This window comes from Ochrobactrum sp. A-1 (assembly GCF_022488005.1).
Classification (GTDB): Bacteria; Pseudomonadota; Alphaproteobacteria; order Rhizobiales; family Rhizobiaceae; genus Brucella.
This window is the reverse complement of record NZ_JAKVQC010000007.1, coordinates 1-57,671: the sequence shown is the minus strand read 5'-3', so window position 1 is coordinate 57,671 and position 57,671 is coordinate 1. Positions and strand designations below refer to the sequence as shown.

Genomic DNA, 57,671 nt, shown 5'->3' with positions numbered 1-57,671 from the left:
CTGGCAATTGCCGCATTCACGCCCTCTGCCAGTTTGGAGCCTTGTTCGTGAAGCCTCTCGATCACCGGTTCGTCGCGATAAATCGTCATCGTGGCAATCGCAGCAGCCATGGCATGGGTCTCCGCGCCATGCGTGGTCGAAAGCAGAAAAACGCGCGGATGGTCGGTCTGGGTCAGACCGCCAAGCTGCATATATTCCGCCTTGCCTGCCAGCGCTGAAATCGCAAAGCCGTTGCCCAGCGCCTTGCCGAAACAGGAAAGATCAGGCTCGACATCATAGAGCTTCTGCGCCCCGCGCAAATGCCAGCGAAAGCCGGTAATCATCTCGTCCAGAATGAACAAGGCCCCGTTTTCGTGGGCGATACGCCTTGCTTCCTGCAGGAAGTTGTTTTGTGGCTCGTCGGCCTTTGCGGGTTCAAGGATAATGGCCGCGATACGTCCCGGATAATCCTCGAACAAGGCTTTCACGCTCGCAATGTCATTATAGCGGAACGTTGCCGTCAAAGCCGAGACCGACGCCGGAATGCCCGCATTCATCTTCGTTGTGCCGATAAACCAATCGTCGGTCGAAAAGAACGGATGATCGGCACAGCAGGCAATCATGTCGCGTCCCGTATAGGCGCGCGCAAGTCGTACCGCGCCCGAAGTCGCGTCCGAGCCGTCCTTGCAGAACTTCACCATTTCCGCTCCGTCGATCAGCTCCAGAAAGCTCTCCGCGCATTCGACTTCGATGGCGCTTGGACGCGTGAAATTGCAGCCATCCTGCAAGGCGTCACGCACGGCGCGCACGACGGGTGGATAGGCATGGCCCAGCCCAACCGCACGATTACCCATGCCGTATTCGATATATTCATGGCCGTCGACGTCGAAGACATGCGAGCCGGAGCCGCGCTGGATGAAGCCGGGTGCCAGAACGGGATACTGGTCGTCGCCCTTGGCATAGGTGTGACAGCCGCCCGGTATCAGCGCGTGCGCCTTGGTGGCAAGCAGTTGAGAATTGCGAAACTGCGATGTGAAAAGGTTCATGCCCTTCTCCTTTGTTATTCACGGTTCATGCTGTCGACCATCCGGTGTGCAAGCGCTCGCGCATCTGGCGCAGCCAGTTCTTCACCGGCTTCGGCAAACGGCTGCGCAGACTGGAATGAAGCGCGTTCGGCATCGACCATTGCGAAAGCGCCAGTGGCGGCGCGATAGCAGGGCGCTCCTCCGCGAGTTTCTCAAGGAGGCCTGCGTAAGCGCGCCCGGCAGTATCATTGTTGAAGACTGTTTCAACCTTCTGTTGGGCGGCATCCGCCAAACCCGCAAGCATTTCACGGTCGCGTGCAAGCTGCCCGATATGGCGTGCTGCCTGACGAAAATCGCCGACGGGAAACAAAAGCCCGTCCTTTCCATCGGTGACGATCATATCGGTCACACCGGCGATCTTCGACACGACCGCCGGACAGCCCTGGCTCATTGCTTCGATGAGCGTGAGTCCGAAACCTTCAAAGCGTGACGGCATGACCATGACGTCATGCTGGCTCACCAGCCAGGGAACATCGGAGGGCGCAACCCAGCCGTTGAAACTGACCTTGTCGCCAAAGGGCGCAAGACGGTGGCGCAGTTCTTTCAGATCGGGACCATCTCCGGCGACGGTCAGATGATAATCACAGTCGAGCTCACGCAGGATGTTCGGAAGCCAGAATATGCCCTTTGAGTTATCTTCCATGCGTCCCAGATAGAGCAGCCGCAGCGGACCGCGTCCATCGTGCCTCGGAACATTGCGCGAGAGATGGATATCCCGGTTCAGCCCATGCGGGATGACCAGCGTGCGCGCCGCATCGAAACCGTGCTGGCGCACGAGATCGTCGCGGCAGCGTTTTGAAACTCCCACAGTTGCATGAACATGATCGCGGATTGCCCTCGCCGCCGCATAGGTGCCGGGCGTGATATTGTGCACGATCATGATACGCAGAATATCGGCAGGCAGATAGCGCACCAGATTGGTTTCGAAACGATGAGAGAGGACATTGACGAAAACGGCGTCAAAACGGTTCTCGCGCAGGAAGCCAACCATGCGCTTGGCGCGGGTTTCTTCATCCAGCACCCCCATCCCGTCGATGACATCACCCTTGCGAAGGGAATCCTCCAGCCCTTGTCCCGTCGGCACGCTGATCGTATCGCCAGCGGCACCCGAGGCAAGCCATCGAAGCTCAACGCCCGACTGGCCAAGCGACGAACGCAGACGCGTGAAGACCGAATAAGTCCCGCCTATATGGGGACGGACAAAGTAAGCACATTTCATCGCCACAACCTTGTTGCCACAGGACATTTCAAGGGAGACAAGACTTCGAGGGAACAACTCCCTCGAAGCCTTACTCCGGTATATCGGGGGGCAATGGATATACCGCTGGCCAGTGTATCGAAATTGCTTTGCCGCGCATTTCGGCTATGAGGGGTACTCCCCCTCCTACAATAGAGGATGGTGTTCACCCTTCTGCCAGTTTTCCTGACAACGCGTCCGGCATTAGCCTGTTGCTACAACAGGAGAAACGCATATGAGAATTGGGCTTTTCGGGCAGTTCGGTTCCGGCAATACCGGCAATGACGGTTCGCTGGAAGCCATGTTGCAACTCCTGAATCGTAACTGTCCCGACGCAAAACTCGTCTGTATCTGCTCCAAGCCCGATGTCGTCGAGCAGACGTTCGATCTCCCCGCCCGTCCGGTTTCTCAACCGGAACCATCAAATTGGCTACTGAGTGCAATCAACAAGGCGTTATTGCACTTTCCTCGCCGAATAATCGGCTTTATCTGCGCGCTCTTGCTTGCCTCCCAGCTCGATCTCATCGTTGTGCCGGGTACCGGGATACTCGACGACTTCAACGAAAATCCCTTCGGCTGGCCGTTCGCAGTGCTACGATGGTCCCTCGCAGCCAAACTTGCCAGCACGCGCCTGATTTTTGTATCGATCGGTGCCGGCCCCGTCGATCGTCCATTGAGCCGGCTCTTCATCCGCTGGGCTTCAATGTTGGCGTCTTTCCGTTCCTATCGAGACCAGATCTCCCATGACTTCACGAAACAGCTAGGCGTAAACTCCACTCAGGATTTCGTCAGCGCAGATATCGCCTTCGCATTGCCGACGGTTCCGGATGAAAAGCCGGGCAGCCCGGATCAATGCGTGGGCATCGGCGTGATGATTTATCGAGGATGGAAAAAGAATGAAAAGGACGGCGACGCCATCTACGAGCAATATGTTGCCAAAATAACCACGCTGGTAAAAAAGCTTCTGGCCAGCGGTCGTCAGGTTCGCCTGCTTATTGGCGGCAAGGGTGATATAGAGGCCGCCCGTGACGTATTGGAGCAGCTTGCACCAGCCGAAGCGAACAATGTCATATTTGAACCATCCGCGTCCCTGCACGACCTCATGCAGCAGATTGCCAAGACAGACATCGTTATTGCCAGCCGTTACCATAACGTGGTCTGCGCTCTTGCCATGGGGCGTCCCACAATCTCGCTGGCTTATGCGAGCAAGAACGATGCATTGTTGCAAGATACCGGATTGGCAGCATTCTGCCATCGGATCGAAAACTTCGATCCTGAAACCATACTCTCCCACGTTGAAATTGCTTTCGAGCAGCGCACGATATTGGTCAAGAAAGTGGAGGCCGGTGTACAAGGGTATCGCAGCCGGTTGGCAGGGCAGGAAGAAATTCTTTACGCCACTTTTCTCGACACGGCCAAGGAGACGGTGAATGTCGCCGTTCCATTGCCGCGCCCCAACTAGAGCATTTCTCCCGCTTTACGTTTGGGGATACCCTAGCGATCCGTCTTATGAATCTCTAGCCAGCGTCGCGTCGGTTTCGCCAGGCGGATCGTTTCAACAGGTAATCGAAGGGAGGCATGACTGCCAGCAACGGCTCACGCTTCAATGCGAACGCCATCAACGAACCTGCCACCTTCGGCTGCCGCGCCAGATTGGAGATCGCAGACCAATAGGCACGCTTGGTCAGGCAATCCTGAACCATTGCGAACAGAAGGCGCTGATCCGGCAAGCTCGCACCTTCATGATCGAAGAAGGACCGAAATCCGGCTTCGAATTCCCGGTTCCAACTCAGAATGCCGTTCACTGTCGCCGATTGGTTCTGGGGATGCGAACGCGCGTAAGCCTGAATCTGGCTGGTAGAGGCGATGGAACCGCGCAGAGCGATACGCAGCCACATTTCGAGATCGTCAGTGTGAGAAAGTGAGGTGCGGTAATATCCTACCTCTTTCTGGATCGCCGTCCTTACAACCGCCGTCGGGCCTATTATCGGGTTAAATGCATGCCGACAGGCAAATTCAATGAATTCATCCCCCGACCATATCCGCCAATCGTCCGGTGCGGCAACGGGAGTGGTGAGGCCGGGTTCACCGTCGTCGGCTCTGATCCTGCCTGTCGCGCCATGCGCAAGGTGAACGTTCACACATTGCGACAACACGCTTGTCGCCCTCTCCAAAGCTCCATTCGCCAATAGGTCATCCGAACACAGGATCAGGAAATATTCGGATGTGGCCCAGTCTATGCCCTCATTGAATGAGGCATGCGGCCCGAGATTTTTCCGACGGAGCAGCAATTCGACACGGCTGTCACTGGCCGCAAGGCTCTTCGCCACCTCAACACTATTGTCGGTAGAGGCATTGTCGATGATCAGTAGACGGACATTGGCACCTGATTGCCGCAATACACTGTTGGCGCAGGTGGAAAGATAGCGACCATAGTTGAAGTTGGGGATGACGACATCGACCGTGGGCTGTTGTTGTGGGCATCGATCCATGACAAGCCCTCCTATTCTGCGGGGGTCGAAGCTGAAGGCTGCGCACGCCGAACCCAAAGCTTCCCAATAGTCCAGCCCAGCATCGGTGAAACCTCTGCGGCGAAGGGATGCCGCACCAGGAACAGCGAGCCCAGCCAGCTAAATGCCGCCACAAGACCCATCGAAATCCCGGTGGCCCAATGAATTTCCAGCGAAAAGCCATTCACCGCGACCATCACGAGCGGTATAGCCAGTGTCATCAAAGTAACAAGGCCGCTTTTCATCAATGCCCGGCCAAGCACGGCATAGGAAAAAGCCACATGCCTGCGCACGAAAACGATGGCTATGACCATCTGTATCGGCAGACTGATGAACTGGCCAAGCGCAACGGCCATCAGACCGTAAAATGCAGCGGTGCTTATAACGGTGAGCGCAACCAGCCGCGAAATCAGATTGGATAGGAAAGCCTCGCGATTTTCACCCAATGCCATCAACAAAGGATAGGTCAGGATCGCGGGGAACCAGAAAAGACAGGCCAGGCTCAGGATCGCTACGATGGGTGCCGCTTCGGACCAGCCGGGGCCGAGAATGATATGTACCGCCGGATATGCAAGCAAGGCAAGCAATGCCTGTGCCGGCCAATAAGCAACGGTGATGTAGGATAAGGCACGTATATAGGACTGGCTGATATCAGCCCCGGCGCGGACCTGCGCCGAAAGCATCGGGAACGCCACAGTGAAAACGGCTGAAAGGATAATACGATCCGGCAGACCGCTCAGCGTGTCGGCCCGGTTGTAAATTCCAACTGCCGATATGGGCATGAAGCGTCCTAGCAGAAGCTGTGGAAGCGTCATGCAAATCTTGTTTAGCCCGGCATTGCCTCCAAGATAGATGCCGAACCGCCAGGCTGTATCGAAACTGGCCAGCGACGGACGAAACTGCCCTCTCAAAGGATGGATCGCGATAGCCAGTCCTGTTGTCATCAGGGCGCTCGCCAGCAATCCGAAGGCAAAGCACATATGTCCGAAACCGCAAAAGGCCATGGCAACCGTTACCAGGGCACCCAAACCGGACCCTGCAGTACGGATGCGCGCCAATGTTCCGAAGGCCATCTCACGCCTCAGCAGTGCGACGACCGGCAAGGACAGGCTTTCGACCAGCGCTGCAACGATCGTGATGCTAAGAAAGAGCTTCAGTTTCGGGTCGTTATAGGACTCGGCGAAATAACCCAGTGTGAAATAGAGGGCCAGCGACAGCAGCAGCGTCACGCCCATAAGAAAAGTAAGCGAAGTCCGGATATCCTGATCACGCACCTTGTCGATCTTTATCAGGAATTCCGGACTGGCGAATTCGCGCAGTGAAAACACAAGCGCCGTAAGGCTCAAGCCTATTACGCCCATTCCGGTTTCTGCCGGCCCCAGAAGCCGAGACACCGCAGCGACGGTTACGAAGTTAAAAAGTAGCCCCGCATACTGCTCCAGCGCCGCCATGACAAAGCCCCTGCGAACGCCATTCATGATCCGCTCCAGCGGGTATTCCCAGGCGAAATCGTCGTTCTCCGTATCACCTCTTCGTCCCCCATTTCATACTGTCGCGGGCATACCGGCACCGGCACACTGGCTAAAGCGTTCGCAGGCGCGATTTTCCGGATCAGGCCCAGAATAGACTTTTGCTACCGGCAAGAAATGTCGCCCTTGGTGTTAACCCCTGACCTGAAAGGAGTATGCGGCACGCTCTAAAGCCAAGTCGTGGATCACAGCGGCAATGGGTAAAAATTTCCAAAGTTTGATCTTTGCACGCGCCTCGGAGGAGACATGACGAGTCTTTCCTGGATCACGCTTCTGGCTTTCGCGCTTTCCGTTGCCTTCTGCCTCGGTTTTCGCGGGCTGGCACGCGAATGGTATCTCATCGACATTCCCGATGCCCGCAAGAGACACGACGGAAACGTTCCGCTTTGCGGTGGCATCGCCATTTTTCTCTCGTTTTCCGTAGCAGCGCTTCTGGCGCACGGCATTTCGGGCCATGCCAGCGCCATGACCTTGCTGCCGGGCCTTGTGCTTATCCTCATCACCGGTGTTCTCGATGACCGTTTCAACCTGCCGGTCACGCCGCGCCTCGCGATTCAGCTGCTTGCAGCCTTTCTGATGATAGGCATCGCCGGAATACGGCAGATTTATCTCGGACTTGCATCGGACGGCGTTGAGGCTTCAGCGTCCGCCAATCCGGAAATGCTGTTTCAGGTTCTGACCGGACCGCTGTTCATGATTATGGCGTTCGCTTTCATTGTTGGCCTCGTCAACGCCATCAATATGAGTGATGGTGTTGACGGACTGGCGGGATCGGCTAGTGCTGCAGCGTTTTTCTGGCTGGCCGTCATCGGCTTCGGGATCGGCGAACATCGCCTTGGGCTGCACGCACTCGCGCTGGCTGCTGCTTGTCTCGGCTTTCTCGTCTTCAACATGCGGCATCGCTGGCGTGCAAAGGCCAGTCTTTTCCTTGGCGACGGCGGCAGCACCTTTCTCGGTGCGGCGCTTGCCGGATTTATCCTCATCCTTGCGAACGGAACCATCGCCGTCGCCTTTCCCGTCCTGATCTGGATCGTCATCGTGCCTGTCATCGATACGCTGAGCCTGATCGTGCGCCGCATGTCCGCGCGCAGAAGCCCGTTTTCGCCAGATCGGCAGCATCTGCACCACCTGCTGATGGATGCGGGGCTTTCCTGCGGGCAAACAGCCGTGGCGGTTATGGCGCTTAACTTCATGGCCGGAGCCATCGCCTATATCGCGATCCGGCTCGACATACCTGTCTGGCCGATGCTTCTCGCACTGGCGATCCCTGCCGCAGCGCACACGCTTTTCGTGCTGCGCATGACCAGGGGCGCGCGTCCGATCATTGCCGCCTCCATGGCCGAAGCCAACCCGACAACAAAACCGAACATCACTTATCCTGGGGCAACTTCATGAACGTTTCCGTACTCATCATGACGCTGAACGAAGAGGTCAACCTGCCTGCCTGTCTCGCCTCGCTGGACTGGTGCGACGACATCGTCATCCTCGATTCTTACAGCAGCGACCGCACGGTCGAGATTGCGAAGGCAGCGGGAGCCCGCGTGTTTCAGCGTGCCTATGACACCGAGGACCGCCAGCGTATGTATGGCCTGACAGAAATCAAGTTCAAGCATGACTGGGTCTATACGCCGGATGCGGACGAGATCACACCGGCGGACCTGCGCGACGAAATGCTGGCGATTGCCGCTGATCCCAAACGACCCGAAGTCTTCTTCAAGGCGCGTTACAAGAACATGTTCATGGGGCGCTGGATACGCCATGCGAGCCTTTATCCCACCTGGATCACCCGGTTGGTAAGGCCCGACCGGGTCCGATTCGAGCGTTCAGTGCATTCACGTGCCAGCGGGGGGCCGGAAGGCGCTCTGCAGGCGCATTTCATCCATTACAGTTTCAACAAGGGCCTTGAAGCCTGGTACGACAAGCACAACCGTTACTCTTCCGCTGAGGCTGATCTGTCCGCCTCCCGCCTGCTTGAACGCAGGATCGACTGGGGCGGAATTCTTTCGACAGTTCCAGAACGGCGGCGGCGGGCGTTGAAATCGCTCTCCTATCACATGCCGTTCAGGCCGAGCCTGCGCTTCCTCTACATGTATTTGCTGCGCGGCGGCTTTCTCGACGGCAAGCCCGGCTATCTCTACTGCCGCCTGCTTTCCGCTTACGAGTTCATGATCGTCGTCAAGACGGAAGAGCAGCGCCAGCGCCAATCTGCGTTGCTCGCGGAAAACTCGCCCGTCAGGCACCCGCTGGAAACCGAAACACCGGAACGGCGTATGGTATGATGCTGCTCATCATTCTGCCCTGTGCCGTCCTGTTCGGTCTTGCTGCGATGTTCTTTTCAGAACCGGTTCTGACCTTGCAGGATGATGGCGGCAAAGCGGATGTGATCGTCGTTCCCGGTGGAGACGGACCGCCCCGCGCAGCACAAGCAGCCCGCCTCTGGAAGGAAGGCCGCTCGCCCGTGATCCTTGTTACCGGAGACGGTGACTGCCTTTATAACAAGCGGATCATGGTGCGTAAGGGTGTGAAACCATCAGCGATCTTCGTGGAATGCCAATCGGGCAGCACATGGCAAAATGCGCGGTTTTCTGCGCCGGTCATGCGCGAGATACAGGCCAGAAGCGCGCTGATCGTGACCAACTGGTATCATTCGCGCCGCGCTGTGGCGAGCTTCCGTGCTGCCTGCCCTCAGATGCGCTTCATTTCGTCCCCCATCGGCGGCGATGGCGGTCATCCCGGATTCCCGGCAACGCCTGCAGATATGGAACTTGTCGCCAAGGAATATGTGAAGCTCGGCTGGTATCTGCTTTCAGGCCGCATCTTCCCGCACGATCTTGCCGCTGGCGAACCGGCACCTGATCTTTCTGACGTTTGCGCCTTGGCGGGAGCCGTTAGATGAACCTCTCGCTCACCTGGATTTTCGCCGGTTTCGTCCTCTGCCTTCTGGCCGGTGGCCTCCTCTCCCGCCCCGAACGCATGTATCAGTTTCCATTCCTTGCAGGCGTGATGACCTTTGGCTTTCTGCTGCCGCAGCTCCCTGCCCTCGTTTATGACCATTTTCTGCCATCTGGCGCCTATGCCAAGACGATGATCATGGGCATCCTGTCCCTTGCAATGCTGGTTCTCGGCTGGCGGATGGCCAAACGCCCGATCAAATTTCTCAGCATGAGCTTCAGCGAACGGAGATTGCTATGGGCCGCAGCCGGTCTGTCGATATTCGGCGCGGTGTTCTACTTCCTCTTGAGTCGCCTTCCCGGCGATGTTTCCATCGGCATGCAGATGACCGGAATGCCGGTGGTCTATCTCTTCTTTGCGCAGCTCATGCCTTATGGCCTCGCCATCGCCCTTCTGTGCTTCGCACGGCGTCCGTCATGGTTTGCGCTGACGATCATTCTTTTTGATCTGGTCTTCTATTTCGATCGTATTCTGGTGACCGGAAAGCGTGCAGAGACCATTCAGCTGGTGCTTATGTTCCTTCTTGCCTTCTGGTTCTACCGGCGAATTTTCGTTCCTCGAACAGTCATGGCAATCGGCATTCTGGCCGGCACTTTTCTGATGACCAGCATGGGCGATTATCGTCAGGTTACCCGCACGGATGCGAGCTTCGTTCTCGATGAGATTTTGGAAATCGACTACGCTGCCAATTTTCGCAGCACCCTGGAGCGCGGCGGCCCCGAAATGCGCAATGCCGTACAACGTATCGATGAAATCGATCGGCGGTTGGAATTCGACTACGGCAAGTATCACTGGAACAGGATCATCTTCACATTCGTTCCAGCGCAACTTGTGGGCAGCAATATCAAGGAAGCACTCTATCTCGATGTCCCGGAACCCGGCCGGGATTACAATCCGCTGACCGGCACGACGGAAACCGGACTGGTCGATGCATTTTCGTCGTTCTGGTACTTCGGAGCCCTGAAATTCCTGCTGCTGGCCTGGGCCATGCGCAGGCTCTGGGAAACCGCAATGGCAGGCGAGATGCTGGGGCAATTGGTTTACATGCTTTCCATCGTCCCAGCCATGCATTCCATTTCCCACCACACGGATTGGGTCGTGCCGGTCTGGATTCACATGTCATTGTTTCTCATTCCCATTCTGTCGTTCTGCGTCATTCGCAATCGCTCGATCCACCTGCCGCTTCCGGCATCGCATAGCGGCAAGCTTCAGGAAGGATGGTCATCATGACCGTGACCTCAGATCACACAGGCTCGCTGACCGGAGAAACCAGCCGTCCCCGCCAGACACAGGACATTACGGGCAGAATAAATGCATCGCGCCCGATGGAAGGCGACGCCACCTTCACATTCCAGCACCGCGTACGACGTCTTTGCTGGCAGGCGAGTTGGCTGGTGCTGGCAGCATGGACACCATCCTTCCTGTGGCGCTGGCGTGGCATAGTGCTGCGTGCCTTCGGCGCGAAGGTTCACAGGACGGCCATCGTGCGCGGCAGTGCACGTATCTGGTGGCCGGGCAATCTGACCATGGGAGCACACGCATCGCTGGGACCGAGCGCGCTTTGCTATAACGTGGCGCATGTGACGCTTGCGCCCTTCGCCATCGTCTCCCAGCGCGCGCATCTCTGCACTGCGGGCCACAATATCGATCAGGCGGAATTCCCGCTCACGGCGGCGCCCATACACATCGGGCCACATGGCTGGGTTGCAGCTGAAGCCTTCGTGGGACCGGGCGTCAGTATCGGTGAAGGCGCTGTTCTCGGAGCACGGGGAGTCAGCTTCCGCGATATGGACCCATGGATGGTTTATGCGGGCAATCCGGCCAAGCCGGTACGGCCACGGCGAAAGCCTTGATTGTCAGCTTGCGGGAACGGACCGGAGCGCCTTGCGCCTTGCAACGGCGTCGGTCTTCTGTGACTGAAAGCTTTGGTAGGCTGCAATCGTCTGATGCGCAATGCGAGGCCAGGTGTAGTTATCCCGGACGAGCTTGGCTCCGGCCGCACCCATTCGCGCGGCGCGATCGGGGTCTTCGAGAATCCGTTCAAGCGCCGAAGCCACAGCCATCGGGTCGAGCGGGCAGACCACACCGGCACCGGCCTCGGCAACTTCCGGAAAATGACACCCATCCGTAATCGCCACCGGCACACCGCAGGCAAGGGCCTCGGTTATGGCAACGCTGAAACCTTCCTGACGGCTCGGCAGACAAAAACAGGCCGATTGTTTCAGGGCAGTGATCTTGGCCGGACCGTAAAGCCCGCCGGTCACATGAACGCGCGCCTCAAGTCCATAATGACGAATACGCTCACGAAACTCGTCTTCCGCTCCGCCATCCGGCCCTGCGACCACCAGATCCACATCGGGAAACAAGGAAGCAACGCGGCGAAAGGCATCGGCCAATATATCAAGCCCTTTCTTGTAGTGAAGCCGCGACAGAAACAGAACATAAGGCCGCTTCGGCAAACCGATGTCAGCGGTTTCGCCGCCCTCGACTTCGTTGAGGAAGATGCCGTTCGGGATAATCATCGACGGCGGTTTCAGACCAAGAGGTCGCATCAGCTCGATTTCGTCTGCATTAAGAGCGTGAATGAAGGCTGCACCGTCGAGCATCCGACGAAAGCCGAGCGTCATCGCGAATTTCTTCTTCCACGCGCTCTGCCGCATGCTCCATATATCGAGCATGCCGCAGCAACATATGCAGTAAGGCACACCATAGCGACGACAGAACATCGAAGCGCGCAGCAGATTGGTCTCCCAAACGCCATGCAGATGCACGAAATCCGCGAGGCGCAGCAGTGGCTGCATCGCCTTCGCGGCAGCTCCTCCGAACAACGTTTCCCGCAGATCTGGCATCGGCAGAAGAAGCGTGCGCACCTTGTCAAAACCGGGAATGGTTGCGGTCGCCCTGATGGCGCGTCTGTTCACCTCGTCATCGCTATAGCTTACGATTGTCACCTCGTGGCCAAGAGTAGCCTGCGCTGCCGCCAGCCTTACCACGACGGCCTGTGGGCCCCCCTTGGCAGGATCGAAGGAACCGATGACGTGGACGATGTTCATGGCGTCTTCTCCTGAAAGATTGCTGAAGCCAGCCGCTCGCCATAACGCGATAAGGTATAATCAGCCGCGCGTTCACGCGCGTTTTCCCCCATCCGTTCCAGCATAGTCGGGTTCCCTGCCAGTTCCCGCAGGATTTCGACCGTTTCCCTGACGTCGCGGATCGGTACGATATACCCGTCCATTCCGTGGCGTACGACACTGCCTGTATTTTCGGTACAAATCACAGGCAGCCCGGCGGCCAGTGCTTCATAAACGGAGATTGCCGACCCTTCGCAGAGTGATGGCAGCAGAAAGACATCCGCCCATTCAAACTGCTTGCGCATCTCACTGCGTGGAATGGGTCCCGTCAATTCTACAGAGACAGCAAGTTTGGCCTGCGCTTCGGGCAATAACTCCAAAGGACCGACCATCCGAAACTCCACCTCTCCCGCCAGCAATCGGGAAACCCCGCCGACATAGGGCGAACCTTTGCGTAAGCCAACGGCGCCCACCGTCAGCACACGCAATTTACCCGGAGCTCGCGGCTTCCGTTCAAACTGGAAGCGTGTATCAACCCCGGTCGGAACCATGACGATCTTTTCCGGTGCGCAACCTTCTTCAATCACGTGACGGGCGACAAAGGGCGACGGGCACACGACCACATCGGCCAATTGCCATTCGGCGCGTTCGCGCTCGGCAAAAGCCTCGGAATATCCGTCACTCTCGACCGGCAATTGCCAGCCCGGATTCAACAATTCCTCTTCATAACCAAGCTGGTCTACGATGGTGCGCGGTGCGATGACCTGATCAACCGCCGTCCAAAGGCCCATTTTTCGTGCGGCCGACAGCACTTCCACAGCTTCGCCGCTGAAGGCATAGATACCGCCAGCGCCGTGAAAGCCACTTTCGGCAACCAGCCTGCCGAATGTTTCACCGGCCCATATCGCATTGGCCGTGGATTTCGGCCCCGTCTGGTTGGCCAGTCTGCGCACTGCAGAATGCAGTCCGAAGCCGGGAAAAGTCGTCATTTGTTCGAGCGGAATTCCCTGTGGCTTGCGTCCGATCAATCTGCGTACAGAGGATGGAAGCGCATTCGGCGGCAAGCTGTTGAGAAAACGCGGCCACCCCTGAAAAGCACATATATCCGTATAGAAATGCGCCAGTTTCTGATTGTTCGCAAAAATCCGCGGAACCGCGTAGTGCCGACGCGCACCCAGCTGGCTGACGACAATCGATCCATCCATCACATTTCCCTCGGCTGGAACTGTCGGTCGAGAACCGGCATGGCCGCCGGGACCATTTTCTCCTCAAGGCGCGAGATGGCGGATTGCCAGACGGCTGCACCATATTCCCGCGAATAGGCCGTCTCCATCAGATAGCGCGCATTGTTGCCCATCGACATGCGGCCGACGGGCGAATGGCGCAGATGAAGGATCGCATCGACCAGAGCATCGACATTGCCCGGTCTCAGCGCCATGCCACACTGAAAGTCACGGACAATCGAACCGATTTCACCTTCCGTATCGCCGACAAAGATTGTCGGGCGGGCGGCGGCAAGCACGCCATAGAACTTGCTGGGCACAATGCAATGTTCCAGCTCCGGCTTCAGGGAGACGAGATGCACATTGGCCGCACCGAGGCTTTCGGAAAGCTTCTCCACGGGCTGGAACGGTTTCATCATCACATTGGTCAGGCCGCGCCGTTTGACCTCGCTTTCGACGAAACCGCGCTGCTGCCCCTCGCCAATCATCAGAAAGACTATACTTTTCATATGTTTGAGCCGTTCGGCAGCGTCGAGAACTGTCTTGAACTCATGCGCGCGCCCGAAATTGCCCGAGTATCCGACGACGAATTTTCGACCAAGCCCCCAGGCACGGCGCAAAGGATTTTGCGCCGGTTCCACCGGAACAATTTCATTGCGGTCCGCCCAGTGGTGAACCACGCTCAGGCTCTCCGCCGGAATGTCCCGTGTCGAAAGATATTGCGCCATGCGTTCTATCGGACAAATGGTCAGCGCGGACTGGCGCATCGACCAGTTACGCAGGATCAAGGCGAGCTTGCCGGAAATGGTGTCGGACTTGATGAGACCGAGTTCCATCGCAGTTTCAGGGAAAAGATCCATCACCCAGTTGACCAACTTTGCCCGACGCATACGGACTGGGAGTGCTGCCGAAACAGATAAAAGCGGCGGATCGGTGCAGACGACGCAGACATCGTCCTTTCTGGCATTGGAAGCGAACCAGGCTGCGGCGGACAAATGAAAGGTCGCATAATCGACCGCGCGCCCGACAAGCTTTCCCCGACCGAATCCCGAGGTCCATATGCGGTGTACATCGATGCCGTCGATCGTTTCGCGCGCGGGCAAAACGTCCTTTCGATTGTCGTGATAGCTGCGGCTTGCCAGCACCGTGGTTTCAATGCCTTCTCGCACAAGTGTATGGGCAAGGCTCGTCACCATTCGGCTCGTCGCCGACTGGTCCGGGTAAAAGTAACGATTGGCAAGCACCACACGCATGATTTCGCTTCCTATTGTTCGATCCCGTTAGAACGAGCATCGCAATAGCGCGGCGGATACCGCAAGAAACACAAAGGCATGGCCCGCACCGACAGCGGGCGAACCGCCTACCTCTTTGGGTGAAACCGGCCATACCGGACGCGCTTCAGACCTCATCCGAAGAGGGATGTTCCGGCTCGCAATTGCCGTTTTGGAGCCGTTCTGCCTGCGTGGGAAATCGCTAACATAGTTCCATCAAATTTCTGATTGGAGGCAGGGTCTTGCAGGAGAAAACAGCTCTCATCGTCGGTGTGACCGGACAGGATGGCGCTTATCTGAGCGAACTTCTGCTCAAAAAGGGTTATCGCGTCCATGGTCTGAAACGGCGGTCTTCGTCGTTCAACACAGCGCGCATCGATCATCTTTATCAGGACCCGCATGAGGAGGACATTCGCTTCCGCCTGCATTTCGGAGACCTGACGGATGCTACCAATCTGTGCCGTGTCATACAGGAAGTGCGGCCCGACGAGATTTATAATCTGGGCGCGCAGAGCCATGTGCAGGTGAGTTTTGAAACGCCTGAATATACGGCGAATGCCGATGCGCTCGGCACGCTGCGGCTGCTTGAATCCATGCGCATCCTGGGGCTCGGCAAGACATGCCGCTTCTACCAGGCTTCCACATCCGAACTCTTCGGCAACAGCTCGCCCCATGCGCAGAACGAACAGACGCCATTCGCGCCGCGCAGTCCGTATGCGACGGCAAAGCTCTACGCCTACTGGACGACGGTGAATTATCGCGACGCTTACGGCTTTCATGCTTCCAACGGCATTCTATTCAATCATGAAAGCCCGCTTCGCGGCGAAACCTTCGTCACCCGCAAGATCACACGAGCCGTCGCCGCCATTGAACGTGGCCTTCAGGATAGGCTTCGGCTCGGTAATCTCGATGCCCGCCGTGACTGGGGCCATGCCCGTGACTATGTCGAGGGCATGTGGCGCATCCTGCAGGAAGATACCGCCGACGACTACGTTCTGGCGACCGGCGAAACGCATACGGTGCGGGAGTTTGTCGAACATGCATTCAAGGCGGTAGACAAGGAGATCGAATGGCACGGCGACGGCGTGGAAGAAATCGGCCGCGACCGGAAATCCGGCAATTGCCTGATTGAAATTGATCCGCGCTATTTCCGTCCAAACGAGGTCGACTTCCTGCTCGGCGACGCATCCAAGGCGAAAACGCGCCTCGGCTGGCAGCATACGACCGGCTTCGACAATCTCGTCACCGAGATGGTCGATTGGGATTTGCGCAATATCATGCGGGAGGTTGGACGCAATGACTTCTATGGCTGAAACCGCACCCGCACTCTATCCGCTCGAAGGCAAAAAGATATTCATTGCCGGGCATACAGGCATGGTCGGTTCGGCCATACTGCGACGCTTGCAGGGCACGGATTGTGACATCATCACAGCACCACACAGCACCCTCGATCTGACCCGACAGGGAACGGCTGAGAATTTCATTAGCGGCCGCAAGCCGGATGTCATCATCATCGCCGCGGCCCGCGTTGGCGGCATTCTTGCCAATTCGCAGTACCCGGCGGATTTTCTCTACGACAATCTCGCCATCGGCATGAATCTCATCCGCGCCGCCCAGCAAAACGGCGTCGAGCGCCTGTTGTGGCTCGGTTCAAGCTGCATCTATCCACGCGACGCCGCACAGCCACTCACCGAAGATGCGCTTCTGACCGGCCCGCTGGAACCGACCAACGAAGCCTATGCCATCGCCAAGATCGCCGGGCTGAAATATGCGCAAGCCTGCTCACGGCAATATGGCAATCATTTCATGACGGCTATGCCGACCAATCTTTACGGCCCAAACGACAATTTTGACCCCAATAGCTCGCATGTCCTGCCGGCACTCATCCGGCGCATTCACGAGGCCAAGGTGAGAGGAATGGATCATGTGACGCTCTGGGGCACAGGCAAGCCCTTGCGGGAATTCCTGCATGTGGACGACCTTGCAGATGCATGCCTGCACATGCTGCGCTTCTATGACGGCATCGATCCCATGAATATCGGAACGGGTGAGGAGATTTCAATCAAGGACCTGGCGCTGACCGTCGCCCGCGTTGTCGGGTACGAAGGTCGCTTTGAACATGATCTCAGCAAACCGGACGGCACTCCACGCAAACTCCTCGACACGTCGCGGATGCGGGCGCTCGGCTGGAAACCGCAAATTCGTCTGGAGGACGGCCTGCGTAAAGTCTATCGCGATTGGTTGGAGGAAACCGCCGATCCTGTCGCCGCTTGAAGCCCCCGGAAAAGCGTGTTCCGCTTTTCCGATCAAGCCGCGACGTTTCACTCTTACATTGTCAATCCTGGACAAGTCTCCTCAGCATCCCTCATGCTGAGGAGACGCGCAGTCCTTTCCTGACTTTTGGAGAGTCTAAACCTATGACGGCGAGCCGCCGCCAATCTTGCTCATATCAAGCTCGACGCGCAGGATGTCACCCGGTTTGATTTCCGTACGCTCATTGGCAACGATATCCTGAAAGTTGCCATTGACGTTACGGCTGATCGAGAAGACCAGTTTCTGGCGCAGCGTGGCTGACGAGATATCGCCGGAAGACTTGGCAATTTCAGCCATGGCCTGCAGTTGGGCATTGCTGCGGCGTTCCATGCGGGCCATGTTGAGGTCGATGTCCTGCAAGCTGGTGGCCGCATCGCTTCGGCGGATCTCCTCCAGATTGGCTATGCGCTGCTGCACGGCAAGCTGGTTCTGCTTCGCCCGAGCGAGAAACGACCCCTGTTCCAGCGCGGCGCGCCGGGTAGCCGACAAATCCCGCTCCAGATCGCGAAGACTGGACTTTGCCGCAAGGCCGCGGTCCACCAGCGACTTGCTGGAATCCACATTCTCCTGCAGCAGCGCGATTTCGGTGTCATGCAGCTTGATGCTCTGCTGCAAGGTCTGGATTTCATCGCCATAGCTTGCAACCTGTGCCTCAAGCGCCCGGCGCTCGGAAGCAAGATTGTTGCGGCGAACATCGAACAATGTCTTCTCGCCATCAAGCATGTGTTGCTGCAGGACTGCTGTTTCCTTGGTCGCAGGCGTTTGTTCCGGCAGAGTATAGGTAAAATCCGTGCCGTTCAGTTCAGCCTCGAAACGCGCACGTTTGATCGCCATTGCGGTAATTTGCAGCTGCAGATCGGTGTATTCCTGCTGGGCAGCGATCAGCTGCACGCCTGCAGTGACCGCCGGAGACTCGGCCTTTCCTACCCCGCCGCCGAGCGCCGTTAGCTCAAGCGCAACCATGCCGGGCCGAAACTGGTATTTTCCAGGCGCCCTTACATCACCGACGACAAATACCGGCGCATACTGATTGACCGTTGCAGTAACCGTCAAACCCGGAATGTGCTGGGATAGCGATCCTGCAATCTTCTCGCTGATCTCATTTGTGGTCAGCCCGTTTACCGGGATATTGCCCACGACCGGATAGCCAATATTGCCATCCACATCGACGGGATAAAGCCCTGTGAGGGACGGCTGCCCGTAGACAGTTACCTGAAGCACGTCGTTGGCACCCACACGATAGGCCTGCCCATCCGCAAGCGCTCCTAAAGTCCCGCCGATCAGAATAAGGCTGGAAAGCACCGTTGCGCGGAGATATCTGCCACGATTGCTGAACACTTTGCTTGACATGATCTGTGCCCCTTTAGAGCGCATCCCGAAAAGTGTGAAACCGTTTTCGGAAAAGATGCGTGGTTCAAAACAAAGGATTAGAGCGCCGATCTGATCCAATCAGATCGAAACGCGCTCTAGGCCTGCTCTTGTACGCTGTCCGCCGCCGGTTTCCGTCGTCGCGAGAAGAAGGTCTTCATGCGCCGTGTTGCGCTCTGCAATCCCAATCCGCAAAGCGCGACCGGAAGCGCTATCCAGTTGGGATAAGACGAAGAATTATGGTTCACGACCGCGAGTGCAGGCTTCCGTCCGAAAGATGCCATCGTCTGGATCAGCGCATTGGTCGCGTTCTGGTCCTGACGGTCGGACGGCACGACGAGAAGCGCCGTATCGGTTGCCCGTGACAGGAGAACCGACCGCTTGTCCTCCATGACTGCCGGGAGGTCCACGAGGATGATCTTGTGATCGGCGCGCAACTGGGCGATCAGATCAGCCAGCCAGTCTCCCTCGCGCATCTGCCTGTTGGGCTTGATGATGTCTATCCCCGAACCGTGATCGTGCACGAGCGTCGCGCCGGTAAGCGGACGTCCGGTGGACACAACACCGTAATCGTTATGCGGTAGACCGAAAGCCTCCGACAGACCCGACCGCTTGTTCGTCGCGTCGATGACCGCAACCGTTATGCCTGTCGCGGCGATCTGTTGTGCAAGCGCGGTAATCAGCAGGGTCTTTCCTTCACCGTCGGACAGGGACACGACGGAAAGCGCTAGTGAATCCCGACCGCGTGTCAGCGCCCGCAGACGATCATGCACGGATTTGATTGCGCGGCCGAAAGGACTCGCCGGATCGAGACCGCGATTGACGAGAAGCGGCACCGTCAATTGTGGCGAAACCGGCAGCAGCGTTGCCGCCGGAATGCCGGGCAGCACCAGAGACGCCGTCTGCGCAGGCCTGATCTTGTCGAATGTCTCCTTCAGCATGGTGCCGGCAAGCGCAACCAGACCGCCGAGCCCCAGCCCCAGAAGCAGCCAGTTGGCGAGGTTCGGGCTGGCCTTGGCCATTGCCGGTTCCGCAGGTGAGATCATCTGCGCTTCTGGTGCGGCGATACCATCCTGCTCGATCAGCTGCTTGTAACGCGTCAGATAGCTTTCATAGACGGTGCGGCTGGCATTGGCTTCGCGGTCGAGCTGCACGGCCTTGACCTGGGCCTGATTGGCTTCGGCGAGGTCAGCTTCCGCATTCCTCAACGCATCTTCCAGCCCGCTGCGCCGCTGGCGCGCTATCTGGATTTCATTGCCGAGGCTCTTGATGATTTCTCTGACCTGACTTGAAATCTGCTGCTTCAGTGCTTCCCGTTCAGCCTTCAGCACCGGAATTTCGGCACTTTTCAGAGCACCGTTCGACTGCAATTCGTCAAGCTGACGCTCGACGCGCGCCTCCTCGTTGCGCAAGGCCTGGATCGCAGGCGAAGCCAGAACTTCGGCCAGAGCAGGTGCTTCATTATTGTTTTTCAGTTCTTCTGCGGTGCGCAACCGCGCTTCTGCCAGCGAAACCGCTCCCGTCGCGGCAACAATCTCGTTGTTCAGAGCCGCCACACGCTGTGCCTGGAAGCTGATCTGTCCCTGCTCACCTGCAAGCCGTGACTTCTGGCGGAATTCTTCCGCCGCACGCTCGGCGCCTTCAAGATCGCTGCGCAAAGTCCCAAGCTTCTCGCCGAGCCATTCGCTGATACGCCGCGTGGCCGACTGTTGCACATCGATCTGGTGATCGAGATAGGCCGTGGCAAAAGCATTGGCGACTTGAGCTGCATAGGCCCGATCGGAAGCGCGATACGAAATGAAGATGGTGTAGGACCGGCCGTCATTCGTAACCCGCAGCCGCGAAAGAAGAAGATCGATCTGCTGGCGTTCACGCATGGCCGGATCGATATCGCGTCCGCCTTTTTCCTGCTCTCCGGCATCGGAAGCGGACGACAATACCGTACGCGAACGAAATGCCGTTGGCACGACAATGTTCTCCGCTTGCAGAATGTCGATGACCTTGCGCGCCATCATGCGTGAGTTGATGATGTCCAGTTCCGAACGCAGAACCGGGCTGTCCTGCGGCAGAGGCGTGATCGCGCTTTCATTGGGAAGCGCCTGTAATCGCCGCATATCCAGCACCAGCACGGACTCCGACACATAACTGACCGGCGCAGTAAGATAGCCTGCAAAGCCGACACCCACGCCTGCAAGCACCGGCACGATCAGCATCATTTTTCTACGTTTTATAGTGTCGAGCAGATCAGCCACCGGCTGCCGCCCGTTTCCTGCTGAAACGTCGGAGATAATCACCAAAATTCTCCTTCACGGAAGAGTTCAACCCACCCACTGGGTGCCGCCCGCTAGAGCATAATCCGACCGGAGCGAAGCGAAGATCGATAAGATTATGCTTATAATATAAGCAGTTATGGTGTCGATCTGATCCAACCGGAATGAAATTCGCTCTAACGCCAGCCAAGTCCTACTGCAAATCGGAAAACGATGTTTCCGACGGAAACATCTCGTTGATAATGCAGGCCACCTCGGTTCGGTTGGACGCCTTCAGCTTCTTCATGATGTTGCGGATATGAACCTTCACAGTGCTTTCACGCAGCTTCAGTTCATAGGCGATAATCTTGTTCGCCTTGCCCCGGCGCAGCGCATTGACCACTTCGGCCTGACGCTGGGTGAACATTCCGCCGAGAGGCTGCAGTCGCTGCGAATTTGGATCTGTTGCGTGACGGAGAGCAAGCACGCTGCTGGCCGGAACGAAGGTTCCACCTGCCATCGCAAGACGCAATGCTTCAACGCAGACATTCACATTGACCGATGTCGGGATATATCCCTTCACGCCATGGTCGAGCGCTTTGAGAACCTGAGAGATTTCTTCCTTGTCCGCCAAAAGAATGACAGGCGCCGGAGCGCAATCGGTGACGATGCGATTGAGATAATTTCCGACAGCCGGTTCCGAGACCTTCTGACCGCCGATGTTGAAGAGCACTGCGCCCGCCGTGCGGCCCCTACGCTGATGCTGCCACTGTTCGAACGAGCTGAATGTGGCGATCGACATTTCGATACTGTGGTTCGTCAGTCCATGTGCGAGGCATTCGCGATCCAACGCACGGTTGTCTATAATGACCAGTAGCGGCAACATGCTGTCGTTCGGCTGTTCAGGCTTGAAAGAGGCATCCTTCGATGCAACGAAGCCGTTATTCTTTAACTCACTCGTCCTGTTACTGAATTGTGGAGAAATGTTCATTTGATCGCCCTCTAATTTGACTTATGCGCACGACCCCATTGTTTGCACATCACAATCAAGTAAGCGCATCCTCTGCCTGTTCTATTTATCTTCATGAGATTTAGACAAAACCCCGGAAGCAATTCTTGTTTTTGTTCTTAATTTGACGAAAAGACTGCCCCAAAATTCTTTTAGTGTCATTAACCTAGATTAATGGCTTCAGCAGAATATGGTTTAGGCGAAGCGAAGATATATACCCAATTAGTGGTAGAAATTACTACCTTGCCAAAACAAATGCCCTCGCTGAAACTCATCACAGACCCAGCCTCTCCGGGACGAGCAGGGAAAACGAAACGCGGGGACGTCAGACTTACAACGCATCTTCTCCTTTGCTGGGCAAAACAGCAGGTAGGCTATATGGTGGTAAATGCCGACGACGCTAAAACGCTGCGCCATTTTCTGGAGAGCGCACCCATTGGTGCGGTCTTCGACGAGAGCGATCTCAGCGTGCTCGGCGCCCTGCCAATTTCCTCAAAAAGCTATGCCTCGCATACAGTAGTCAGCAGCCAGGGAGACTGGGCCAACTCGGTTCATATTATAAAGAGCGGCTGGGGTTGCATCTATCGCGACCTTCCTGATGGCGACCGCCAGATTCTGGACTTTCCCATGAAAGGCGATTTCCTGGGTTTCCGAACCGGGCTGGGTTTCAACTACTACACCCTGATTTCGGTTACGGAACTCTCGGTACTCGAGATTTCCCTCGATCACCTCACCGAAAGCCTGCTCAAATCGCCGCGCCTTGCCATGACATTCATGGAACTCATGGCACGACAGCGGGCAATATTGATCGAACATCTCATCAGTATTGGTCGCCGCAGTGCGCTTGTACGAATTGCGCATCTTCTGCTCGAACTCGGTCACAGGGCCCGGATCAATGGAACGGGTGACGAAAACAGCTTTTTCTGTCCGTTGACACAGAGCGAACTCGCAGATGCGCTCGGGCTCACCCCGATCCATATCAATCGAATGCTGCGCGAACTGCGCGAGGACGACCTTCTGGTTTTCCGCAACAATGAGGTCGAGTTTCTCAACCGATCGGCGCTCGTTCATATCTCAAGCTTTGACGAGCACTACCTGACCATGGAAATCTTCCCGCGTGTTCGGATCAGCCGGTGAGTGACAGGTCCACGGGTTGAGGATTTCCGACATACGCAAATTCATTCTTCAACAGTTCGTCATTGGCGATGGACTGGAATAGTTGCTCCCTTCATCCTAGATTCAGGGCACATATCAAGGGAGCGCAAAAAATGACCTACAGCAAGACCCCGGAAGCGATTGCGAAGCTCACGCCGGAGCAATACCGCGTCACGCAGGAAAGCGGCACCGAGCGCCCCGGAACCGGCGAATATCTCTATAACAAGGAGCCGGGTATCTATGTTGATATCGTCTCCGGTGAACCACTTTTCGCTTCCGCCGACAAGTATGAGTCCCATTGCGGATGGCCCAGCTTCACCAAGCCGATTGAACCCTCGAATGTTGCGGAACTGAACGATATCTCGCATGGCATGGTGCGTACGGAAGTGCGTTCGACGCATGGCGATAGCCATCTGGGACATGTCTTCCCCGACGGCCCGGTAGATCGCGGCGGCCTTCGCTATTGCATCAATTCGGCATCGCTGCGTTTCGTTCCGAAAGACCGGATGGAAGCGGAGGGATATGGCCGGTATCTTGATCAGGTCGAAGATATCGGCTGAACCGACAAGTAGGGCCCGGACCGGTTTCGGGCCTGAATGTTCTCTGGAGATAGAGGCAGTTTTGGCAGAAGAAACCCGACAGGCTGTTCGCATTCTCAACCCTGAAAATGTCGCGCCCCCGATAGCTGCCTATTCGCATCTGGCGATCATACCTACCGGTGCAGAGCTTCTGGTCATCGCCGGTCAAGTCGGTATGGGTCGCGATCGCACGATTCCTGAAGAACCCGAAAAACAATATGAATTGGCGCTGCGCAACATCGTGGACATCCTTGCCAGTCAAGGTCTCACGGCGGCGAGCCTTATCAAGCTCAACATTTTTCTGGTGGACCGGCTCGACCCGGAACACGCCAAAAACATCCGCACCACAATTCTGGGCAGTAGCCTTCCGCCGACAACTCTCGTTTATGTCGCCGGATTGGCACGACCGGAGTTGAAGGTCGAAATCGAGGGCATGGCCGCGCGAAGTATTTGAAATAAAATACATGCGGTATGAAAACAATCTGGGCTCAAATTAATTGATCCACAACCATTCCCAAGGGCAATAAAGTAAGACTTCTTTCTGTCGCATTGATCACTAATCTGATCCGGCGCACCGCTTCGGCGGAATCAGGCAAATGCGCAGCCTCGGTATGATTATGCTATCACCACACATACCGAGGCTTTCCGGGGCTTTGGGCCGATATATGCGCCTTGAACCGCCCCATTCCGGATCATTCCCCTGTACGAATAGGCAAATCGTCCGATAAAGCGGTTGCATTAAGCGCATGATTTCTATTGCAAATAGCGATAGATTATATTCAATATACTGTCCGACTACTACGAGACGACGGATTTCGATCACGCAACATTTTGGGAGGCGGCTTGGACAGCGCTGTTGGAGCCTACCGGATTTATTCCGAGAAGGAGTGCGCGGAAGCACCCGCACTCGACTGGCCCTATGTTTGCGCGCTGCACCTGCTTCGGAAACCCGTAGAAAGCGCCATTTCCGAGCTTCTTGCCTTCGTCGGCAATGCTTCGCAAGCTGACCGGTCCTGGATGATCGAGTATGCGCCCGATCTTTTGCGGTTCCGAAACACCCATGAGTGGTGCAACGGCGATACCATGGCCTATATTTCCGAACTTCAGGAAGCCCCCACCACATTGATTGCATGGTTGCACCGATATCTGACCGAAGGACAGGCCGTTGCCGTCCACGATGCCAGAGGTTTGCCACGTACCGCACGCTCCATTCAGGCGGAGTTCCTGCGTCAGGGAAATCAGAGCATCCTGAGCATACCGGTCTTTTACCAGGACCGGCTGCGGGGAATTATCGGCTTCGATACAACCAAGGGCACAAGACGCTGGTCACGCGCGGAAATCAAAGCCATGTTTCACTGCGCCAGCCTGATCGCGCAGGCGAAATATTCCATGCCAGATAATGAGCCTGTTTCAGATGAAGAGCCGGACCCCACATCGCTAATCTACGTCAGCAAACGCGGGGTAATGCGCGGGATTTCCCCGGAGGAAATCATTGGGGTCCGTTCGGCAGGCAATTACAGCGAAATCTGGCTCAGCGACGGTTCCATGGTTCTCGATTCCCGACCGCTTGGCATATGGGCAGGCATTCTTCCCGCAAGCGTCTTTTTTCGTATTCACCGCACCACATTCATAAACGTCCTGCACGTCTCGGACATAGACAGAAGTACGCTCGACAAATGGCTGGTCAGGATGCGCGGCATCGATCAGTCATGGCCGGTCTCACGGTCCTATCGAAAGGCATTACGCGAGCGCCTGGGCTTCTAGCCTTTATTCCGCCTTATTTTTGCCCGTCCGTCGCCACAAAATTCCGTGTGAAATGCGAAGGTTTTTCTCACATAAATGCCATTTATGCTTCGAACAGGATCAAATCCCGGTTTTGCCTTAATTTAAAATCAGCTGCTCAATGCAGGTCGAGATGTGCTTTGAGCGGCGTGTCGTCATGCACCGGAACAGTCTGTCTTTCGATCATGCGATGGACGAGCGGCGGCTTGTCTCCCTTATGCAGGGCAAGCAGCCGTTCCGACACTTCGGCGTCGGCCTGAGTCCGGCGCTGGTTGTGACGGACATACTCAACCCAGGTCGGCACATGATAACTTTCCGTCCAGGTTTCCGGGTTCTCCAGATCGCGCAGCAATGCCCATTGCCGGGCACCGTCACGGATACGCATGCGACGACGCAAGGCCATGGCGGAAAGGAACGATGGAACATCTTCCTGTGCGATCTTGTAGTCGACCATGATCATGATCGGACCACTACGCGAACGCAGATCCAGCCGAAGCTGCGGCTCGCTGAAACGGTTGAGCGGATCGAGATTGAGGGATTCAAATTCGGGTTGCGGAAGCAGAAGACCAATCAGCGCGCCGAACATCAATACGACCGCGGCGGCCAGAAGCGCGCCCGGCACGCCATATTCATCCGCGACAGCACCCCAAAGCCAGCTACCCGCCGCCATACCACCAAAGGTTGCGGTCTGATAAAGTGCCAGAGCACGTCCCACCACCCAGCGCGGTGTGGAAAGCTGCACGGTGACGTTGAACAGCGACAGCGCAAGAACCCAGGAAACACCGGCAGGCAGCAGGAAAATACAGCTCAGCCACATGTTCCGGCTGATCGACAGCAAGGCGCAGCTGATTGCAAAGGCCACAAAAGCACCACGCACCAGCCACTCATTGCCGAGAAGCTCACGAAGCCGCGCGCTGAGCAACGCGCCGCCAATAGCGCCAAGTCCGAAGAAACCCAGCATGATACCGTAGATAAGCGCTGTTCCGTGGACGAGATCGCGCGCGACGAGCGGCAAAAGCGCCAGAATGACAATCGCGGACAAGCCGAACAGAAAGCCCCGGAACATCACTTTCAGGAGGTTCGGAGACATGGCGACATAACGCAGCCCCGCCACCATGGCCGGTCCCAGCGTTTCGCGCGGCAGGGTGGATTTGACCGTTTCCGGCTTCCACCGCCACAGCGCCAGAATGAGCGCGCAATAGCTGAACGCATTGAAAATGAAGGCAAAAGCAGCACCCGCCGCCGCAACGATTATACCGCCGATGGCAGGACCGATACTGCGCATGAGATTGAAGCTCATGCTGTTGAGCGCCACAGCTGCGGGCAGATCGGTGCGAGGCACGATGTCCCCCATCGACGCTTGCCATGACGGATTGTGCAATGCCCCGCCGCAACCGATCAGGAAGGTGAAGCTGAGCAGCATCCACGGCGTGAGAATGCCAAGATAGGCAAAAGCCGCCAGCGCGACCGAAATGATCAGCAGCAAAACCTGCGCGGTCAGCATGATGCGGCGGCGGTCGAAATTATCGGCCAATGCGCCTGCAGCAACTGAAAAGATCATCACAGGCAGGGTTGTCGAAGCCTGCACAAGTGCAACCATATCGTCCGAATGGGCGATGGTTGCCATCATCCAGCCAGCACCGACCGTCTGCACCAGACCGCCAAGGTTGGAAACCAATGTAGCTGACCAGAGCGCCCGAAATGTTTTGTATTGGAAAGGCGCAAGGGGGGAAATTCTCTGCGGCACCGGACGACCTCCCGTTCCATCTGCCTAATTAAGCGGATACGTGAATCTCTCCCTAGGGACAAGGGGTTAAAACCGTCGGCGCACGAGAATGATGATTGACTCCGCCTTTTCATTAGGTAGACTGGTCTACCTAATAGGTGGACCAAATGTGATGAGCGATCCCGCGACGACAAGTTCAAGACCGGCACGCGAGCGGCTTTTAGCAGCGGCGGCGGAACTGTTTTACGACGAAGGCATTGCTGCGACCGGGATCGACGCGATCATCCAGCGCGCGGGCGTGGCGAAACAAAGTCTCTACAACAACTTCGCATCCAAGGCGGAACTGGTGGCCACTTATCTGGAGCATCGTCATGCCGAATGGCTGGGCCTCTATGAAAAGCGCATGGAAAAGGCATCCACCCCGATGAACGGGATACTGGCGGTCTTCGACGCTTATCGCGACCACGCGGAATTTGCCTACGAACATGGATTTCGCGGTTGCGGCCTGCTGAATGCGGCAGCAGAGCTGCCCGCTGGGGATCCGGGCCGCGAGGCGGTGAGAAAACACAAGGAAGAGGTCGAGGGCCTGCTTGTGACACATCTCACCGGCCTGATCCCCGACGATCCGCCCCGGGTCAGCCAACTGGCCGTGCAGCTCTCCTTCATTCTCGAAGGAGCAATCATGCGGGCTGGCCTTGAAGGCAACAGTGCGCGTCTTGGCGAAGCCAAGGCGATGGTCGCGACCATTTTGAAACCAGTATAAAATGCAATCATCGAAAAGCTATCTTCTGGGAGTGACGGCCATCATCGTCGCTTCCACCATCTGGGGCACGACCGGCACCGCCGCAACCTTCGCGCCCGAGGTCGGCGCGGCTGCGATCGGCGCTGCGGCCATGGGCCTTGGCGGACTGGCGCAAGCCGCAATCGCCTGGCGCGGGCTGATTGCCTCGCGAAAGGCACTTGCCGATCAATGGCGCATCCTCATACTGGGCGCTGTCTGCGTCGCGATTTATCCCCTTGCCTTCTATGGGTCCATGCGGATGGCTGGCGTAACCATTGGAACGGTCATTTCGCTCGGTTCCGCCCCGCTTCTGTCGGCAGGCATCGAGTATCGGCAAAGCGGCTTTCGCCCTTCATTGCGCTGGCTGGCAGGTGCCACGGTCGGCATCATCGGCATGGTCCTGCTCAGCATGTCGGAGGGCGGCGGCGGCCATGCTGCGTCTGCAGAAGGCTCCACGCTCATGGGCGCACTGGTCGGGTTGGTGGCAGGCTTCACTTATGCGCTTTATTCCTCATGCGCGCGCCAGCTAATGCAGGGCGGCATATCATCGACAACCGCAATGGGCGCGACGTTCGGCATAGGCGGTCTTCTGCTGATGCCGGTTCTGATCGCAACCGGTGGGCCGTTCCTCGCCTCATGGAACAATGCGGCTGTGGGTCTATACATGGCCTTCGTGCCAATGTTCCTCGGCTATGTCTGTTTCGGCTACGGGTTGAGCCGTGTTGAAACAAGCGTGGCGACGACGATCACGCTGTTCGAACCGGTTGTCGCCGCGTTTTTCGCGGTGGTGGTTGTCGGCGAACGCCTTTCCGCCCTCGGCTGGTTTGGTGTTCTTCTGGTCGTCATCTGCCTTGTCTGCATCACCATACCAACCCGCAGTCAAAAGACTCAGATCAAAGTCCTTGAGCCATCAACCTGATGCGCCTTTTCACATTTACGCGCATCTTGTCCGCAAACCGTTTCACACTTTTCGAGATGCAGTTTGTTTCAACGCGCATCTTAGTCCGAAAACCGTTTCATACTTTTCGGGATGCGCTTTTTAACCAGGCTTTGACGGCATCGACCGATTCCGGATGGCGCGGCTTTCGAAGGGAAACCGCATAGAAATCTGCGCCCACCCGCAACTCTGTGGCCAGCGGCTGAACGAGGCTGTCTGCGGCAACTTCCTTCTCCACGAAGAAACGGCTTGCCAGTGCCAGCCCCTGCCCGGCAATCGCCGCGTCGATGGCAAGTGACGTCTGGTTGAAGCGAATATTCTTTGGCGAAGTCGACACGCCGCCCGGAAAAGCCTTTTCCAGATAGCGCGGCCAGAAATTATGCCCATCGTGCAGCAGCGGATAGTGCTCCAGATTTTCCGGCATCACCGGATCGCCAAGCCTTTCGACCAGCACCGGGCTTGCAACGGCGACGATCACATGCTCGAAAAGCAGCTCCGCATTCAGCCCCGGACCGAAAGGCGGCTCGCCGTAACGCACCGCCAGATCGACGGCATCGGTCTGGAAATTTGCGACCTTGTCGCTGGCGACAATGCGCAATTCTATATCAGGATGTGCACGCGTGAACTCCGCCAATCGCGGGATCAGCCATTTCGATGCGAAGGTTGGCGTCACGCTGATCGTCAGATGCTGCGGTTCAGGCCGCAGCATTTCGGTCGCCTCCGAAAGCAGGTCGAACGCGCGCCGCACATTGGCAATATATGCACGGGCCGGTTCGGTCATGACCAGCGTACGGGGTTGGCGTTCGAAGAGTTTCAGTCCAAGCTCTGCTTCAAGCCCGCGTATCTGTTGGGCCACCGCCGCCTGCGTCACGCCAAGTTCTTCCGCCGCCAGCCGGAAATTCAAATGCCGCGTGACGACTTCAAACACACGCAGACCGTTGAGCGAGGGAAGTCTTTTCATAAATCGAACTCGATAGATTTTCTACTGATTGGTGTTACGCATTCTCGTTCGTAAGGATAGTGGATTTCCGCTATAACGTCAAAAAATGGCCGTCGATAGTTGCCGCCTGGCGCAACACTCTGAAAAAAGGAACGCATCATGACAATAGAAAAAGTAGCGATTGTAACGGCCGGCGGAAGCGGCATGGGCGCCGCCGCCGCGCGCAGACTGGCGCAGGACGGTTTCAAGGTTGCAATCCTCTCATCCTCCGGCAAGGGCGAAGCACTGGCCGAGGAACTGGGCGGCATCGGCATCACCGGTTCGAACCAGTCGAATGACGATCTGAAGCGCCTTGTGGACGCGGTTCTGGCAAAATGGGGCCGTATCGACGTGCTGGTGAACAGCGCAGGCCACGGCCCGCGCGCGCCGATCCTCGAAATCACCGATGAAGACTGGCACAAGGGGATGGATACCTATTTCCTGAATGCGGTTCGCCCGTCCCGTCTCGTTGTGCCGACGATGCAGAAGCAGAAGTCGGGCGTCATTATCAATATCTCGACCGCATGGGCATTCGAGCCGAGCGCCATGTTCCCGACTTCGGCGGTGTTCCGCGCAGGGCTAGCCTCTTTCACCAAGATTTTCGCCGACACCTATGCAGCCGATAATATCCGCATGAACAATGTTCTTCCGGGCTGGATCGACAGCCTGCCGAAGGTGGAAGAGCGCCGGGCAAGTGTTCCGATGCAGCGCTATGGCACGAGCGAGGAAATTGCCGCGACGATCGCCTTCCTCGCATCGGATGGCGCCGCCTATATCACGGGCCAGAACCTGCGCGTGGATGGCGGCCTGACCCGCGCAGTTTAAACTATGACTCGACGGTGAGCCGCCGCATGGCGGCAGCCGTTTCCTCATTGGCAGGGAAGAAGGTTTCGATCACCACTTCCGACAGCGTGATATCGACGGCGGTACCGAATACTGTCGTCGCGCTCAAAAACTCCAGCGGGCCTTCGCGGCTATCAATCCGGAGCGGAATGGCGACCGGATTATCGGTGACAGTTCCCCCGCCCGAAGAGGCCGCGCGCGGGGGAACCGGATAGGATTTCAGTTCATCGAGAAGTGCTACCAGCCGCGGATCGGCGGAGTTGTCCGCATCGCGGGCAAGGCGCGCAAGAATATGGCTGCGCCATTGCCTGAAATTCAGGATGCGCGGCGCCAGCCCTTCCGGGTGCAGGCTGAGGCGAAGTGCGTTCACCTCCCCCTGCAGAAGATGGTCTGCCACGCCCTCGGTAAGAACACCTACCGCCTTGTTCGCCAAAAGCAGGGTCCAATGCCTGTCTATGGCAAGTGCGGGATGCGGGTTGTGTCCGTGTAGTAGGGCTTCGATCACGCTTCGCGCAACGGCAAATTCCGGCGCTTCCAACCCTCGCTCACCATGAACCGGAGCATATCCGGCGGCGACCAGCATCCGGTTGCGTTCCCGCAATGGCACGTCCAGATGCTCGACCAGACGCAGAACCATCTCGCGGCTTGGCGCCGAGCGCCCGGATTCCAGAAAACTCAGATGACGCTGCGAAATCTCGGCCTCCATCGCCAAGGAGAGCTGGCTGAAACGGCGACGCTGCCGCCATTCCCTGAGAAGCGACCCGACTGTCTGTTGTGTTTCGGTCATAAGCCTGTCCGATCTCTCCGACAATTTGCTCTGCGCGTCACGGCTGGCAGATGCATTCTGGAATGCGCCGCAAAATTCATAGCAACAATTACCTCTCACGTAATCGACCCCATAACGCAACAGCGCAAATATGCAGCCGGCCCGAAGAACGGGACGCCAAAATGAAAGGTCGATAGGATGAAAACCGTACAAACCGTATTTGCTCTCAAGCCACTTGTCGCCATCGACGCCATCACCTGCGCCGCGATGGGTGTCGCCCTTGTCGCAGCCTCAGCACCGATGGGCGAACTGACTGGAATTCCAGCGTCGTTGCTTTACTGGGCAGGCGTACTGCTGCTGCCGACAGCGGCCTTCATGGCCTGGGTATCGCAGAGCGCAAGTCCACCGGCATGGGCGGTGACTTCATCATTCTCGGCAATGGCGCATGGGTAGCAGCCAGCCTTTTCCTGCCAGTTGCGGGGATGATTATCCCCAATCTGTTCGGCTGGACCTTTCTCGTTGGTCAGGCGGCAGCAGTGACAGCGCTTACCGGGCTCGAAATTCGCGCCAGCCGTACGCTTCAAGCTGCATTCTGATCGAACGGAGATATCAAATGACCGCTTATGCAATCGCACAGCTTCGCAATGTCAGGGTCAATCAGGGAATTGTCGATTATCTGAAAGCCATCGATGGAACTCTGGCGCCCTTCGACGGACACTTCATCATTCACGGTGGACCGAAGGATGAACTGGAAGGCCTATCGCCGGACGATCTGATCGTCATCGCGTTTCCAGATCTCACGACGGCGCGCAACTGGTATGCCTCGCCCGCCTATCAGGCGATTATCGAATGGCGCAGGCAAGGATCAGAAGGAGAGGTGTTTCTGATCGACGGCGTCGATAAAGATCACCGCGCCGCCGATATTCTATGAAGCCGAACCAATCCGGCGACAGTTTTCACACTATCGCCGGATTTTCCGGTCAGGCCGAATAACGTTTGGTGCCATCCATCCACGTTTCGCTGACCTTGATCTTGCCGATCTTCACATCCGGCGTGGTCGGATCTTCTTCCAGAATGGCGAAGTCTGCGAACTTTCCGGTTTCCAGCGAGCCTATCTGGTCTTCCATGTGGCACTGCCAGGCCGCATCAATGGTGACGGCGCGCAGCGCTGCATCCACCGGGATGCGCTCTTCAGGGAAGAACACGTCGCCGCCTTCATTCATCACGCGGGTGACGGCATCCTCGACGTAGCGCAGCGGCTCAATCGGCGTCACGTTCCAGTCGGAATGAAGCGATATTTTGAGACCCGCTGCCAACGCCGATGCACACGGATCATAGAAGCGGGCGCGTTCAGGCCCCAGAAGACGGTCGCGGAACGCCTTGCCCCACCAGCGCACATGGCCGATCAGGAAAGACGGCGAAACGCCCATATCCTTCATGCGCACCATTTGTTCCGGATGGAAAACGCTGCAATGTTCGATGCGATGGCGAAGATCGCTGTTCGAAGATTTGCCGAGGACAGCTTCATAAGCGTCCAGAACCATATCGATTGCCGCATCGCCATTGGCGTGAACGCCAACCTGCCAGCCGCCTTCATGCGCCCGGCGGATGACATCGGTTACCTGCTCAAGGCTGTAGTTCAACGCGCCGCGCGCATCGGTGCCCAGATAGTTTTCGCGCTGATAGCCGGTCTGGGCCTGATTGGACCCATCCGCCCACGCCTTGATACCATCGACGCGGAAAAGATCGTTGCCGCGACCGGGCTTGATTCCTTCCTTCTCCCATTCGTCCATGATTGTTGACACAAGCATGCCGCGATAACGCACCGGGGCCTTGCCTTCGCCCAGAACCGCATCGAGGATTTTCAGGTCCTGCGCACCGGCCATGATGCCAATGCCGCAATCGTGCAGCATGGTGCAGCCGACAGAACTTGCGTGATCCAGAAAACGCTGGACGCGCCCGATCATATCCGCCGCCGTCGGAGACGGCATGGCGCCAAGGAATTCCTGCTGCGCCGCCATTTCCTCCAGACGCCCGGTCAGGTTGCCATTGGCATCCTTCACAAAGCGCGCGCCGGATGGATCAGGTGTCTCGCGGGTGATGCCAGCGGCCTTGAAGGCCGCACTGTTGGCATAGGCAATATGGCCATTGCTTTCCTGCATGAAGAACGGATTGTTGGGCGCAAGCGCATCCAGTTCGGCAATGGTCGGGATTTTGGCATCGCGGGTGATGCTGGCATCGAACTGCTGCGCGCGCACCCATTCGCCCGGCTTGGCATCCGCCACGCCTTTCTGCAGCTTCGACCAGACGGTCGCGTAATCCGGTGTCGTGATCGGGCTGACATCGATCCAGTCCTCGAAGGCCGTGAACACGAAATGCATATGCGGATCGATCAAGCCCGGCATCAGGGTCCGGCCCTGAAGGTCCACCACCTGCGCTCCGGAAGCGATGGCAGATTGCACATCATCCAGCTTGCCGACGGCCAATATCTTGTTGCCGCGGATGGCGATCGCTTCGGCGCGCGGTGCCTTGTCGTTCATGGTCAGGATCGTCCCGCCCTTGAAGATGATATCAACTGCGGGTGCTGCAGCCTGCTGCGCAAAGGCCATACCCGGCGACGAACAGGCAAAGGCCGAAGTCGCGGCGGCAGCGCCGAGATATTTGAGAAAATCACGCCTGGAGGCTGTAGACCGCAGGAACGCCACCATACCAGGATTACAGGCTATACACATCCGAATATCCTTCTTTACCGCCGCAGCGAAAAGATCATCGTTCAAACGACAACTAATTTTCTGATCGTCACGATAATGATGCAGTATTACAATTTATTAAACAGAAATTATTCTTCCATTGATTAGGATTTGCTAAAATAAATATTACCAACAAAGAAAAACCACTGACGATAAACATAAACCTGGATATATGTTTTGACGCACGAAACAATCCGACGAAGATCGACGGATTTCATAGAAATGCCCGCAATTTCCTGATGCATTGTCAGCCGCGTTTGGCTTTTTTCCGCGTCTGCTTCGCTTCGTTATGCGCTATGGCGGCATGAACGAGCGCGATGAAGGCATCCTCGTTGACCTCTTCACCCTCACTTATATCCAGCGCGCGGCGCGTATTGCCTTCAAGACTGGAATTAAAGATGCGCTCCGGATCATCCAGCGCTGCGCCGTTGGCAAAGGTCAGCTTCACGACCTTCTTGTAGGTCTCGCCAGTACAGATGATGCCGTCATGCGACCAAACCGGAACGCCGCGCCATTTCCATTCCTCGATCACGGCCGGATCGGCCTTCTTTATCAGCGCACGCATTCTGGCAAGTGTCTCGCCGCGCCAGTCGCCGAGTTCGGCAATCCGCCCATCAATCAGCTTTGAAGCCTCATTATCGTCTGCCATGAAATCCCTCCTCCCAGAGCACGTTTCGATCTGCGCTCTAACCTACATTTTCTCGCCCGGCAGCTGGCTTGCTTGCCTGATCCAGTCCGCGAGCTGCGCTTCATCCACATCGTCCTGCTCGTGAATATGGAAGTAGCGCGTATCCTGGCTCTTGGATTCGACCGGCGGCATCGGCTTCAGCTTTGCGCCGCGAAAGAACGCCACTTTTATATATTTGTCGAAACAATGATAGCTGAGGAACCAGCCCTCTCCCTTCATGCCATAGAAGGGCGAATTCCATTTGACCGCCTTGTGCACATCGGGAACGGTTCGCACGACAAGAGCATCGAGGCGGCGACCTGCTTCGCTTTTCCATCCCGGCATGGCGGCAATATAGGCCTGAACCGGCATGTCCCCTTCCCCTTTTGCAATCTGGGGATTGCCGCCCGACAAAAGCACCGGACCGTCAGGTTTTTTATCGGTCATCACGTTTCCTCCACTGATCACCTTCCGCCGGGGCCCCTCATCGAGATGACCATAACATCTCAACTGGTTTGCGACCAAGCTTTGGATCACAGGAAAGAACAACTCCCGTTTCGGCCACGCCTCGTGTAAGCAAAGCTGACCACATCAAACAAGCAGATGGCGATGAGACGATTTTTCAACCCTGCGGTACTCGGAACTGCTCTGGCATTTCTATCCCTGAGCCAGATAAATCTTGCGCATGCGGAAGAAAATCTGCCTCGCCTCCTGCCAGAACCCGGCGTGAGCGCGCATATCGAGAGACACAAAGAGGGTTATGTTCTGATCCAGCCCGATGGGTCGAATCTCGTTTTGCTGGATTCCGACTGGCTCACCGGGTTGGACGGACCGGTTGGCTTCGAAATCGCCGATTATAATTTCGATGGATACAGCGATTTCGCCTTAAGTGCCCGTGAAGCGGGAAGCCTTGATGTCGGCGTTGCCGTTTATCTCTACAATCCGAAGGTCAAAGCCTTTTCTCTCCTGATAATCGAGGACGAACTTAGCGGGAAACTGAACTGCGGCGAGCTATGGAATGTCGAGCGCATCCCGGAGCGAAAGCTCATCAAAAGCAGTTGCAGTCTGGACGGGCATTATAGCCGGGTAGACATCCTGTCGATCGATCACGACCAGACGGTGCGGCTTGTGGAACAGTCGCGCCCGGAAGAGCAGATGTCCGGCTGGCCCTACCTGATAAAACCCATGCGCATGGTGATCTATGACCCGCGGGGAAACAGCATTCTCGAAACCCCCATAGCCCCGGATGAAACGGAACAAGGCTGGGAAGTTCCTATTGAAAAGCTGACCCTATACAGCAATCCTGACCAGCAAAGCGCCACAAACGTCTATCTGGGCAAGGACGACAAGGTGCGCAAGCTTGCCTATGCCGGTGATGACTGGATGAAGATCGTCTATCAGGGCAAAGCCGGACCGCTGGAGGGCTGGATATCCCTGAAAGAAGCCTATGATCTTGCGGTATGGCAGGCCGAAAACGGACAAAAGCCGCAATCCTTGCAGCTCGGCCTCGCGGATTACAGCGGCGTCGACAAGGATCAGGATTACTACAAGCACCTGTTCACACTGACGTTGGCCAATGAAAGTCGCGAAGCCATTGAACTCAACTACGGTGAATTGCACCTGATTTTCACATCTGTGGACGGCCGGCAGACCACACACAAGCTCTATGACCTCTTCAACAAGACGCTTGAACCGGGAATGAGCGAAACGCTCGACGACAACCCCGTGCAAAAGCGAGGCGGACAGTATGTGATTTATCACCCAGTCAACGATGAAGACGCCTATTCGTCATTCTTCCCCGAAGGACTGGCGGTCGGGAAATACAAGATCCGCCCCGTTGTGACTGGCCCCAACCTCAAGCCCCCCATTTACGGTCCCGACGAAATCGAGATGGATTACCCGCCCAAGCTACCGGACAGCCTGATCGAGCCGTGAGCCGGCACTTGATCGCGCAAGAGCATCCAGAGCCATACTCATCGGCAGAGCGGGCGCAAACAGGAAGCCCTGCCCGCTGTTGCAGCCGAGTTTACACAGCATATCGCGGTCTTCCTCCGTCTCGATCCCCTCGGCAGTAACCTTGATGCCAAGAGCATCGCCAAGCTCGACCATGGCCCGCACGATATGCTGGTCGCCCTCGGATTCGGCGATACCACGCACAAAAACCTTATCGATCTTGATCTTGGTGACGAGGCCTTTCTTCAAAGAAGCAAAAGTGGCGAAACCGGTGCCGAAATCGTCAAGCGCGATAGAAATCCCGGCATCCGACAACGCGCCCAGACTGTCATTCATCCCACGCTGATCGAACGGTGCCTCCTCCGTAATTTCGATCTCCAGCATGGATATCGGCAGATCGCGTTTTTCCATCTGGGACAGGATTTCATGCGGGATGCGCCCTCCCGCCAGTTCGCGAGGCGAGAGATTCATGGCGACCGTCAGATCGCTGCGTCCACCTTCGGTGAGCTTGTCGATCATCTCGCAGCAATTGAAAAACACATTATGTGTGAGCTGGCGAACCACTCCCACTTCGCAGGCAACGTCTATGATTTCCGGCGGAGCGATTGTGCCATGCTGCGAATGATCCCAGCGAAGCAGCGCCTCAAACCCGATCATCCGCCCGCTGGAAAGCTCGACCACCGGCTGGAAGTAGGTTTGGATCTGCCCGGTTTCGATTGCGATGCGCAGATCACGCTCGATGCTCTGCTTGCGCTCCCACTCATGCTGAAGGCGTTTCTCGAAAAAGTAATATTCATTGCGGCCACGCTTTTTGGCGGCATAAAGGGCGAAATCAGCCTGCAGCAGCATGTCCACGGGATCGAGACGTTCAAGTCGGCAGATACCGACACAGGCACCAATCTCGACCGATAAAATGCCCTGATAATGCGCCGTCAAACTGCCGATAATGCGCGCGGCCACCAGTCCCGCCTCTATCTTCGCCGTCGGTTCTGGATAAAGAAGCACGAATTCATCGCCGCCAATGCGCGCCAGAACGGATCGTTCCGGTGAAACATGACGGATGCGTTGCGCAATGGCGACCAGGAGATCGTCACCCATTTTGTGGCCGTAGGTGTCGTTGACGGATTTGAACCCGTCGAGATCGATCAGCATGACAATGAACGGACCGTCCTTCACCGGAAACAAACGGATAGATGTTTCCAAACCACGCCGGTTGAAGAGCCCGGTCAACGGGTCTTCCTGCGACTTGAGCGCCATTTCGTCAGCTGTCTGTTTGGCTTCGTGCTTCAGTCTGCTCGTTTCTATGAACCTGCGCTGCCCGAGCAGCGCGCCGCGCGTAAGCCCGCACCAGAACAGAACGACAGCGACAGCAATCACGCCAAATTGCAGGTCGGCCTGCAGAGCCAAGCACACCACAGTCACAACGAGCGGCGGCGTTATGAAATTGATGGCAACGGACGCATAGGATGAACCATAGGTAACTGCGCCCGCGCAGATACCGGCCAGAATGACCAGATACACTGATGACTGCGGATCAGAAAACCCATGGGAAAGAATTGCGACACCGGCCCAGACGAAACCGGCCATGGCACCAAGCAGTTGAAACCGGGTAAGCTGGCGCTGCAGAACCGCGATATTCTCAACCGGCGCAGCCGGGCTCCTATAATAGGCTATGGCATCGATGAAGCGCAGCGTATTGATGATATTGACCAGCGCGAACCAGATAATGGGCATCCAGAAATGCCCCGCAGCAATCTGGACAAGCAAAATGAGCGCGGACAAAATCGTGCTGATGGGCATCGAGAAGCGCGCACCGTCGCAAATCTCCCTGAGCTGGTCCGTAAGTATCTTGTCGGCTATCGGACTTTCCTGCCTGCCATAGGCAGACCTGACCAGTTGAAGCCAATATGCAGTTCTCGACCCCATTTAAACGCCACCACTGGCCAGAGCATGTTCAGCTTTTCCCGATCAGGACGCCCCCCTGTTCCCGATCGAAAAGGAATGACAGCAAACCTGCCCCCAACTGACAAGTATAACATGCATGCAATCTAAAATGCCAATGGTACGGCAGTTCAATCAAGACGATTACTTCGGTGGATAAGGCATACCATCGACATGCCGCCGGAGACACGCGCTCAACAATAGTTATGGATGGACTATCCGCAAACTACTCGGTCGGCTGCTCTTCCGCCGTCAGCAGCAACTTGTCGATGCGGCGCCCGTCGAGATCGACAATTTCGAACACCCATCCGTGCTTGACGAAGGTTTCGCCTACATCCGGCAGATGCTTCATTTCCTCCAGCGCCAGCCCGGCGACGGTGTTGTATTCCGCGTCGTCGTCTATCGGGAACCGCAGAAACTCGGAGAACTCGTCAATCGGCATCCAGCCCGAGACCAGGTAAGAGCCATCCGCCCGGCGTACAATCGCCTTCTCCTCGACATGATCCTCCTGCATGGCGCCGATGATCGCTTCCATCACATCGCCCGCAGTGATCACACCTTCGAAATGGCCATATTCGTCGTAGACGAGCACCATATGGGTCGGCGTGCCACGGATAGCTTCCACCACGTCCAGCGCATCGGAAAAATCCGAAACGACCGGAACATCCCGGATAATCTCGCGCAGATTGACGCTACCTTTGGAGGAGAGCTGATTGAAGAAGTCGCGGACTTGCAGAACGCCGATCACTTCGTCGGAATCCTCGCCGCGCACCGGAAGCCGCGACCGGCTTGTATTTTGTAGCTGCTCGCGGATTTCGTCGAAGCTGTCGTCTATATCGACCATGTCGACATCCATGCGCGGCGTCATCAACCCGCGCGCCGTCCGGTCGGCCAGGCGCATAACGCCTGCAATCATGCGGGATTCCTCCGTCTCGATCACGCCTGCACTATGCGCTTCAGCGAGGACGGACTTGATTTCTTCATCGGTCACGCCGTCGCTCGACTTGCCCGACTGACCGAGCAGTTTCAGCACCAGACGGCCCGACGTATCGAGAAGCCAGACCAGAGGTGCCGCCAGCCTGGACAAGAGCGTCATCGTCGGCGCGACACGGCTTGCAACCGCTTCCGGTTCACGCAGCGCGATCTGCTTCGGCACGAGTTCGCCGACGATCAGCGACAGATAGGTGATGAGCACGACAACGGAACCGACGCCAAGCGCATCGGCAAGAGCTGGCGATAAACCTTGTCCCAGAAGCCAGCCCGACAGACGCGCACCCAGTGTTGCGCCCGAAAACGCACCCGACAGGATGCCGACAAGGGTGATGCCAATCTGGACGGTGGACAGGAAACGACCGGGATTATCTGCAAGCTCGATGGCCATGCGGGCGCCCCGGCTGCCCTTGTCGGCCATTACCCTCAGTCGTGCCGGACGGGAGGAAACCACTGCGAGTTCCGACATGGCAAGAACACCATTGAGGATCGTCAACAGCACGACCGTAATTATTTCAAAGTACAAAACTGCCCCTCGGGATCAGATAATCGGAATATAATGATAGAAAGGAACCGGCCTTCTTTCCAGAGGCGACCACACAAAATACTGCGATACTGTCGGAATTGCAGTAGTTATGTGCTCTCTTCTGACTGGTTTCACCTGCCTTTTCTCTTCCTTCCAGTAAACGATTCACGATGCAGATAAAACGGCATAACCATCCTCTGGTCAGGCCAATTAGGTTCAACAGCCGAAATTCAGTAGGTCTTTCCCGCCACGCTACGGGTTTTTTGCTGCTCGCGCAAAATTGGCTTGACCAGAAACCGGTAGCCTTCTACTTCTTCCATTCATAGGTGATGAAACTTTGCGCGTGGGAGGAAGCGCGATGGGAGGATTGCCGTTAGCGACAGCGCGCGCCGATACCGCGCCGATCTTGCTCAAGCTGGATTCCGTTTCCAAAGAATTTCCGGGCGTCAAAGCCTTGTCGAATGTCAGCTTCGAATTGCGGGCGGGCGAAGTTCATGCCGTCTGCGGCGAAAATGGCGCAGGCAAATCGACCTTGATGAAGATCGTCAGCGGCGTTTATCAGCCGGATGGCGGGACGATCCATTATCGTGACCAGCCTGTCCGCTTTGCCTCGACGCTTGAATCGGAAGCGGCTGGCATCGCCATCATCCATCAGGAACTGAACCTCGTTCCGCATTTGAGCGTTGCCGAGAACATCTATCTCGCCCGCGAGCCGAAACGCGGCTTCTTTGTCGACCGCCGCAAGCTGAAGGAAGATGCACAGCGTTGCCTCGACCGGCTTGGCGTCAAGATTGATCCGTCGGCACAGGTGCTGAACCTGTCGGTCGCCCAATGCCAGATGGTCGAAATCGCCAAGGCGCTCTCGCTCAATGCCTCCGTCCTCATCATGGATGAACCGACCTCTTCGCTGACAGAGCAGGAAGCGCAGCTTCTGTTCAAGGTTATCCGTGAACTGAAAGCGCAAGGCACCGGTATCGTCTATATTTCCCACCGTCTTGATGAAATGGCGGAGATTGTCGACCGCGTCACCATCCTGCGCGACGGGCGTTATGTCTGGACCAAGGACTTTGACGCTGTGACCGTCGATGAAATCGTGGCCGGGATGGTCGGGCGCTCGCTTGATGAAAAGTTTCCGGAACCGACAAGAAAACCAACGGAGGAAGTCATTTTCTCGGTTGCGGGGCTCACACGGAGCGGCGTCTTCGAGAATATCGGCTTTGAACTTCGGCGCGGCGAAATCCTCGGCTTTGCCGGGTTGATGGGCGCGGGGCGTACGGAAGTGGCGCGCGCGATCTTCGGCGCCGATCCGCACGATGCCGGAACCATCGTGCTTGAAGGTGAGACGCTGTCCATCTCCAGCCCGCGCGACGCCATCGAGGCGGGCATCGCCTATCTGTCGGAAGACCGCAAGGCGCAGGGGCTGGCCGTCAAGATGCCGGTCGATGCCAATCTCACGCTCGCCAATATGGAAGCCGTCAGCAGTTCCTATGGTGTGATCGATTTCGAACGGCAGCGGCAGGCAAGCCAGCGTTATGTCGATCTTCTCAACATCAAGACACCGGGACTGGCCCAGCCCGTTCGTCTGCTGTCGGGCGGCAACCAGCAGAAGATCATCATCGGCAAATGGCTGTTCCGCGAGCCGCGCATCATGTTCTTCGACGAGCCGACGCGGGGCATCGATGTCGGTGCAAAATTTGCGATCTACCAAATCATGGACGAACTGGCTGCAAGGGGTATCGGCATTATGCTGATCAGCTCGGAACTGCCGGAAATTCTCGGGCTTTCGGACCGCGTGGCGGTCTTTCACGAGGGACGCATCACTGCCGTCCTGAACACGGCTGCGACATCGCAGGAAGAAATCATGACCTATGCTTCCGGTCGGGGCCGGCAGGACAAATGAGGACGCAGTAATGGCCGAAATCACTACGGACAAGCCCCAGCAGACGGCAAAATCCAAGGGGCTCAGCGACCGTCAGAAGGATATCATCCAGAAATTTGCGGCTGTCGGCAGCCTGATCATTCTAGCGGCGATCTTTTCCGTCACCAGCAGCGCCTTCATGACCGTCAACAATGCGATGACCATCGCCTTGCAGGTGACGTCGATCGCATTTCTCGGCATCGGTGCAACCTATGTCATCATAACCGGCGGCATCGATCTTTCGGTCGGTTCGGTTCTGGCGCTTGCCGGTGTGGTGGCGGCCCTTGCCGTCAAGGACCTTTCGATGCCCATCCCGCTCGCCATGCTGCTCGGCATATTGACGGGATCACTCTGCGGCCTCATCAACGGCGTCGTCATCACAAAACTCAAGCTGCCGCCCTTCATCGCCACGCTCGGCATGATGCTGATCGCGCGCGGTGTGGCGCTTCAGATCACCGGCGCGCGCGCCGTTTCCGGCCTTGGCGAATCCTTCGGCGTGCTGGGCAACGGCTCGCTGTTTCGCATCGAGAGCATCGACGAACAGGGTTTTCCGGTCGTCACCTTTCCCGGCATTCCCTACCCGGTGGTGCTGATGATCGTGATCGCGATTGCGGCAGCACTCGTCTTGAACCGCACCGTGCTTGGCCGCCACATCTATGCCATCGGATCGAATGCCGAGGCTGCACGGCTTTCCGGTGTCAATGTCGCCCGCGTAACGGCGTTTACCTATGTCGTTTCGGGAACACTGGCGGGTTTGACGGGCTGCGTTCTCATGTCCCGCCTCGTGACTGCACAGCCCAATGAAGGCGTCGCCTATGAGCTCGACGCCATTGCGAGCGCGGTTATCGGCGGCACGTCGCTCATCGGCGGTGTCGGCACGATTTCGGGTACGTTCATCGGCTCGTTCGTCATCGGAATCCTGCGGAACGGCCTCAATATGAACGGCATTTCCGCTTTCACACAGCAGATCATCATCGGTCTCGTCATTCTGGTCACGGTATGGATCGACCAGATGCGCAACCGCCGATGAGAGGGGAGACGGAATGCGTCAGGCATTCCGGAAAAGGGTAGAGCCAAGAGCTCGATAACAGGAGGAAAACATGCGTAAACTGGTTTCTGCATTGATGGCTTCGGCCTTTGTGCTTGCGGGAGCGGCAGGCGCTTCGGCGGGCGAAATCGCCGTTATCGTCAAGACCGTGAATTCGACTTTCTGGCAGAACGTTCAGAAGGGTGCCGAAGCTGCGATCAAGGATTCCAAGGATCACACCATGACCTTCCAGGGTCCGGCCGCTGAATCGGCCATCGCCGATCAGGTGAACATGGTGGAAAATGCCGTAAACCGCAAAGTGGATGCAATCCTGCTTGCCCCGTCCGACCCGGACGCGCTGACGCCTGCCGTAAAGAAGGCGTGGGAAGCCCGCATTCCGGTCGTCATCATCGACTCGCAGCTCGCCGATGGCAGCGACAAATACTACCAGTCGTTCCTCGCCACCGATAACCGCAAGGCCGGTGAAGCCGCAGCCAAGGCCCTGATCGACAAGGCAGGCACGACCGGCAAGATCGCCGTCATGTCCTATGTTGCAGGCGCTGGCTCGGAAATCGGTCGTGTCGGCGGCTTCGTGGATTACATCAAGGCCAATTCCAAGCTGGAAATCGTCGGCCCCTACTATTCGCAGTCACAGATGGCGACTGCCCTCAACCAGACCACCGACGTTCTGGCGGCCAATGGCGATCTCGTCGGCATCTTCGGCGCCAACGAGCCGACCGCTATCGGCATGGGCCGCGCGATCAAGCAGGCAGGCAAGTCCGGCAAGCTGACCGCCATCGGCTTTGACGGCAATCAGGATCTGCAGGAATTCGTCAAGGACGGCACGCTCAACGCCATCGTCGTTCAGGGTTCCTACCAGATGGGCGAAAAGGGCATTGAAACCCTGCTGAAGGTGCTGAACAAGGAAAAGGTCGAGAAGGTTGTCGATACGGGCGCCGTTGTCGTGACCAAGGACAATATAGACCAGCCGGAAGCCAAGAACGTGCTTTACTAAGCCGGGACGGCTCATACGCGAGAAAGGGAGGCATAATGCCTCCCTTTTGTTTTTGCACATTATCCCACGCAAAACCGCTTCGCACTTTTGCTGGAAATGCTCTGTTAGCGACCGTTCTGCTCGCGCCAGTTCTGGAACTTGCGCTCGGTCTCTTCCTTCGTGCACGGATAGAGTCCGACAATGGTGGCGCCGTTTAGCACTTCTTCCAGCACAAAATCTTCATAGGTTTCCATGCCTATGCATTCCGCTGCAATTTCATCGGCAAGATGAGCCGGAATAACCATCACACCGTCGGCATCGCCGAGCAGCACGTCACCCGGAAACACCGCCGCATCGCCGCAGGCTATCGGCACATTGATATCCACCGCCTCATGCAGCGTCAGATTGGTCGGTGCGGAAGGCTTGGCGCAATAGGCTGGCATATCCAGCTCGCCGATCCCGCTGACGTCGCGAAAGCCGCCGTCTGAAACAATGCCCGCCGCGCCGCGCAAGGCAAGCCTTGTCACAAGGATCGATCCGGCCGTCGCCGCACGCGCATCCTTGCGTGCATCCATCACCAGCACGCAACCGGGCGGACATGCCTCTATCGCAACACGCTGCTTATGGTCCGGATTGCGGAAAACCGTGATGGGGTTGCGGTCTTCACGCGCCGGGATGTAGCGTAGCGTGAAGGCCTGACCGACCATATTCTCGCGCTTTCGCGCCACCGGCAGCACGCCCTGAATGAACTGGTTGCGCAGGCCGCGCTTGTAAAGCGCCGTTGCAACGGACGCCGTCGAAACCGTCTTCAGCTTCGCCCGCGTTTCCTCGGAAAGCACATAATCTGACATCGAGGCTGCCTCTCAATAAATGACCGGTTCGTCGACAGGACGGCCGAAATCGGTTTTCAGGAAGTCGAAATCGCAGCCTTTGTCGGCCTGTTCGACATGCTTGGAAAAGACAAAGCCGTAGCCGCGCTCATATTTGGGTGGTGGCGTCTGCCAGGCCGCGCGCCGTGCCGCCAGCTCCTCATCCGAAACCAGCATGTTGAGACTGCGGGCTGGAATGTCGAGTTCGACTGTGTCACCGGTCTTTAGCAGGGCAAGCGGGCCGCCGATGAAGGATTCCGGCGCGACATGCAGAACACAGGCACCGAAACTCGTTCCCGACATGCGCGCATCCGAAATACGCACCATGTCGCGCAGCCCCAGCTTCAACAGTGCTTTTGGCATGGGGATCATGCCCCATTCCGGCATGCCCGGCCCGCCCTGCGGACCCGCATTGCGCAACACCAGAACCGTATCCGGCGTCATCGGATAATCGGGGTCGTCGATGATCTTCTTCAGGTCGGGGTAGCTGTCCGCGACAAGCGCCGGGCCTTTGTGGCGATGAAAGCGGGGATCGCAAGCTGCAGGCTTTATCACCGCGCCATCGGGACAGAGATTGCCTTTCAGCACCGCAAGCGAACCCTCATGATAGACCGGATTGGAAAGCGGACGGATCACATCCTCGTTCCAGATGTGAGCCTCTTCCAGACCATCGGTCAGGGGCTTGCCGGTCACAGTCACCGCGGAAGGGTCGAGCTTGTCTCCAAGCTGCTTCATCAGCGCCCGCAACCCGCCTGCATAATAGAAATCCTCCATCAGATAGGTTGTGCCGGAAGGTCGGATATTGGCGATCACAGGCGTCGTGCGCCCGATACGGTCGAGATCGTCCAGTTCCAGCGGCACACCTGCCCGGCGTGCCATCGCGATCAGATGAATGATGGCATTTGTCGAACAACCCGTCGCCATTGCGACAGTGACTGCATTGGTTATCGCGACGGGCGTCATGATCTTTTCCGGCGTCAGGTCTTCCCAAACCATCTCGACGATGCGGCGGCCGCATTGCGTGGACATGCGCTGGTGATTGGCGTCTGCAGCCGGGATCGATGATGCACCGGGAAGCGTCAGCCCCATGGCTTCAGCAATCGCGGTCATGGTCGATGCGGTTCCCATGGTCATGCAATGGCCGTAGGACCGGGCGATGCCGCCTTCGATCCCCTGCCATTCCTCCTTGGAAATGGTGCCTGCGCGGCGCTCGTCCCAATATTTGAAGCCATCCGTGCCAGAGCCCAGATATTTACCGGCATAATTGCCGCGCAGCATTGGCCCGGCAGGCAGGAAGATGAATGGCAGTCCCATGCTGACCGCACCCATGACGAGGCCCGGTGTGGTCTTGTCACAGCCGCCCATCAGCACCGCGCCGTCGATCGGATGCGAACGCAAAAGCTCCTCGGTCTCCATCGCCAGCAGATTGCGATAAAGCATGGTTGTCGGCTTCACGAAATTCTCCGACAACGACAATGCAGGCAGTTCCATCGGGAAGCCGCCGGCTTGCAGGATGCCGCGCTTGACCCACTCCACCCGATCCTTGAAATGCATGTGGCAAGGCTGGGCCTCGGACCATGTATTTATGATGGCGATGATCGGACGACCTTCCCAGTCGACCGGGTCATATCCCATCTGCATGGTGCGCGAACGATGGCCGAACGAGCGTTGGTCATCGGGCAGCATCCAGCGCGCCGAGCGCAGGTCACCATAGGTCTTTCTCGTCATTTCCCTACCTTCCCGATCAAAGCGTATTCCAAAGGGCGCGAAACGGCCTTCGGAAAAAATGCAATTCAAAACAAATATTTAGGAGGAGATTAGCGACCACGCTACGCTCCCTTCATCCGGGTCACCGGGGCTCCTGCAACCGACGCCTGCGCCAGAAACACACCGCCCGACCGAGGGGCCGCCTCCAGAGCCGCTTCCGGCAACTGGCGATGCGAGGTGATGGCCAGAAGCGTCAGATCAGACCCGCAAAAGCAGGGCATTGTCGGAGCCGGAACCGGTACTGGAACCTTTTCAAGCAGATTGCCCTCGCGGTCGAAGCGGTTCAGGACACCCGCAGATACGCCCGCGCTCCAATAGGCGCCCTCGGCATCGCAGGCACCGCCGTCCGGCCTGCCGTCCTGTTCATCGAGATCGCGAATGCGCTTGCGCCCGCTTATGTCACCGGTCTCCGGGTCGAAGTCGTAACGGTCGATCCACGGTCCGCGGGAATCCGTATGAAACATGGTTCCGCCATCCGCAGTCCAGGCGAGACCATTCGAAATCTCGAAACCCTGAGCCTTCACGGATGCATTGCCGTCGCCGGTCACCCGGTAGAGCCGCGAGATGGCTTCGCGCTCAGGACGGCCATCCATGCTACCGATCCAGAAGGCACCATCGGGGCCAACCTTGCCATCGTTGAGGCGGGAGGTGGTGGGCTCGTCATAGGCGGACCACAGCGGTTCCTCGCTACCCGTTTCAGGGTCAAACAGAACGAGCTGACGCGAAAGCGCCACCACGAGACGTCCGCTTTCGGTCAATCCAAGGCTCGCCACCTGGCTTGCAAAAGACCATTCACGAAGCACGCCCCGACCGGTATCTATGGCGGCGTCAATGTCGATTTCATATATGCGGCGCCCATAAATATCGCAGGCGAAAAGTGTTTGCCTGCGGTCATCCCAGACCGGGCTTTCCATCAATTGCCCGCGCAGATCGGCTATGCAGCGAAACGGTCCCATCATTCAGCCCCCATCACTCAGTCTCTGTTTTCCGCCGGATGACATCGGGATAATCGAGCACGAAATCGGAGAGTTCCAGCCCCAGACCTGCCCCCTCGAACGGGTAGATCACGCCGTTCTCGATACGCGGCATCACAGTCACCAGATCGCGATACCAGGACGTGTAATAGGCGCGGACGGATTCCTGATAGATCGCATTCGGCGCATTGAGCGACAGGTGAATGGAAGCCGCAAAAACCACCGGACCGGTACAGTCGTGTGGCGCAATGGGGCGCTGGAATGCCTCGGCCATGGTGGCGATCTTTTTCGCCTCCGAAAGCCCGCCGCACCATGAAATATCGAGCATGACATAATCGGAAGCATCGGCGCGCAGGACATCCAGAAATTGCGCGCGCGTGGCCATGGTTTCGCTGGCGCAGACTGGAATGCCGGACTGGCGCGCATAAACGGCCAGCGCCTGCGGGTTCATCATCTTGATCGGGTCTTCCGACCAGAAAGGCCGGAAGGCTTTCAATTCGCGCGCGATGGCCAGAGCGGACGTCAGGTCCCACATGGAATGAAACTCGACCATGATTTCCATCCGGTCGCCAACCGCATCGCGTATCTGGCGAAACGGTTGCAGCGCCTTGTCCAGATCGCCGGCATGGATGAAATTTCCGCCGGATGCGACGGCGAACGGGTCAAAGGGCCAGATTTTCATGGCCGTGATGCCCTCCGACAGAAGGCTTTCGGCAAGCGCGCCTGCATCCCTGTGAAAGGCAAGCTGGTCCTCGTAGGGCCCTTCCTTCGCCTCGTCGGCATCACCAATATAACGGCGTGCACCGCTCTTGTTATAAGTGTAACCGGCGCAGGTGTTGTAGGTGCGGATCGATTGCCGCGACAAGCCGCCGAGCAACTGGTGGATCGGCTGGCCGGTCACCTTGCCAAAAATATCCCAGAGCGCGATGTCTATCGCCGAGGCGGCGCGGATTTCCACGCCCGACGACCGAAAGCCGACATAGGGCTCCAGCAGCAGCTTGGAGATACGGTCGATCTCCAGCGGATTCTGGCCAACGAGCAGCGGCGCTATATCGCTATGGATGTAGGCGGCGACCGCATTTGCGCCGCGGAAGGTCTCGCCAAGCCCGACAATGCCTTCGTCGGTGTGGACCTGCACCCACACTATGTTGTTGAGGTGCGGAAGCTGCACCGTTTCGATAGCCGTGATTTTCATTCTGTTGTGCCTCAATGCGCGGACGGTTGACGGTTGCGCGCAACAATCTGCGTCGGATTGACGAAGCGCAGTGCCAGAAGCAGCCACACCAGCGAGGTGACCATGTAAATGACCGCCATGGCATCGATGGACTGGACGGAGCGAACCCCTGCAGCAAACACCGAGTAATAAAGCGCAACCACGAGCGTCTGCGACGTCGGCCCTGCGGTCAGGAAGGTCAGTTCAAACATCGCGACCGTCCGCACCAGAACCAGAAGCATGGCCGCGAGTACGCCCGGCATCAGCATTGGCAGAAGCACATGAATGAAGAGCTTGAACGTGCCTGCGCCGAACACGCGCGCCGCTGCCTCGACCTTCGGATCGATCTGCTCGATGAAGGGGATCATCACCAGAATGACGAAGGGGACTGTCGGCACGAGATTGGCGAGAACGACGCCCCAGAACGTGCCACCCACGCCGAACTTGTAAAGCACGGTCGCCAGCGGAATGCCGAAGGTTATCGGCGGCACCAGAAGCGGCAGCAGGAAGATGAGAAGCACAAGCTTCTTGCCCGGAAAATCCCGGCGCGCCATGGCATAAGCTGCCGTCACGCCCAGAATGCCCGACAGGATCACCACCGCAAAGACGACCTGAAAAGTGACCAGAAGCACCTGATCAAGCTGGAATTCAGCCCAGGCCGCCGCATACCAGCGCGTGGTAAACGCATCCGGCAGCCATGTGCCGAGCCAGCGCGTGCCGAAACTCGAAACCACCACGGCCGTAATGACCGCCAGAACATTCAGCACGAAGAACCCGGTCACAAGCCAGACGAGCGTGATCCAGAGCTTGGAAAGTATGGACGTATCGCGGATCATGACCTATCCCTTTCCGCCAGCGGTGGAACCGCGATAGAAGAGCGAACGCACGCCCAGAAGCGCACCGACCACGAGCAATTGCACCGCTGCCATGATCATGGCGATGGATGAAGCCATGGAGTCGTCATATTGCTCGAAGGCCGCCTGCGCTGCGGCAATCGAGATCACGCGCGTCGGCCCGGATGGCGCGCCCAACAGGACGGCAGACGGAAACACGGCAAAGGCCTGCACGAAGGTGAGACAGGCCGCGACGACCAGTCCCGGCACCAGCAGGGGCAGCATGACATGGCGGAAGCGCTGCCAGCTATTGGCGCCGTGGGTGGCGGCGGCGCGTTCAAGCGCCGGATCGATGCCGGTTATGTAGGAAAGCGTCAGCAGGAAGGTGAACGGAAACACCGTGATGACCAGCGACGCAAAGACACCCCAGTAATTGTTGGTGAGTTTCAACGGGCTGTCGATCAGGCCGATAGTGATCAGCGTGCGGCTGAACCAGCCCTGCGGCCCCAAGTAATTCAGCAGACCTTCCGCGATCAAAACAGTACCAAGCGTTACCGGCAGAACGAGGATCGTCGTCAGCAGGCGCTGGCGCGGCATCAGGCGCACGCGCATGGCAATGGGAACCGCGAAAAGCACGCTGATGATGGTGACGGGAACCGCCAGCCACAGCGTCGCGCCGATGGTCTTGTAGAGATAGGGATCGGAGAAGAACTTGCGGTAATTGGCCAGCGCCCCGCCGCCATCAAGCGGATTGAACGACAGAACCAGCCCGTAAAGAAACGGATAGATGAAGACGCCCACCACAAAAAGCAGCGCGGGCAGGATCAGAAGGGTAACGCCGTCAAAGCCGCGATTGGCGAGGCGTTGTCGCAAACCGGGCCGCAAGCCGGACTTGAGCGGCGCATCTGCATAGGTTTCTACCGCCATTGTTCAGCCCTCCGCCGGGAAAACCAGCGCATGGCCAGCATCAATGCCGAGCACGATACGGCTGCCGGGCTCCACGCCCTGCGGCCCGTGAAAGATCAGCTCCATCCCTGTTTCGGTGCGGGCCGTGCCGACATATTCGCGCCCACGATATTCGATGGTCTCGACGGTCGCCTGCAAATCGTTGCGGTGGCCAGAACCCGACACGACATCATCGCCGCGCGCCATCAGCACGGCATCGTCGTCCGGCTTAAGTTCATCCATCGCACGGCCAGCGAGTTCGCTTCCCGCGACTGAAATAATGGCCTGCCCGTTCTCGATACGCACAATCTTGCCCGGCAGGGCGTTGCGAAACCCCATGAAGGCGGCGACATCGCGATAGCGCGGCTCTTCATAAAGTTCGTGGGGCTTGCCGACCTGACGGATTTCCCCGTCGCGCAGGACCACGATGCGATCGGCGAGCGACAGGGCTTCGTCCTGATCGTGGGTCACATAGATCGTCGTGGAGCCGAGCTGGTTATGAATGCGGCGGATTTCGGCCCGCATCTCAAGGCGTAGCTTGGCGTCGAGATTGGAAAGCGGCTCGTCCATGAGAACCACCGGCGGTTCGATGACGATGGCGCGGGCAATCGCCACGCGCTGCTGCTGGCCACCGGAAAGCTGTCCGGGCAACTTATCTTCCTGTCCCTGAAGCCGCACCAGAGCCAATGCAGCCCGCGCACGTTTTTCGATCTCGCTTTTTGCCAGACCGCGCATCTTGAGGCCAAAACCGACATTCTGCAGAACATTCATATGCGGAAACAGCGCATAATTCTGGAAGACCATGCCGAAACCGCGATCTTCCGGCTTCAGCTGGTCCACGCGACGATTATCGATAAAGATACCACCAGCCGTCGTACCAAGAAGACCGGCAATGCAATTGAGAGCCGTCGATTTTCCGCAGCCGGAAGGGCCGAGAAGCGCGATGAACTCGCCTTTCCGGATGGTGAGGTTGATTTCCCTCAGCGCGTTGAAAGTTCCGAATGATCGGCTCATCCGGTCTAGCCGGAGTTCTTGAAAGGACATTGACGCAAACACCATGATTTAGAATTGGCGACCATCAGCGGCCAATGGCGAGCCGTTCACGGCTCGCCATTGGCCGGCCTTGGTCAATCAGCCAGCGGCGACGTCTTCGTCCCAGCGACGGAATGCAGCGACCAGCGCCTCCGGTTCGAGCGGCAGCTCGATCGGATTGTTGGCAATCCAGTCGGCATATTCCGGACGGCCGAACTCAGCGATGATGTTCTGGCTTTCCTTCGGTGCCATTTCGATGGTGACGTCCTTCACCGCAGGGCCCGGATAGAAATAGCCGGCATCGTAGGAATAGGCCTGCTGGTCGGGCTTGAGCGAGAACTTGATGAACTCCATCAGCACCGCGACCTTTTCCTCGGACACGCCCTTGGGAATGGCGAAATAATGCGCATCGCAAACCCAGTGGAAACCCTCCAGCTTGCTGACACCCATCTCCTTCGGCACCACACCGAGCGCACGCGGATTGATGTCCCAGCCGGTGGTCGTCACCGTCATATCGCGCGTGCCCTCGCCCAGTTCCTTCATGAGTGCGCCCGTTCCTGCCGGGTAATATTCGATATTCTTGTGCAGTTCCTTCAGATAGGCCCAGGTCTTGTCCCAGCCCTCGACCGGGTCTTTCGGATCGCTGTCGCCCAGCAGATAGGGAAGCCCCATCAGGAAGGTGCGTCCCGGACCGGAATTGGCCGGGCGGGCATAGATGAACTTGTTTGGATTTTCCTTCGCCCAGGCCAGCAGTTCTTCAGCGGTTTTGGGCGGCGTCTTCACCTTGTCGGGGTGAAATTCAAGCAAGGGGCCGGATGGATAATAGGACACCACGACGCCCTTGCCCTTCGACATTTCCTGCATACGCCATGCGGGTTCCAGATAGATATCCTGAAGTTTCGGCAGGCCGTTATCCGGCAGCGCAATAATGTCGGTCCATATATCGTCGGCAAGTCCGGCGGAAAGCGCGTCCGGCCCGACAATCACCATGTCGATGTCGATGCGGTTGGCGCGCTGCTGCGCCTTGATCTTTCCCGGCAATTCGGGTGCCGGTGCCTTGTTGAAGGTAAAGCGCGAGACAAGTGCCTTCTGCTCGGCTGCAAAATTATCGAAGATCGGTTGGGTCAGGGCCAGATTGCCTGCGGCATCGATGACGTTGAGCGCCACAGGCGAAGACGGCAGTTTCGCCGACTGTGCCCACACACCTTTCGGCAGCATGATACCCATGCCGGTCGCAATCCCGGCCCCCGCCATGAATGTGCGGCGTGAAATTCCCTTACTCATGTTCTCCTCCACTTTTGGTTTTCCGGTGCGCCCCTCTTCTCCCTGTCAGGACGCCCAGGTTTCATTTGTCAGACAATGCCATCGCTCTCCCAGCCCGAGACGATTTTCTGGAGCGTCTCGCGGTCATTCGTTTCAAGCTGCGGCAATCCGGGAAGTCGTACTTTGCCGACCCCAAATCCCTGAATTTGCAATGCTTCCTTAACAACGGTCACATTAGCGCCGTTGCGGTATTTGGTACGCATGGTCTCGAAATCGGCGATGCTCTCGACCACTGCCCGCGCTTTTGCGAAATCTCCTGCCTCCAGCGCATTCCAGACAGCAAGCGAGCGTTTCGGCGCGACGTTGACGAGGCCCGAGGTGAACCCGCGTCCACCAAGGGCATAGAATGGCAACGCCCAGCTTTCCGCCAGACCGCATATCCAGGTCGCGTCCATGCCCTTTGTCGCCCGGCAGCACTCGAAGAAAAGCATCGTGTTCTGCGACGCGAACTTGACACCCGCGACCTTCGGATGGGTGGCAAGGCGCACCATCTCATCGAGCGGGATCAGGTCCGACCGGATATAGGCGACGATGGGCAGGTCGATGGCTTCGGCAATTGCGATGAAATAGTCCACCTGCGCATGGGGCGCGGCGAAAGGATCGAGCGGATGATGGATCATCACGCCATCGGCTCCGCCTTTGCCTGCCGCCTGCGCGACCTTGATCGCCTCGCGCACCGAACGCCCGGCGGCAGCCGTTACAGCGGCTTTTCCATCGACCGCCGCAATGGCAATCGCCTGCAGGCGAATAACTTCTTCCTCAGTGAGGCTGTAGAATTCGCCGGTATTCCCGCCAGTGACGATATTATGAACCCCAGCTTCGGCGATGCGCCCGACGATTTTACCCGTCAGTCCGGCATCGATCTCACCCTTTGCGTCATAGGCAGTCGCATGGACGCCGGAAATGCCCCGAAGGACCCGGCGGTAGCCAGCTAAATCCATTATTTCCTCCCAATATACCGGTCAGAAGACCAGTTCGATATGCGTATCTCCCGCTTTCACGATATGCTCGCGCATCAGGCGCTCGGCCAGATCGCCGTTGCGCGCCGTGATTGCCTGCATGATTGCTTCATGCTCATTGAATGACTGGCGACGCACATCCTCGCGTGACAGGACAGTCACCCTTGCGGCATGGTCGTACATGCGCTGCGCATTCTGCAACCGGCGCAGATATTCGCATCCTGATGCCTCATGGATGCCATCGTGGAACTTTTCGTTCAGTTCGATCAACTGATCGACATTGCCCGCCTCGACCGCAGCCCGCATTTCCTCGATCACCGAGCGAAGAAAGCCGAACGCCTCCTCGTCGCCGTGCTTGGCCGCCTGCCGCGCAATGATGCTTTCCAGCGCGGCGCGGGCGAGCGTCATTTCTTCGGCCTGTCGTGCATTGAACGATACGAACGTTCCGCGACGCGCCTCCGTTCTGACCAGCCCCTCCCCTTCCAACTGGCGCAGAGCCTCTTTCAAAGGGCTCGTGCTGATACCGAGATCGGATGCCAATTGTCTTTCGTTCAGCTTTTCACCGGACTTGATCCGACCGGAAATAATCGCCTCCCGCAGATTGTCATGCACATGGTCTCTGAGGCTCTTCACCTTGATTGGAGAAAGGGGGGAAACGTTATCGCCCAAGGCAACACCTGTTTGTCACGGAATTAACGCTGCGATCCTGAAACAGCGAATCTGATATGTCAATATCTGATACATCAGATATCAAATGAATTTCTCCACCCATTGACAGACAACAAAAAAAGACGGCCAAAGGCCGCCTTTACTAAGCGTATCTGATATGAAATCGGCCTATTCCGCCGCTGAATAATGCCCCTGATCCAGACTGGCCTGTGCAATATGCAGGCGCTTGTAGCGTCCATCCTTCATGGCCAGAAGCTCGGCATGACTGCCCTGTTCGGCAATTCGCCCGCCTTCCACCACCAGGATGCGGTCGGCATTGACGATGGTTGCAAGACGATGTGCGATCACCAGCGTCGTGCGTCCCTGCGAAAGCTCGGCGAGCGATTGCTGGATGGCGCGTTCGGTTTCCGTATCGAGCGCGGAAGTCGCTTCATCGAGGATCAGGATAGGCGGATTTTTCAGGAATATGCGTGCAATGGCCATGCGCTGCTTCTGCCCGCCGGAAAGCTTCACACCGCGCTCGCCAATGACGGTATCGTAGCCTTCCGGCAGATTGGCGATCACGCCATCAAGCCTTGCACGGCGCGCAGCCTCGACGATTTCCGCGTCGGTCGCATCAAGACGGCCATAGGCAATGTTTTCCCGGATCGTTCCGGCAAACAAAAATACGTCCTGACTGACGATGCCGATATTCGACCGCAGGGATTTCAGGGTCATATCGCGAATGTCGATACCGTCGACGAGAATGGCGCCCTGCGTCACATCATAGAAGCGCGGCAGCAGCGAGCAGATCGTCGTCTTGCCCGCACCGGAAGGACCAACGAAGGCAATCGTTTCACCAGCATGAATGGAAATGTTAAGACCATCGACAATGGGGCGTTCGACACTGTAGCCGAAACTGACATTCCGGTATTCGATGTCGCCGGTCAGACGGGCAACAGTCTGCGCATCGGAGCGGTCTGCAATATCCGGTCGTGTATCGAGAAACTCCGTATAACGCTGAAAACCGGCAATCCCCTTGGGGTAGGTTTCGATAACCGAATTGATCTTTTCAATCGGGCGGAAGAACACGTTGACCAGCAGCAGGAAGCCGACAAATCCGCCAGCCGTCAACTCGCCGCGCACCACGAACCATGCACCTGCCAGCATCACCACGACCTGCACGAAGCGCATTGACAGATAGGACAGCGACATCGACGCCGCCATGATCTTGTAGGCAGCAAGCTTGGTAGTCAGATATTTGTCGTTGCTCTCCGCGAAAAGCTGACGCTCATGATCTTCATTCGTAAAGGCCTGAACGACGCGGATTCCGCCGACATTTTCCTCGATCCGGGCATTGAAATCGCCAACACGCCGGTAAAGCGCATGCCACGTGTTCGTCATGCGCCCGCCGTAGCGGGTGGTAACATAGGCCGACAGCGGAACGATGAACGCAGTGATCAGCGCCAGAGGTTCATGCACCCACAGCATCAAGATGAACGCGCCGATCAGGGTCATGATCGCAATGAAGACATCTTCGGGTCCGTGATGCGCCACCTCGCCGATCTCTTCCAGATCCTTGGTCAGCCGCGCCACAAGATGGCCGGTCTTCTGATTGTCGAAGAAGCCAAAGGAGAGTTTCTGCAGATGATCGAAGGCCTTGCGGCGCATCTCGGTCTCGATCTTGATGCCGAGCATATGCCCCCAATAGGTCACGATGACCTGCAGGAAGGCATTGACGACATAAATCGCAAGCAGGCCGACCGCAGCAATGGCGATCACACCAAGCTGACCGGTCGGCAGCAGCTTGTCGATGAAAAGCGTAACCGCGACCGGAAAGGCAAGCTCAAGCAGGCCAGAGGCCACCGCGCTGGTAAAATCCAGCGCGAACAGCCCACGATGCGGACGATAATATCCGGCAAAGCGTTTCAGCAATCCAGCCATGGCGCGGCTCCCTCAAGGTCGTTCAAAGGGTGCCTAACTCATTCAACTCCCTATTAAAAGGGTAATTTGACCAAAGAGTTCAAGATTTGATTGCTTCTGTTGCCATCCGGCTTATGACGCGGTCGTGGAAAATCATTCCCAAAACCATCATCGCAACAAACAGCCAGACCTGCGGCAGTCCCATGGAAAGTGCAGACACGACAGGGCCGGGACAGAAGCCTGCCAGCCCCCAGCCCGCGCCGAAGATGGCAGAGCCGACAATCAGCCTCCGGTCGATTTCGGTCTTTTCCGGCAGATGGAAAGACTGGTCCAGCACGGGCCGCGCCATACGCCGCTGCAGCATCACGCCGGGGATAGCCACCAGTAGAGCGCCGCCCAGCACGAAGGCAAGGCTCGGGTCCCAATGGCCGCTGGTAACATTCAGGAAGCCCGTCACGCGCGACGGATCGATCATACCTGACAGAGACAGGCCGAAACCGAAAATTGCGCCCGCAAGCAGCGTCATGACCAGACGCGCAAAGGCCGACTCTTTCATAGCAATGCTCCTGAAATGCTGGCCACCAGAATGCCGGTTAAGAGAAAGGTGAGCGTCGCGGCTATCGAACGCTTGGAAAACCGCGCAATACCAAGAATGCCGTGGCCGGATGTGCAACCCGACCCCATCCGGGTTCCGATACCGACCAGAAGTCCTGCAACAACGATAACAGGCCAGGACATGGCCATCGTGACCGGTGGAAAGGAACCATAGATTGCAGCATAGATGACCGGCCCCAGAACGAGGCCGACAACGAAGATCGCATTGGCCGATACCTGCTTGCCACCCAGAAGCCGCCCGACGATGCCGCTGATACCGGCGATGCGTCCATTGAACACGAGAAGGAGGACTGCGGAAAGGCCGAGCAGCATGCCGCCCGCCAGCGATTGTAGATAAGTTGCGATCACGGCCGAGCCTCCGGCGCACAGAAGATACCGTAGAGTGCCTCGATCAGTTGCGCCGCCTTGGCTTCCGTCAACCGGTAGAAAATCTGTTTCGCTTCGCGACGGGTTTCGACGAT

At 57.4% G+C, this 57,671-nt stretch carries 53 protein-coding genes and 1 pseudogene (1 of these 54 running past the window's edge); 22 read left to right on the top strand and 32 right to left on the bottom strand.

Annotated elements, in window-relative coordinates:
• On the bottom strand, nt 1-1,025 hold the 5' portion of the coding sequence (locus MKS82_RS18330) for a glutamate-1-semialdehyde 2,1-aminomutase (RefSeq protein WP_109987431.1). Its footprint begins 331 nt before the window's first position; 1,025 of the gene's 1,356 nt are visible here — the first part of the coding sequence; the start codon lies at nt 1,023-1,025; the stop codon falls past the left edge of the window.
• A 25-nt stretch (nt 1,026-1,050) separates the two neighbouring features.
• Nucleotides 1,051-2,283, bottom strand: a complete 1,233-nt coding sequence (locus tag MKS82_RS18325) for a glycosyltransferase family 4 protein (protein WP_109987549.1) — start codon at nt 2,281-2,283, stop codon at nt 1,051-1,053.
• Between the two features lie 253 nt (nt 2,284-2,536).
• On the opposite strand from MKS82_RS18325, the gene MKS82_RS18320 reads away from it, so the two are divergent.
• The gene (locus tag MKS82_RS18320; RefSeq protein WP_109987432.1) at nt 2,537-3,763 is read left to right on the top strand and encodes a polysaccharide pyruvyl transferase family protein; all 1,227 of its coding nucleotides are present in this window, start codon (nt 2,537-2,539) and stop codon (nt 3,761-3,763) included.
• Between the two features lie 55 nt (nt 3,764-3,818).
• Here MKS82_RS18320 and MKS82_RS18315 read toward each other — a convergent pair whose 3' ends face one another.
• Both MKS82_RS18315 and MKS82_RS18310 read right to left on the bottom strand, forming a co-directional pair.
• On the bottom strand, nt 3,819-4,793 hold the full coding sequence (locus MKS82_RS18315; RefSeq protein ID WP_109987433.1) for a glycosyltransferase family 2 protein: 975 nt from the start codon (nt 4,791-4,793) through the stop codon (nt 3,819-3,821).
• Nucleotides 4,794-4,804: 11 nt separating this feature from the next.
• Nucleotides 4,805-6,289: an oligosaccharide flippase family protein gene (locus MKS82_RS18310; protein ID WP_109987434.1), complete on the bottom strand. Its 1,485-nt coding sequence runs from the start codon at nt 6,287-6,289 to the stop codon at nt 4,805-4,807.
• A 297-nt stretch (nt 6,290-6,586) separates the two neighbouring features.
• Between MKS82_RS18310 and MKS82_RS18305 the strand changes: the two genes are divergently transcribed.
• The 5 genes from MKS82_RS18305 to MKS82_RS18285 all read left to right on the top strand — a co-directional run bounded on the left by MKS82_RS18305 (nt 6,587) and on the right by MKS82_RS18285 (nt 11,145).
• Nucleotides 6,587-7,735 (top strand): MraY family glycosyltransferase, encoded by a 1,149-nt coding sequence (locus tag MKS82_RS18305; protein ID WP_109987435.1) that lies wholly within the window; start codon nt 6,587-6,589, stop codon nt 7,733-7,735.
• Nucleotides 7,732-8,619 carry a glycosyltransferase family 2 protein gene (locus MKS82_RS18300; protein WP_109987436.1) on the top strand — a complete coding sequence of 296 codons (888 nt, stop codon included), beginning with the start codon at nt 7,732-7,734 and terminating at the stop codon, nt 8,617-8,619. The genes MKS82_RS18305 and MKS82_RS18300 overlap by 4 nt, the downstream gene beginning before the upstream one ends.
• Nucleotides 8,619-9,236 (top strand): YdcF family protein, encoded by a 618-nt coding sequence (locus tag MKS82_RS18295; protein ID WP_445558099.1) that lies wholly within the window; start codon nt 8,619-8,621, stop codon nt 9,234-9,236. Before MKS82_RS18300 ends, MKS82_RS18295 begins: the two co-directional genes overlap by 1 nt.
• Entirely contained in the window at nt 9,233-10,522 is a 1,290-nt protein-coding gene (locus MKS82_RS18290; RefSeq protein WP_109987438.1) for a hypothetical protein, read from the top strand. Before MKS82_RS18295 ends, MKS82_RS18290 begins: the two co-directional genes overlap by 4 nt.
• Nucleotides 10,523-10,617: 95 nt before the next feature.
• Nucleotides 10,618-11,145, top strand: a complete 528-nt coding sequence (locus MKS82_RS18285) for a putative colanic acid biosynthesis acetyltransferase (protein ID WP_240579490.1) — start codon at nt 10,618-10,620, stop codon at nt 11,143-11,145.
• Between the two features lie 3 nt (nt 11,146-11,148).
• Here the strand turns inward: MKS82_RS18285 and MKS82_RS18280 are convergent, their stop codons facing one another.
• Genes MKS82_RS18280 through MKS82_RS18270 form a run of 3 tightly spaced genes read right to left on the bottom strand, consistent with a single transcriptional unit; the run spans nt 11,149 to nt 14,839 of the window.
• Complete coding sequence (locus MKS82_RS18280) at nt 11,149-12,345, bottom strand: glycosyltransferase (protein ID WP_109987439.1); 1,197 nt, start codon at nt 12,343-12,345, stop codon at nt 11,149-11,151.
• On the bottom strand, nt 12,342-13,568 hold the full coding sequence (locus tag MKS82_RS18275; RefSeq protein ID WP_240579154.1) for a glycosyltransferase family 4 protein: 1,227 nt from the start codon (nt 13,566-13,568) through the stop codon (nt 12,342-12,344). The genes MKS82_RS18280 and MKS82_RS18275 overlap by 4 nt, the downstream gene beginning before the upstream one ends.
• Nucleotides 13,568-14,839: a glycosyltransferase family 4 protein gene (locus MKS82_RS18270; RefSeq protein WP_109987441.1), complete on the bottom strand. Its 1,272-nt coding sequence runs from the start codon at nt 14,837-14,839 to the stop codon at nt 13,568-13,570. The genes MKS82_RS18275 and MKS82_RS18270 overlap by 1 nt, the downstream gene beginning before the upstream one ends.
• Before the next feature lie 260 nt (nt 14,840-15,099).
• Here MKS82_RS18270 and gmd point away from each other — a divergent pair, with 260 nt between their 5' ends.
• Complete coding sequence (gmd, locus tag MKS82_RS18265) at nt 15,100-16,170, top strand: GDP-mannose 4,6-dehydratase (protein ID WP_104754392.1); 1,071 nt, start codon at nt 15,100-15,102, stop codon at nt 16,168-16,170.
• Nucleotides 16,154-17,131, top strand: coding sequence for a GDP-L-fucose synthase family protein (locus tag MKS82_RS18260; protein ID WP_109987442.1), 978 nt, complete (start codon nt 16,154-16,156; stop codon nt 17,129-17,131). The genes gmd and MKS82_RS18260 overlap by 17 nt, the downstream gene beginning before the upstream one ends.
• A gap of 141 nt (nt 17,132-17,272) precedes the next feature.
• Here the strand turns inward: MKS82_RS18260 and MKS82_RS18255 are convergent, their stop codons facing one another.
• From MKS82_RS18255 to MKS82_RS18245, 3 genes are all read right to left on the bottom strand, one after another.
• Nucleotides 17,273-18,520 (bottom strand): polysaccharide biosynthesis/export family protein, encoded by a 1,248-nt coding sequence (locus tag MKS82_RS18255; RefSeq protein WP_109987552.1) that lies wholly within the window; start codon nt 18,518-18,520, stop codon nt 17,273-17,275.
• 116 nt (nt 18,521-18,636) lie between these two features.
• Nucleotides 18,637-20,832, bottom strand: coding sequence for a GumC family protein (locus tag MKS82_RS18250; RefSeq protein WP_109987443.1), 2,196 nt, complete (start codon nt 20,830-20,832; stop codon nt 18,637-18,639).
• A 169-nt stretch (nt 20,833-21,001) separates the two neighbouring features.
• Nucleotides 21,002-21,673 (bottom strand): LuxR C-terminal-related transcriptional regulator, encoded by a 672-nt coding sequence (locus MKS82_RS18245; RefSeq protein ID WP_445558098.1) that lies wholly within the window; start codon nt 21,671-21,673, stop codon nt 21,002-21,004.
• A 501-nt stretch (nt 21,674-22,174) separates the two neighbouring features.
• On the opposite strand from MKS82_RS18245, the gene MKS82_RS18240 reads away from it, so the two are divergent.
• The 4 genes from MKS82_RS18240 to MKS82_RS18225 all read left to right on the top strand — a co-directional run bounded on the left by MKS82_RS18240 (nt 22,175) and on the right by MKS82_RS18225 (nt 25,293).
• The gene (locus MKS82_RS18240; protein ID WP_109987445.1) at nt 22,175-22,933 is read left to right on the top strand and encodes a Crp/Fnr family transcriptional regulator; all 759 of its coding nucleotides are present in this window, start codon (nt 22,175-22,177) and stop codon (nt 22,931-22,933) included.
• A gap of 131 nt (nt 22,934-23,064) precedes the next feature.
• Nucleotides 23,065-23,511, top strand: coding sequence for a peptide-methionine (R)-S-oxide reductase MsrB (gene msrB, locus MKS82_RS18235; RefSeq protein ID WP_109987446.1), 447 nt, complete (start codon nt 23,065-23,067; stop codon nt 23,509-23,511).
• A 61-nt stretch (nt 23,512-23,572) separates the two neighbouring features.
• A complete protein-coding gene (locus tag MKS82_RS18230) occupies nt 23,573-23,983 on the top strand; it encodes a RidA family protein (protein ID WP_109987447.1) in 411 nt (136 codons plus the stop codon).
• 389 nt (nt 23,984-24,372) lie between these two features.
• Entirely contained in the window at nt 24,373-25,293 is a 921-nt protein-coding gene (locus tag MKS82_RS18225) for a LytTR family transcriptional regulator DNA-binding domain-containing protein (protein WP_240579152.1), read from the top strand.
• A gap of 136 nt (nt 25,294-25,429) precedes the next feature.
• Here MKS82_RS18225 and MKS82_RS18220 read toward each other — a convergent pair whose 3' ends face one another.
• Nucleotides 25,430-27,058 carry an MFS transporter gene (locus MKS82_RS18220; RefSeq protein WP_109987449.1) on the bottom strand — a complete coding sequence of 543 codons (1,629 nt, stop codon included), beginning with the start codon at nt 27,056-27,058 and terminating at the stop codon, nt 25,430-25,432.
• A 151-nt stretch (nt 27,059-27,209) separates the two neighbouring features.
• On the opposite strand from MKS82_RS18220, the gene MKS82_RS18215 reads away from it, so the two are divergent.
• A complete protein-coding gene (locus MKS82_RS18215; protein ID WP_109987450.1) occupies nt 27,210-27,800 on the top strand; it encodes a TetR/AcrR family transcriptional regulator in 591 nt (196 codons plus the stop codon).
• 1 nt (nt 27,801) lies between these two features.
• Entirely contained in the window at nt 27,802-28,737 is a 936-nt protein-coding gene (locus tag MKS82_RS18210; RefSeq protein WP_109987451.1) for a DMT family transporter, read from the top strand.
• Nucleotides 28,738-28,834: 97 nt separating this feature from the next.
• Here MKS82_RS18210 and MKS82_RS18205 read toward each other — a convergent pair whose 3' ends face one another.
• Nucleotides 28,835-29,716, bottom strand: a complete 882-nt coding sequence (locus MKS82_RS18205) for a LysR substrate-binding domain-containing protein (protein ID WP_109987452.1) — start codon at nt 29,714-29,716, stop codon at nt 28,835-28,837.
• 138 nt (nt 29,717-29,854) lie between these two features.
• On the opposite strand from MKS82_RS18205, the gene MKS82_RS18200 reads away from it, so the two are divergent.
• Complete coding sequence (locus MKS82_RS18200) at nt 29,855-30,559, top strand: SDR family oxidoreductase (protein WP_109987453.1); 705 nt, start codon at nt 29,855-29,857, stop codon at nt 30,557-30,559.
• Between the two features lies 1 nt (nt 30,560).
• On the opposite strand, the gene MKS82_RS18195 is transcribed toward MKS82_RS18200, so the two are convergent.
• Complete coding sequence (locus tag MKS82_RS18195; protein WP_109987454.1) at nt 30,561-31,364, bottom strand: helix-turn-helix domain-containing protein; 804 nt, start codon at nt 31,362-31,364, stop codon at nt 30,561-30,563.
• 177 nt (nt 31,365-31,541) lie between these two features.
• Between MKS82_RS18195 and MKS82_RS18190 the strand changes: the two genes are divergently transcribed.
• From MKS82_RS18190 to MKS82_RS18180, 3 genes are read left to right on the top strand one after another with little or no spacing between them, the layout of a single operon-like run.
• A complete protein-coding gene (locus tag MKS82_RS18190) occupies nt 31,542-31,796 on the top strand; it encodes a hypothetical protein (protein ID WP_240579151.1) in 255 nt (84 codons plus the stop codon).
• Nucleotides 31,754-31,939 (top strand): hypothetical protein, encoded by a 186-nt coding sequence (locus MKS82_RS18185; RefSeq protein WP_240579150.1) that lies wholly within the window; start codon nt 31,754-31,756, stop codon nt 31,937-31,939. Before MKS82_RS18190 ends, MKS82_RS18185 begins: the two co-directional genes overlap by 43 nt.
• Before the next feature lie 17 nt (nt 31,940-31,956).
• Nucleotides 31,957-32,274, top strand: coding sequence for a DUF1330 domain-containing protein (locus MKS82_RS18180; RefSeq protein ID WP_109987455.1), 318 nt, complete (start codon nt 31,957-31,959; stop codon nt 32,272-32,274).
• 49 nt (nt 32,275-32,323) lie between these two features.
• Here the strand turns inward: MKS82_RS18180 and MKS82_RS18175 are convergent, their stop codons facing one another.
• From MKS82_RS18175 to MKS82_RS18165, 3 genes are all read right to left on the bottom strand, one after another.
• Nucleotides 32,324-34,075, bottom strand: a complete 1,752-nt coding sequence (locus MKS82_RS18175; protein WP_109987553.1) for an amidohydrolase — start codon at nt 34,073-34,075, stop codon at nt 32,324-32,326.
• A 265-nt stretch (nt 34,076-34,340) separates the two neighbouring features.
• Nucleotides 34,341-34,742, bottom strand: a complete 402-nt coding sequence (locus tag MKS82_RS18170) for a DUF1801 domain-containing protein (RefSeq protein ID WP_109987456.1) — start codon at nt 34,740-34,742, stop codon at nt 34,341-34,343.
• Between the two features lie 42 nt (nt 34,743-34,784).
• Nucleotides 34,785-35,207 carry a DUF1801 domain-containing protein gene (locus MKS82_RS18165; protein WP_109987457.1) on the bottom strand — a complete coding sequence of 141 codons (423 nt, stop codon included), beginning with the start codon at nt 35,205-35,207 and terminating at the stop codon, nt 34,785-34,787.
• A gap of 162 nt (nt 35,208-35,369) precedes the next feature.
• Between MKS82_RS18165 and MKS82_RS18160 the strand changes: the two genes are divergently transcribed.
• A complete protein-coding gene (locus tag MKS82_RS18160; protein ID WP_240579149.1) occupies nt 35,370-36,695 on the top strand; it encodes an XAC2610-related protein in 1,326 nt (441 codons plus the stop codon).
• Here MKS82_RS18160 and MKS82_RS18155 read toward each other — a convergent pair.
• Both MKS82_RS18155 and MKS82_RS18150 read right to left on the bottom strand, forming a co-directional pair.
• Complete coding sequence (locus tag MKS82_RS18155; protein WP_109987459.1) at nt 36,669-38,639, bottom strand: putative bifunctional diguanylate cyclase/phosphodiesterase; 1,971 nt, start codon at nt 38,637-38,639, stop codon at nt 36,669-36,671. The genes MKS82_RS18160 and MKS82_RS18155 overlap by 27 nt on opposite strands.
• Before the next feature lie 241 nt (nt 38,640-38,880).
• Entirely contained in the window at nt 38,881-40,170 is a 1,290-nt protein-coding gene (locus tag MKS82_RS18150; protein WP_109987460.1) for a hemolysin family protein, read from the bottom strand.
• A gap of 358 nt (nt 40,171-40,528) precedes the next feature.
• Here MKS82_RS18150 and MKS82_RS18145 point away from each other — a divergent pair, with 358 nt between their 5' ends.
• From MKS82_RS18145 to MKS82_RS18135, 3 genes are all read left to right on the top strand, one after another.
• Nucleotides 40,529-42,070, top strand: a complete 1,542-nt coding sequence (locus MKS82_RS18145) for a sugar ABC transporter ATP-binding protein (protein WP_109987461.1) — start codon at nt 40,529-40,531, stop codon at nt 42,068-42,070.
• A gap of 10 nt (nt 42,071-42,080) precedes the next feature.
• Nucleotides 42,081-43,118 carry an ABC transporter permease gene (locus MKS82_RS18140; protein ID WP_109987462.1) on the top strand — a complete coding sequence of 346 codons (1,038 nt, stop codon included), beginning with the start codon at nt 42,081-42,083 and terminating at the stop codon, nt 43,116-43,118.
• A 70-nt stretch (nt 43,119-43,188) separates the two neighbouring features.
• Nucleotides 43,189-44,130, top strand: a complete 942-nt coding sequence (locus tag MKS82_RS18135; RefSeq protein ID WP_109987463.1) for an ABC transporter substrate-binding protein — start codon at nt 43,189-43,191, stop codon at nt 44,128-44,130.
• Between the two features lie 104 nt (nt 44,131-44,234).
• Here MKS82_RS18135 and MKS82_RS18130 read toward each other — a convergent pair whose 3' ends face one another.
• The 14 genes and pseudogenes from MKS82_RS18130 to MKS82_RS18065 form a co-directional block, all read right to left on the bottom strand.
• Entirely contained in the window at nt 44,235-44,960 is a 726-nt protein-coding gene (locus MKS82_RS18130) for a ribonuclease activity regulator RraA (protein ID WP_109987464.1), read from the bottom strand.
• A 12-nt stretch (nt 44,961-44,972) separates the two neighbouring features.
• Nucleotides 44,973-46,706, bottom strand: coding sequence for an L-arabinonate dehydratase (gene araD, locus MKS82_RS18125; protein ID WP_109987465.1), 1,734 nt, complete (start codon nt 46,704-46,706; stop codon nt 44,973-44,975).
• 101 nt (nt 46,707-46,807) lie between these two features.
• Nucleotides 46,808-47,704 carry an SMP-30/gluconolactonase/LRE family protein gene (locus MKS82_RS18120; protein ID WP_240579148.1) on the bottom strand — a complete coding sequence of 299 codons (897 nt, stop codon included), beginning with the start codon at nt 47,702-47,704 and terminating at the stop codon, nt 46,808-46,810.
• Between the two features lie 10 nt (nt 47,705-47,714).
• Nucleotides 47,715-48,914, bottom strand: a complete 1,200-nt coding sequence (locus MKS82_RS18115) for a mandelate racemase/muconate lactonizing enzyme family protein (RefSeq protein ID WP_109987467.1) — start codon at nt 48,912-48,914, stop codon at nt 47,715-47,717.
• An 11-nt stretch (nt 48,915-48,925) separates the two neighbouring features.
• Nucleotides 48,926-49,768, bottom strand: a complete 843-nt coding sequence (locus tag MKS82_RS18110; protein ID WP_012092772.1) for an ABC transporter permease — start codon at nt 49,766-49,768, stop codon at nt 48,926-48,928.
• A gap of 3 nt (nt 49,769-49,771) precedes the next feature.
• Nucleotides 49,772-50,692, bottom strand: a complete 921-nt coding sequence (locus MKS82_RS18105; protein WP_109987468.1) for an ABC transporter permease — start codon at nt 50,690-50,692, stop codon at nt 49,772-49,774.
• 3 nt (nt 50,693-50,695) lie between these two features.
• Nucleotides 50,696-51,769: an ABC transporter ATP-binding protein gene (locus MKS82_RS18100; protein ID WP_181394273.1), complete on the bottom strand. Its 1,074-nt coding sequence runs from the start codon at nt 51,767-51,769 to the stop codon at nt 50,696-50,698.
• Between the two features lie 72 nt (nt 51,770-51,841).
• Nucleotides 51,842-52,996, bottom strand: a complete 1,155-nt coding sequence (locus MKS82_RS18095; protein ID WP_240579489.1) for an extracellular solute-binding protein — start codon at nt 52,994-52,996, stop codon at nt 51,842-51,844.
• Nucleotides 52,997-53,094: 98 nt separating this feature from the next.
• Nucleotides 53,095-54,006, bottom strand: a complete 912-nt coding sequence (locus tag MKS82_RS18090) for a dihydrodipicolinate synthase family protein (protein WP_109987471.1) — start codon at nt 54,004-54,006, stop codon at nt 53,095-53,097.
• Between the two features lie 21 nt (nt 54,007-54,027).
• On the bottom strand, nt 54,028-54,636 hold the full coding sequence (locus MKS82_RS18085; RefSeq protein ID WP_109987472.1) for a GntR family transcriptional regulator: 609 nt from the start codon (nt 54,634-54,636) through the stop codon (nt 54,028-54,030).
• A gap of 225 nt (nt 54,637-54,861) precedes the next feature.
• Entirely contained in the window at nt 54,862-56,616 is a 1,755-nt protein-coding gene (locus MKS82_RS18080; protein ID WP_109987473.1) for an ABC transporter ATP-binding protein, read from the bottom strand.
• A gap of 79 nt (nt 56,617-56,695) precedes the next feature.
• Entirely contained in the window at nt 56,696-57,151 is a 456-nt protein-coding gene (locus tag MKS82_RS18075; protein WP_109987474.1) for a YeeE/YedE family protein, read from the bottom strand.
• Entirely contained in the window at nt 57,148-57,558 is a 411-nt protein-coding gene (locus MKS82_RS18070; protein WP_109987475.1) for a YeeE/YedE family protein, read from the bottom strand. Before MKS82_RS18070 ends, MKS82_RS18075 begins: the two co-directional genes overlap by 4 nt.
• Nucleotides 57,555-57,671, bottom strand: a pseudogene (locus MKS82_RS18065) (transcriptional regulator); the annotation flags it as partial. The gene MKS82_RS18070 and the pseudogene MKS82_RS18065, both read right to left, overlap by 4 nt.

Coding starts and splice junctions, on each gene's coding strand:
- MKS82_RS18280 (WP_109987439.1), bottom strand. CDS start 12,345: ATGAACATCGTCCACGTCATCGGTTCCTTCGATCCTGCCAAGGGGGGC.
- MKS82_RS18170 (WP_109987456.1), bottom strand. CDS start 34,742: ATGGCAGACGATAATGAGGCTTCAAAGCTGATTGATGGGCGGATTGCC.
- MKS82_RS18120 (WP_240579148.1), bottom strand. CDS start 47,704: ATGATGGGACCGTTTCGCTGCATAGCCGATCTGCGCGGGCAATTGATG.
- MKS82_RS18310 (WP_109987434.1), bottom strand. CDS start 6,289: ATGAATGGCGTTCGCAGGGGCTTTGTCATGGCGGCGCTGGAGCAGTAT.
- MKS82_RS18315 (WP_109987433.1), bottom strand. CDS start 4,793: ATGGATCGATGCCCACAACAACAGCCCACGGTCGATGTCGTCATCCCC.
- MKS82_RS18115 (WP_109987467.1), bottom strand. CDS start 48,914: ATGAAAATCACGGCTATCGAAACGGTGCAGCTTCCGCACCTCAACAAC.
- MKS82_RS18200 (WP_109987453.1), top strand. CDS start 29,855: ATGACAATAGAAAAAGTAGCGATTGTAACGGCCGGCGGAAGCGGCATG.
- MKS82_RS18080 (WP_109987473.1), bottom strand. CDS start 56,616: ATGGCTGGATTGCTGAAACGCTTTGCCGGATATTATCGTCCGCATCGT.
- MKS82_RS18140 (WP_109987462.1), top strand. CDS start 42,081: ATGGCCGAAATCACTACGGACAAGCCCCAGCAGACGGCAAAATCCAAG.
- MKS82_RS18210 (WP_109987451.1), top strand. CDS start 27,802: ATGCAATCATCGAAAAGCTATCTTCTGGGAGTGACGGCCATCATCGTC.
- MKS82_RS18205 (WP_109987452.1), bottom strand. CDS start 29,716: ATGAAAAGACTTCCCTCGCTCAACGGTCTGCGTGTGTTTGAAGTCGTC.
- MKS82_RS18130 (WP_109987464.1), bottom strand. CDS start 44,960: ATGTCAGATTATGTGCTTTCCGAGGAAACGCGGGCGAAGCTGAAGACG.
- MKS82_RS18180 (WP_109987455.1), top strand. CDS start 31,957: ATGACCGCTTATGCAATCGCACAGCTTCGCAATGTCAGGGTCAATCAG.
- MKS82_RS18260 (WP_109987442.1), top strand. CDS start 16,154: ATGACTTCTATGGCTGAAACCGCACCCGCACTCTATCCGCTCGAAGGC.
- MKS82_RS18275 (WP_240579154.1), bottom strand. CDS start 13,568: ATGGATGGATCGATTGTCGTCAGCCAGCTGGGTGCGCGTCGGCACTAC.
- MKS82_RS18190 (WP_240579151.1), top strand. CDS start 31,542: ATGAAAACCGTACAAACCGTATTTGCTCTCAAGCCACTTGTCGCCATC.
- MKS82_RS18095 (WP_240579489.1), bottom strand. CDS start 52,996: ATGGCGGGGGCCGGGATTGCGACCGGCATGGGTATCATGCTGCCGAAA.
- MKS82_RS18290 (WP_109987438.1), top strand. CDS start 9,233: ATGAACCTCTCGCTCACCTGGATTTTCGCCGGTTTCGTCCTCTGCCTT.
- MKS82_RS18325 (WP_109987549.1), bottom strand. CDS start 2,283: ATGAAATGTGCTTACTTTGTCCGTCCCCATATAGGCGGGACTTATTCG.
- MKS82_RS18155 (WP_109987459.1), bottom strand. CDS start 38,639: ATGGGGTCGAGAACTGCATATTGGCTTCAACTGGTCAGGTCTGCCTAT.
- MKS82_RS18175 (WP_109987553.1), bottom strand. CDS start 34,075: ATGTGTATAGCCTGTAATCCTGGTATGGTGGCGTTCCTGCGGTCTACA.
- MKS82_RS18075 (WP_109987474.1), bottom strand. CDS start 57,151: ATGAAAGAGTCGGCCTTTGCGCGTCTGGTCATGACGCTGCTTGCGGGC.
- MKS82_RS18285 (WP_240579490.1), top strand. CDS start 10,618: ATGGAAGGCGACGCCACCTTCACATTCCAGCACCGCGTACGACGTCTT.
- MKS82_RS18100 (WP_181394273.1), bottom strand. CDS start 51,769: ATGGTGTTTGCGTCAATGTCCTTTCAAGAACTCCGGCTAGACCGGATG.
- MKS82_RS18195 (WP_109987454.1), bottom strand. CDS start 31,364: ATGACCGAAACACAACAGACAGTCGGGTCGCTTCTCAGGGAATGGCGG.
- araD (WP_109987465.1), bottom strand. CDS start 46,706: ATGACGAGAAAGACCTATGGTGACCTGCGCTCGGCGCGCTGGATGCTG.
- MKS82_RS18295 (WP_445558099.1), top strand. CDS start 8,619: ATGCTGCTCATCATTCTGCCCTGTGCCGTCCTGTTCGGTCTTGCTGCG.
- MKS82_RS18305 (WP_109987435.1), top strand. CDS start 6,587: ATGACGAGTCTTTCCTGGATCACGCTTCTGGCTTTCGCGCTTTCCGTT.
- MKS82_RS18165 (WP_109987457.1), bottom strand. CDS start 35,207: ATGACCGATAAAAAACCTGACGGTCCGGTGCTTTTGTCGGGCGGCAAT.
- MKS82_RS18245 (WP_445558098.1), bottom strand. CDS start 21,673: ATGTTGCCGCTACTGGTCATTATAGACAACCGTGCGTTGGATCGCGAA.
- MKS82_RS18135 (WP_109987463.1), top strand. CDS start 43,189: ATGCGTAAACTGGTTTCTGCATTGATGGCTTCGGCCTTTGTGCTTGCG.
- MKS82_RS18270 (WP_109987441.1), bottom strand. CDS start 14,839: ATGCGTGTGGTGCTTGCCAATCGTTACTTTTACCCGGACCAGTCGGCG.
- MKS82_RS18160 (WP_240579149.1), top strand. CDS start 35,370: ATGAGACGATTTTTCAACCCTGCGGTACTCGGAACTGCTCTGGCATTT.
- MKS82_RS18105 (WP_109987468.1), bottom strand. CDS start 50,692: ATGGCGGTAGAAACCTATGCAGATGCGCCGCTCAAGTCCGGCTTGCGG.
- MKS82_RS18145 (WP_109987461.1), top strand. CDS start 40,529: ATGGGAGGATTGCCGTTAGCGACAGCGCGCGCCGATACCGCGCCGATC.
- MKS82_RS18240 (WP_109987445.1), top strand. CDS start 22,175: ATGGTGGTAAATGCCGACGACGCTAAAACGCTGCGCCATTTTCTGGAG.
- MKS82_RS18185 (WP_240579150.1), top strand. CDS start 31,754: ATGGGCGGTGACTTCATCATTCTCGGCAATGGCGCATGGGTAGCAGCC.
- MKS82_RS18110 (WP_012092772.1), bottom strand. CDS start 49,768: ATGATCCGCGATACGTCCATACTTTCCAAGCTCTGGATCACGCTCGTC.
- MKS82_RS18320 (WP_109987432.1), top strand. CDS start 2,537: ATGAGAATTGGGCTTTTCGGGCAGTTCGGTTCCGGCAATACCGGCAAT.
- MKS82_RS18215 (WP_109987450.1), top strand. CDS start 27,210: ATGAGCGATCCCGCGACGACAAGTTCAAGACCGGCACGCGAGCGGCTT.
- MKS82_RS18300 (WP_109987436.1), top strand. CDS start 7,732: ATGAACGTTTCCGTACTCATCATGACGCTGAACGAAGAGGTCAACCTG.
- MKS82_RS18255 (WP_109987552.1), bottom strand. CDS start 18,520: ATGTCAAGCAAAGTGTTCAGCAATCGTGGCAGATATCTCCGCGCAACG.
- msrB (WP_109987446.1), top strand. CDS start 23,065: ATGACCTACAGCAAGACCCCGGAAGCGATTGCGAAGCTCACGCCGGAG.
- MKS82_RS18090 (WP_109987471.1), bottom strand. CDS start 54,006: ATGGATTTAGCTGGCTACCGCCGGGTCCTTCGGGGCATTTCCGGCGTC.